The 57,671-nt window shown below is 63.8% G+C and carries 44 protein-coding genes and 1 pseudogene (1 of these 45 only partly in view); 16 read left to right on the top strand and 29 right to left on the bottom strand.

The features are described 5' to 3' along the window. The 5 genes from OVY29_RS10300 to OVY29_RS10320 form a co-directional block, all read left to right on the top strand. Positions 1-389, top strand: partial view of an alpha-ketoglutarate-dependent dioxygenase AlkB gene (locus tag OVY29_RS10300; protein ID WP_313911260.1) — the 3' portion only. The gene continues 196 nt to the left of window position 1, outside the view; 389 of the gene's 585 nt are visible here — the last part of the coding sequence; the start codon falls outside the window, past its left edge; it ends in the stop codon at positions 387-389. 106 nt (positions 390-495) lie between these two features. Further along, the gene (locus tag OVY29_RS10305; protein ID WP_313911261.1) at positions 496-1,782 is read left to right on the top strand and encodes a DUF6602 domain-containing protein; all 1,287 of its coding nucleotides are present in this window, start codon (positions 496-498) and stop codon (positions 1,780-1,782) included. A gap of 129 nt (positions 1,783-1,911) precedes the next feature. Then, on the top strand, positions 1,912-2,814 hold the full coding sequence (locus tag OVY29_RS10310) for an endonuclease (protein WP_313911262.1): 903 nt from the start codon (positions 1,912-1,914) through the stop codon (positions 2,812-2,814). Positions 2,815-2,899: 85 nt separating this feature from the next. After that, the gene (locus OVY29_RS10315) at positions 2,900-3,280 is read left to right on the top strand and encodes an antitoxin Xre-like helix-turn-helix domain-containing protein (RefSeq protein ID WP_313911263.1); all 381 of its coding nucleotides are present in this window, start codon (positions 2,900-2,902) and stop codon (positions 3,278-3,280) included. 4 nt (positions 3,281-3,284) lie between these two features. After that, the gene (locus tag OVY29_RS10320; protein WP_313912056.1) at positions 3,285-3,968 is read left to right on the top strand and encodes an RES family NAD+ phosphorylase; all 684 of its coding nucleotides are present in this window, start codon (positions 3,285-3,287) and stop codon (positions 3,966-3,968) included. A 43-nt stretch (positions 3,969-4,011) separates the two neighbouring features. Here the strand turns inward: OVY29_RS10320 and OVY29_RS10325 are convergent, their stop codons facing one another. Further along, positions 4,012-5,283 (bottom strand): ATP-dependent helicase, encoded by a 1,272-nt coding sequence (locus OVY29_RS10325; RefSeq protein ID WP_313911264.1) that lies wholly within the window; start codon positions 5,281-5,283, stop codon positions 4,012-4,014. Next, entirely contained in the window at positions 5,280-7,094 is a 1,815-nt protein-coding gene (locus tag OVY29_RS10330; protein WP_313911265.1) for an ATP-dependent nuclease, read from the bottom strand. Before OVY29_RS10330 ends, OVY29_RS10325 begins: the two co-directional genes overlap by 4 nt. Positions 7,095-7,644: 550 nt before the next feature. On the opposite strand from OVY29_RS10330, the pseudogene OVY29_RS10335 reads away from it, so the two are divergent. The 3 genes and pseudogenes from OVY29_RS10335 to OVY29_RS10345 all read left to right on the top strand — a co-directional run bounded on the left by OVY29_RS10335 (position 7,645) and on the right by OVY29_RS10345 (position 10,851). Further along, positions 7,645-8,426, top strand: a pseudogene (locus OVY29_RS10335) (IS5 family transposase). A gap of 26 nt (positions 8,427-8,452) precedes the next feature. Further along, a complete protein-coding gene (locus tag OVY29_RS10340) occupies positions 8,453-9,541 on the top strand; it encodes a hypothetical protein (protein WP_313911266.1) in 1,089 nt (362 codons plus the stop codon). Between the two features lie 344 nt (positions 9,542-9,885). Then, positions 9,886-10,851: a reverse transcriptase family protein gene (locus tag OVY29_RS10345; protein ID WP_313911267.1), complete on the top strand. Its 966-nt coding sequence runs from the start codon at positions 9,886-9,888 to the stop codon at positions 10,849-10,851. Here the strand turns inward: OVY29_RS10345 and OVY29_RS10350 are convergent. From OVY29_RS10350 to OVY29_RS10360, 3 genes are all read right to left on the bottom strand, one after another. Then, the gene (locus OVY29_RS10350) at positions 10,848-11,777 is read right to left on the bottom strand and encodes a HEPN domain-containing protein (protein ID WP_313911268.1); all 930 of its coding nucleotides are present in this window, start codon (positions 11,775-11,777) and stop codon (positions 10,848-10,850) included. The two genes, OVY29_RS10345 and OVY29_RS10350, sit on opposite strands and share 4 nt — an antisense overlap. 78 nt (positions 11,778-11,855) lie before the next feature. After that, positions 11,856-12,179 (bottom strand): DUF736 domain-containing protein, encoded by a 324-nt coding sequence (locus tag OVY29_RS10355; protein WP_313911269.1) that lies wholly within the window; start codon positions 12,177-12,179, stop codon positions 11,856-11,858. Positions 12,180-12,508: 329 nt separating this feature from the next. Beyond that, entirely contained in the window at positions 12,509-13,747 is a 1,239-nt protein-coding gene (locus OVY29_RS10360) for a hypothetical protein (protein ID WP_313911270.1), read from the bottom strand. 271 nt (positions 13,748-14,018) lie between these two features. Here OVY29_RS10360 and OVY29_RS10365 point away from each other — a divergent pair, with 271 nt between their 5' ends. From OVY29_RS10365 to OVY29_RS10380, 4 genes are all read left to right on the top strand, one after another. Then, positions 14,019-14,600: an RNA polymerase sigma factor gene (locus OVY29_RS10365; RefSeq protein WP_313911271.1), complete on the top strand. Its 582-nt coding sequence runs from the start codon at positions 14,019-14,021 to the stop codon at positions 14,598-14,600. Beyond that, positions 14,597-15,553, top strand: coding sequence for a FecR family protein (locus tag OVY29_RS10370; RefSeq protein WP_313911272.1), 957 nt, complete (start codon positions 14,597-14,599; stop codon positions 15,551-15,553). The genes OVY29_RS10365 and OVY29_RS10370 overlap by 4 nt, the downstream gene beginning before the upstream one ends. 63 nt (positions 15,554-15,616) lie before the next feature. Then, positions 15,617-18,556 carry a TonB-dependent receptor gene (locus OVY29_RS10375; RefSeq protein WP_313911273.1) on the top strand — a complete coding sequence of 980 codons (2,940 nt, stop codon included), beginning with the start codon at positions 15,617-15,619 and terminating at the stop codon, positions 18,554-18,556. After that, positions 18,550-20,535, top strand: a complete 1,986-nt coding sequence (locus tag OVY29_RS10380) for an Atxe2 family lasso peptide isopeptidase (protein ID WP_313911274.1) — start codon at positions 18,550-18,552, stop codon at positions 20,533-20,535. Before OVY29_RS10375 ends, OVY29_RS10380 begins: the two co-directional genes overlap by 7 nt. 78 nt (positions 20,536-20,613) lie before the next feature. Here the strand turns inward: OVY29_RS10380 and OVY29_RS10385 are convergent, their stop codons facing one another. From OVY29_RS10385 to OVY29_RS10480, 20 genes are all read right to left on the bottom strand, one after another. Then, positions 20,614-22,335, bottom strand: coding sequence for an asparagine synthase C-terminal domain-containing protein (locus OVY29_RS10385; RefSeq protein ID WP_313911275.1), 1,722 nt, complete (start codon positions 22,333-22,335; stop codon positions 20,614-20,616). Further along, complete coding sequence (locus OVY29_RS10390; RefSeq protein WP_313911276.1) at positions 22,332-22,994, bottom strand: lasso peptide biosynthesis B2 protein; 663 nt, start codon at positions 22,992-22,994, stop codon at positions 22,332-22,334. Before OVY29_RS10390 ends, OVY29_RS10385 begins: the two co-directional genes overlap by 4 nt. A gap of 45 nt (positions 22,995-23,039) precedes the next feature. Continuing rightward, entirely contained in the window at positions 23,040-23,177 is a 138-nt protein-coding gene (locus OVY29_RS10395; RefSeq protein WP_313911277.1) for a hypothetical protein, read from the bottom strand. Between the two features lie 97 nt (positions 23,178-23,274). After that, on the bottom strand, positions 23,275-23,898 hold the full coding sequence (locus OVY29_RS10400) for a GntR family transcriptional regulator (RefSeq protein ID WP_313911278.1): 624 nt from the start codon (positions 23,896-23,898) through the stop codon (positions 23,275-23,277). Continuing rightward, positions 23,895-24,800, bottom strand: a complete 906-nt coding sequence (locus OVY29_RS10405) for a phytanoyl-CoA dioxygenase family protein (protein WP_313912057.1) — start codon at positions 24,798-24,800, stop codon at positions 23,895-23,897. Before OVY29_RS10405 ends, OVY29_RS10400 begins: the two co-directional genes overlap by 4 nt. Before the next feature lie 13 nt (positions 24,801-24,813). Continuing rightward, complete coding sequence (locus OVY29_RS10410; protein ID WP_313911279.1) at positions 24,814-25,428, bottom strand: acyl-homoserine-lactone synthase; 615 nt, start codon at positions 25,426-25,428, stop codon at positions 24,814-24,816. A 90-nt stretch (positions 25,429-25,518) separates the two neighbouring features. Next, positions 25,519-26,253, bottom strand: coding sequence for a LuxR family transcriptional regulator (locus OVY29_RS10415; protein ID WP_313911280.1), 735 nt, complete (start codon positions 26,251-26,253; stop codon positions 25,519-25,521). Between the two features lie 346 nt (positions 26,254-26,599). After that, on the bottom strand, positions 26,600-27,103 hold the full coding sequence (locus OVY29_RS10420; protein WP_313911281.1) for a hypothetical protein: 504 nt from the start codon (positions 27,101-27,103) through the stop codon (positions 26,600-26,602). Beyond that, positions 27,103-28,305, bottom strand: a complete 1,203-nt coding sequence (locus OVY29_RS10425; protein WP_313911282.1) for a phosphotransferase family protein — start codon at positions 28,303-28,305, stop codon at positions 27,103-27,105. Before OVY29_RS10425 ends, OVY29_RS10420 begins: the two co-directional genes overlap by 1 nt. Beyond that, entirely contained in the window at positions 28,302-29,231 is a 930-nt protein-coding gene (locus OVY29_RS10430) for a hypothetical protein (protein WP_313911283.1), read from the bottom strand. Before OVY29_RS10430 ends, OVY29_RS10425 begins: the two co-directional genes overlap by 4 nt. Positions 29,232-29,318: 87 nt before the next feature. Next, a complete protein-coding gene (locus tag OVY29_RS10435; protein WP_313911284.1) occupies positions 29,319-31,721 on the bottom strand; it encodes a TonB-dependent receptor in 2,403 nt (800 codons plus the stop codon). 201 nt (positions 31,722-31,922) lie between these two features. After that, positions 31,923-33,155, bottom strand: coding sequence for a GntR family transcriptional regulator (locus OVY29_RS10440; RefSeq protein ID WP_313911285.1), 1,233 nt, complete (start codon positions 33,153-33,155; stop codon positions 31,923-31,925). A gap of 86 nt (positions 33,156-33,241) precedes the next feature. Beyond that, entirely contained in the window at positions 33,242-34,168 is a 927-nt protein-coding gene (locus tag OVY29_RS10445; RefSeq protein ID WP_313911286.1) for a DUF2493 domain-containing protein, read from the bottom strand. A 310-nt stretch (positions 34,169-34,478) separates the two neighbouring features. Further along, positions 34,479-35,513: a toprim domain-containing protein gene (locus OVY29_RS10450; RefSeq protein ID WP_313911287.1), complete on the bottom strand. Its 1,035-nt coding sequence runs from the start codon at positions 35,511-35,513 to the stop codon at positions 34,479-34,481. A gap of 12 nt (positions 35,514-35,525) precedes the next feature. Beyond that, the gene (locus OVY29_RS10455; protein ID WP_313911288.1) at positions 35,526-39,884 is read right to left on the bottom strand and encodes a strawberry notch-like NTP hydrolase domain-containing protein; all 4,359 of its coding nucleotides are present in this window, start codon (positions 39,882-39,884) and stop codon (positions 35,526-35,528) included. A 93-nt stretch (positions 39,885-39,977) separates the two neighbouring features. After that, positions 39,978-40,622 carry an antitoxin of toxin-antitoxin stability system gene (locus OVY29_RS10460; protein WP_313911289.1) on the bottom strand — a complete coding sequence of 215 codons (645 nt, stop codon included), beginning with the start codon at positions 40,620-40,622 and terminating at the stop codon, positions 39,978-39,980. A 64-nt stretch (positions 40,623-40,686) separates the two neighbouring features. After that, on the bottom strand, positions 40,687-41,196 hold the full coding sequence (locus OVY29_RS10465) for a hypothetical protein (protein ID WP_313911290.1): 510 nt from the start codon (positions 41,194-41,196) through the stop codon (positions 40,687-40,689). Further along, on the bottom strand, positions 41,189-41,680 hold the full coding sequence (locus OVY29_RS10470; protein ID WP_313911291.1) for a hypothetical protein: 492 nt from the start codon (positions 41,678-41,680) through the stop codon (positions 41,189-41,191). Before OVY29_RS10470 ends, OVY29_RS10465 begins: the two co-directional genes overlap by 8 nt. Positions 41,681-41,829: 149 nt before the next feature. Further along, positions 41,830-43,968, bottom strand: a complete 2,139-nt coding sequence (locus tag OVY29_RS10475; RefSeq protein ID WP_313911292.1) for a ParB N-terminal domain-containing protein — start codon at positions 43,966-43,968, stop codon at positions 41,830-41,832. Positions 43,969-44,165: 197 nt separating this feature from the next. After that, positions 44,166-45,080, bottom strand: coding sequence for an acyl-CoA dehydratase activase (locus OVY29_RS10480; protein WP_313911293.1), 915 nt, complete (start codon positions 45,078-45,080; stop codon positions 44,166-44,168). A gap of 410 nt (positions 45,081-45,490) precedes the next feature. Here OVY29_RS10480 and OVY29_RS10485 point away from each other — a divergent pair, with 410 nt between their 5' ends. The 3 genes from OVY29_RS10485 to OVY29_RS10495 all read left to right on the top strand — a co-directional run bounded on the left by OVY29_RS10485 (position 45,491) and on the right by OVY29_RS10495 (position 48,941). Then, on the top strand, positions 45,491-46,282 hold the full coding sequence (locus tag OVY29_RS10485; protein ID WP_167921569.1) for an SDR family NAD(P)-dependent oxidoreductase: 792 nt from the start codon (positions 45,491-45,493) through the stop codon (positions 46,280-46,282). Positions 46,283-46,355: 73 nt separating this feature from the next. Further along, complete coding sequence (locus OVY29_RS10490; protein WP_313911294.1) at positions 46,356-47,537, top strand: 2-hydroxyacyl-CoA dehydratase family protein; 1,182 nt, start codon at positions 46,356-46,358, stop codon at positions 47,535-47,537. Between the two features lie 27 nt (positions 47,538-47,564). Next, entirely contained in the window at positions 47,565-48,941 is a 1,377-nt protein-coding gene (locus OVY29_RS10495; RefSeq protein ID WP_167921571.1) for a 2-hydroxyacyl-CoA dehydratase subunit D, read from the top strand. Between the two features lie 64 nt (positions 48,942-49,005). Here the strand turns inward: OVY29_RS10495 and OVY29_RS10500 are convergent, their stop codons facing one another. Beyond that, positions 49,006-51,168 carry a molybdopterin-dependent oxidoreductase gene (locus OVY29_RS10500; protein WP_167921572.1) on the bottom strand — a complete coding sequence of 721 codons (2,163 nt, stop codon included), beginning with the start codon at positions 51,166-51,168 and terminating at the stop codon, positions 49,006-49,008. Then, complete coding sequence (locus OVY29_RS10505) at positions 51,165-53,108, bottom strand: AMP-binding protein (protein WP_167921573.1); 1,944 nt, start codon at positions 53,106-53,108, stop codon at positions 51,165-51,167. Before OVY29_RS10505 ends, OVY29_RS10500 begins: the two co-directional genes overlap by 4 nt. A gap of 222 nt (positions 53,109-53,330) precedes the next feature. On the opposite strand from OVY29_RS10505, the gene OVY29_RS10510 reads away from it, so the two are divergent. After that, complete coding sequence (locus OVY29_RS10510) at positions 53,331-55,562, top strand: TonB-dependent receptor (RefSeq protein ID WP_167921574.1); 2,232 nt, start codon at positions 53,331-53,333, stop codon at positions 55,560-55,562. A gap of 41 nt (positions 55,563-55,603) precedes the next feature. Here the strand turns inward: OVY29_RS10510 and OVY29_RS10515 are convergent, their stop codons facing one another. Continuing rightward, positions 55,604-56,323 (bottom strand): TetR/AcrR family transcriptional regulator, encoded by a 720-nt coding sequence (locus tag OVY29_RS10515; protein WP_167921575.1) that lies wholly within the window; start codon positions 56,321-56,323, stop codon positions 55,604-55,606. 179 nt (positions 56,324-56,502) lie between these two features. Then, complete coding sequence (locus OVY29_RS10520) at positions 56,503-57,645, bottom strand: CaiB/BaiF CoA transferase family protein (RefSeq protein ID WP_167921576.1); 1,143 nt, start codon at positions 57,643-57,645, stop codon at positions 56,503-56,505. Between the last annotated feature and the right edge of the window lie 26 nt (positions 57,646-57,671).

The raw sequence follows: 57,671 nt of genomic DNA on the forward strand, positions 1-57,671 counted from the left end.
GCTGGACCTATGATTTCCAGACGGGCCGCTTCGCGCCCGGCGACCCGCTCCCGGACTGGCTCGACGATATTCGCGCCCGCGCCGCCCGGTTCGCCGGCATCGATACGCAAGCGCTCGAACAGGCTCTCCTCATCCAATATGGCATCGGAGCCGGCATCGGCTGGCACAAGGACCGGCCGGTCTTCGAGCATGTCATCGGCATTTCGCTGGGCGCCCCCGCCACCATGCGCTTCCGCCGACGCAATAGCTCCGGCTTCGAGCGCGCGAGCGCCGAGCTCGCCGCGCGGTCGATCTATCATATGGACGGCGAGGTCCGTAACGACTGGGAACATAGCATCGCCGCGATGGACGAGCCGCGGTGGTCGGTTACATTGCGAAGTCTGCGCTAGAAAGCACCCTATCTGCCGCAGGCGCTGGCCGCAGAGTGGCCAATCGACAAGATAAATATGGCGCCGCCTCGAATGCATATGCCATCATCTGCCGATGATCCGATCCTTGGGCGACCTTCTTGAAGCATTACGGTCCGCGGAGGCGGAGCAACTCGACGCAAGCGATATCACACATCCGCCAACAATTGGGGCGATGTACGAAGGGCTAACGCGCCAGTTGCTCGAAGTGGCAATTCCGTCCCACCTTGACCTCAGGATCGTGCGCGGTTTCGCAATCGACGGGTTTGGGGCGCGGAGCGGCGAAATCGATTGTATGCTTGTGCGGGGCGCAGGGACGCCGGTTCCATACGTCGACGGCATGTTCGAATGGAACGTCCGAGATGTACTTGCCGTGATTGAGGTGAAAAAGAAGCTGTTCGGAGGCGAACTCGCCGACGCCTATGACCAGCTAAGGGGGGTTGCCGCCGTAACAAGCTCCTGGCTGAGAGGCGCAAGCGGCCCGGCAAATTTCAGCTTGGAGGCCTCGATGCGCCGCTACGCAGAGTGTGTCGGCGAGTTGCTCCCCGCTGAATGGGCGAAGATGGACCGCGCGAAGCATTTAATCTGGCATAGTATCATGTTCGATCAGATCGCGCCTGTTCGGATCATGCTCGGCTACGGCGGATACGCAACCGAGTCCGGGCTACGGCGCGGGTTTGAGCAATTTCTTGCGGACCGACTTCAACAACATGGGCATGGCCCGGCGTCGCTGCCGAACCTGATCGTGACAGACGGTGCAGCTTTGGTGAAGCTCAGCGGCCATCCCTATTGCTCTCCCGTCTCACCGAACGGATGGTGGCCGATCATGGCCAGTTCGCACGTGAATCCGACCCTGTTCATCCTGGAGCATCTTTGGACGCGTATTTCTTATCTCAGCCCAACTCCAGAATTGTTCGGCGACGATCTTGAGATCGAAAAGCTCTCGCTGCTCATCAGTGCAAAGCCCCATAAGATTGCCGAGCCTGAAAAGTGGGGCTGGCAATATGAAGTGCTGCAGGCAAAGCCGGCAGATCTTGCTGCGGGCCCGGAACACCGGCCATGGCAGCCGGTCGAGCTCGACCCTATTCAGGCGGTCGTGATCCGGCAGCTCTGCAGAGAAGACATCAACACCCGCGATCGCGAATTGATCGAATTTCTGAAGAGCGAAGACCGTGATCCGGAGAAATTTTTCCAGGCACTCATCGAAACGACCCTAGTTGCCCGCGATGGCGAAAATCTCGTGCTGACGACCGTTAAGCTTGAGATGGCAATGTTGCCCGATGGGCGCGACGTCGCGGCCGATAACAATACAGGCCGCCTGACGCGCTGGGTCCATCGGTTCATGACCGATTGGAGCGCTCGCGACGATGGTTGAAAATCGCCATTGCCTCTCGCTATGGCAGCATGATCTCATATCCGATCGGGGCCGATCGGAAGCCACAAGACGGTGACGACGTCGTCAGTGGGAATTGATGCGGGATCGAGGACAGTGCAGAGATATAAGATGTTTTTACGCCTCGCATTGCTCGCTCCGCTTATATTCTTAGCTGCCTGTGTCCAGTCGAACGGTGGCACCGGCCTTTCGCCGCCTTCCACCGCTACGCTCAGAATATCGAGCTGGAACGTCGAATTCCTCGCCGAGAAGGACGGCACGGGATGCGAGCCTCGCGCGCCCGAGGATTATGCCGCCATGCGGCGGATCTCCGACGGCCTCGACGCCGATGTCATCGCCTTCCAGGAGGCCGAGAATGTAACCGCGGCAATCCGTGTCTTCGATCCAGCGCGCTATACGATCGTGATGGAAGAGCGGGCGGGCGCCCCGAGCGGCACCTGCGGCGGCAAGCATCCCGAAGCGCAGGTCATCCGCCAGGCGGTCGGGTTCGCCGTCCGCAAGGGCATCGACTTCGAGCGCCACCCCGATGTCACCACGTTGATGCTCGGCAATCCCCAGCTCCGCTCGGGCGTCGACATCACCCTGCGGCCGAAGGGCAAGGCGGCGATCCGCCTGCTCGGCATCCATCTCAAATCGGGCTGCTTCGCCGGGAGCGAGGCCAAGGCCTGCCCGGTGTTGCTCGATCAGATCCCGGCGCTCGAAGCCTGGATCGATGCGGCCGCACGCGGCCCCGACCGGTTCGTGGTGCTGGGCGACTGGAACCGTCGCCTCGCCCTTCCCGGCGACGCCGTCTCGCAGGATATCGACGATGCGGAGCCCGCCAATGCCGATCTCCATCTGGCCGATGAAGGCAAGGCGCCCGGCTGCGACCCGCGCTACGACAGCTTCATCGACCATATCGTGCTCGACAAGCGCGCGGCCGCCGATCTCAGCGGCTTCTCCGAGACACTCTATGCGTCTGGCCAGAAGCATTATTCGGACCACTGCCCCGTCGCCGTGACGCTCCGTCGCTGAGCGAACTCGGAACGACGTTTCTTTTCGGAACTAAACTTGATATTAGTCCATTTAAGGAACATATAGGGCTTCGAAGGAGGCCATTATGGCGATGGCGGCAAAATCACTGGATCGCAAGGAGCTGACGGGGCCTGCGCTCCGCACATTCTTCAACATCGCCGAGGCATGGGATCTCAGCGAGGTTGAACAGATGCGTCTCCTCGGCCTCGACAGCCGCTCGACCTTTCACAACTGGAAGCGCGGCGATGTCGCGGCGCTCAGCAAGGACGCGCTCGAACGCATTTCCTATGTGATGGGCATCTACAAGGGTCTCCAGATCCTCGTGCCCAAGACCGCCGACGAATGGGTGCGCAAACCGAACAGGGCGAGCCTCTTCGGCGGCAAACCCGCGATCGACCGCATGGCGTCGGGCAATGTCGCCGATCTCTATGTCGTTCGCCAATATATCGACGGCCAGCGCGGCTGATCCCTTGGACATCCCCGTTACCGCCACGAGCTGGGCGCCCTGCTATCGCATCATCCCGAGCCGCTTCCCGCCCGTCGGCCTGTTCGACAAGGTCGCCGATCCGGCCGACCTCGAGGCGGTGTTCCTGATCGAGGCGATGACCAACGACCGTCTCCGCGACGAGGCGGGCGATCTTTCGCTCGTGCCGCCCGAAGACCGCGTCGCCGGGCCGGGCACGACACCGATCATGGCGGCCTTCACCCATCTCAACACCGAAGGCAGCCGCTTTACGGACGGCAGCTTCGGCGTTTTCTACGCCGGGCTGACCATCGAGACCGCGATCGCCGAGACCAAACATCACCGCATCAATTTTCTCGCAGCAACCGACGAGCCCGCGCAGGAGATCGACATGCGCGTCTACGCCGCCGATCTCACCGCCGACCTCCACGACATCCGCGGCCACAAGGACAGCCACGCTCACCTGTACGACCCCGACAACTACGCCCATTCACAAGGTTTCGCGGCCGAGGTGCGCGAGGCCGGGTCCGATGGCATCCGCTACCGCAGCGTCCGCCACGAAGGCGGCGAATGCGCCGCCGCCTTCCGGCCGCGCCTGCTCGCGAACTGCCGGCAGGAACGGCATCTCTGCTATGTCTGGGACGGCGAGACGATCGGCACGGTCTACGAAAAAAAGAACTTCGAGACCTGACGTCCCCGAACTCGATTGCCCATCCAGGTATGACGAAAGCGAGTCAAGGATATGCGAAAGGTGGCGAGGCTAGAATATTCTGAGACTGGACGATAACGTTGCACCATCGCCGGGCCCGCGTGACGGCATTGTAAAGCAGGCGGCGTTTCTGCTCCGCATCGCCGCCGACCTGATAGGGCCAGAAGACGACGACGCCGTCAAATTCCCTGTTTTTGGCCTGCTGCACAGTCATAGCGAGAAAATCTCGAGCGTCGGTACGACCATGCTGGCGCTGGAAAGTCACACTTCGCGCGATGACGCGCTCGATGTCCGCCCGAGCGAACTCGGCGCGTCCGAGAGCATCGACCTGCCTCTTGGCCCAAAAAAGGGCCGCGCGTGCCGGCCCCGATGACGGCAATGCGCGCAGGGCCTGCAGCGTGGCGGCGGCGTCAGCGATGTCCGGCAAGTCGAGTGCAGCGATGATGGTTCCGGCCATATCCAGGTCAGTTCCTTCCCAACGGATAGCGAAAGGACCATTACCCTGCTGTCCAATCGCTCCCTGTCCAACGCGCGTCACCGCACGCTGCGCATAGCCGCCTTGAACGGCCGGAGTGATGACGGCGACATCGCCGCCCTGTCGCCAGGCAATGGCATTCGCGAGCATGGTAGCCGCCAGCGGATCGCCGGAGCCGGTCAAGATTTTAAACCCGTGGCCATTCACAGGTGCTTCGCCATTGCGAATAGCTGTTGCAGCCGTAAGCAATCCCGCGCGGTTCGTCCGATGGACATGATGAAGTGCTTCGGGCTCGCAGGCATCGTCGAGCCAAGTCACGAACGGATTGGGTCTCAATGTCTGGTCAAGGCATTGAAATTCGTCCGCAGCAGCGAGCAATTCGACTTGTTGCGATAAGGCGACAAGCATTCGCATCCGCTGAGGTCCAAGGTCCTGGCCTTCGTCGATCAAAATGATTGGAAAGCTCGATGCGACCCAGTTCGCAACCACGGGCTGCTCGAGCAATATACCAGCAGCGTTGCACACGGCATTGAACTGCTCTTCCGTCAGGGGCGGTAAGTCCAAGGCGCTGGCGAGCCCGCGCCAACGCCTTGCGATGCGCCATGCGAAGCTATCGATCGTCGTACATTCGACTTGTCCGCCCAGTCCAGCGACGCCCCGCAAGCGATCGGCGAGGCGCCGCCGAGCACCATGCATAAAGGTAAGCGCTAGAACCCGCTGTCCCTCTCCGAGCGGATGGGCATTCAGCGTGTCCGCAAGCATCGCCATCAGGCGGTGCGTCTTGCCGCACCCGGCGCCGCCCTGAACGGCGCGAACCGTCAAGGCTGGAACACCTTGATCGACGGAGCCTCCGGGTCGGCAACGAAGCGCGGCGTCACCTCTCCCGAAACTGTGGCGGCGATAGCGTTCAGCAAGTCGCGCGCCCGCGAACGACAGGCATCGGTCGCTCCAATTGCATCCGCAATCTCCTCATAGGCCGAGCTGTCCTTTTTGAGGCCGCCGGCCGCCCGATTTTCGGATTTAAGCCGTCCGACCAGATCGGCTACGTTGGCGGGTGCGGAATCGAGCTGCATCGCAGCGAGGCATGGCGCGGCATCGGCTTCAACGATCCAGCCGATCGCATCCTCGAGCGTCGCCCCATTATTCCAACGCAGAATGATGCCTGAATTCGGCGCGCCGGCGGCGGCAAGGGCATTCGCATAGCCTACGCCTTCATCGTCGCCGTCCACCAGAGCAACGACACGCGGATGAAGTCCTGCGATGGCGTTCGTGGTCGCGCTTACCGCGCCATCATGGGTCGGGATCACGCCAACGAGCGAATCAAAACCGCATTCCTGATTGTCGTTCCAACCTTGCTTCAGGTCGACGCTCCGTACGAGCAGCGCCAGCCATTCGAAGTCGGTGCGCCCTTCGGGAACGAGCACATGGTCGTGCATAATCGCGCCGATCGTCTCGACCCGGTTGACCTGGAACAATTTGCGTATGCTGTTGGGCGTGTTCGCCGGCAAGGCGGAAGCAAGGAGCGGCGCGGAGGAGAGCGCGCCGTCGTCGTTTCGAAGTATGCAAACGCCGCAAGGGTCGGCCATCGAAGCCACCATTGGCGAGTGTGTCGAAACAAAGGTCTGGCTCGATAGGGCCTGAATGCGCCGGACGAGACGACGCTGCAATGCTGGGGGAACGTGAAGTTCCGGCTCTTCGAGAGCCATCCAAAACCCCTCCCCCGCCTCATCGCGGAGGCGGCCGAACTGAAGAAGCAGCAGCAGATGCTGAAGAGACAGCAGGCCACTACCGTGGCGCTTGGCGGGCAGAGCCAGCGGCGCGCCATTATGTGCATAGTGCGGCATCACCGCGTCTAGGAGGCCTTCGCTGTCCGTCGCCGTGACCCGGAGATGGAGCGTCGGGGCACTGCGAAAGAAGCCACGAAGCTCATCGTCTAGGCGGCCGACAATTGGCGCAAGCCGTTCGTCCTGCTCGAGCCGGTCGGCAGGCGCGCGGAGCCGGTCGCGTTCGCTGAGCACCGATTCGGAGGGCTGGCCGCCCCCGGCTGCCACCACTTTGCGAAAAAGTTCCGACCCGAAAGATATGGTCCGGTCCCAAGTCCGGCTTGCCGGAACGAGAAAGAAGCCCATTTCGCGAACAAGCCGGGCCGGGAAGAGGATCGCACTTTCCTCGACGAAAACATCGCCCATTGCTTCATCGTCATAGAAATAGCGGATGGTTTCGACCTCGAGGCCCGGCCGATGAAAGCGCGCCGAGAATGCGACCTGGCATGCGAGACGCCAGCCCGGATGGTCCCTGGTGGGCCGCACATTTCCTGTTGCCGCATCATACCATTTGACGACGCCACGATCGTCACGAAACCAATCCAGATGATGCGCCGGGTCATCGTCATCAAAGCCGGTGATCGTCGCGACCAGCCTTATTCGATCCGCGGCGGCTGGATCGCTTCCGTGAAAGTCGTGCTCGGTGAGCTGACGGACCATTCGCTCGCGACCAAATAGCAGCGCAAGCGCTTCGATGACGGTCGTTTTCCCGCAATTATTGGGACCCACCAAAACCGTATGTTCGGCAAAATGGACGCAACCGTCGCGGATCCCGCGAAAGTTGCTGATTTCCAGTTTCGAAATCTGCATGCCGCCCCCACTACATAAACCCCGGATACTCGGGCGAGATCAGAAACAACGCAAGTACCGCCCGAAGGGCAACAAGAATTAACGCACTCTTGGCGAGCCCGTAGCGGGGTGGCGTGCGATGCGCGCCAGTGCCTAGCCGCCGCCCCGCAAGGACAGCGAGCCGAGTGTGCCGCGCGGCCCCACATCAGCGCGACCCCTGACCGAGCCTGCGAGGTCAGTGCGCGCTCATCAAATGCCGCGCTCACCTTGCGCGCCCGGAGAACCAACTCGCGGGCCGTTATCTGCACCCCTCGTTCTGAGACCAATTGATCGGCATAGCAGGGAGCAATATTAGGTGAGACCGGTCGTCCTGCTGCACCTGACGAACGCGAGAGGTTCTTTTTGCTCCTAAGTGACACGCCACGTGGCCAGACCTGGCTTACAAATTTCGAACTCGCCGAACGCGAGAGCGCTGCAATGTTGCTCGACAGCCTCGAGCTAGGCCGTGTTGACAAAAGGGATTCCCAAACGGGTCTAGTTCTGATTCAGAGCTGTTTTTTGGGGAGCAGCCATGGGTCGCGGGGATTTGTCGGACGGGGAATGGGCGCTGATCGGACCGCTGTTGCCATCTGAGCGGGGACGCTGGGCGCGTCCGGCGGGCGACAACCGACGGTTCCTGAACGGGATGCTGCATGTTTTGCGGGTCGGCTGTCCCTGGCGGGACATGCACGAGCGCTATGGCAAGTGGAACTCGGTCTATGTCCGGTTCCGGCGCTGGGCCGAACAAGGGGTTTGGGATGGCCTGCTGCAAACGCTGGTCGATCTGGGGCTCACCGACGACTGGCAGCACATGATCGACAGTACCACGGTTCGCGGCCATGTCTCGGCAGTGGGCGGAAAAGGGGGGATGCTGCGAACGCTTTTGGTCGATCACGCGGCGGCTTTACGTGCAAGGTCCACGCCCGCTCGGACAATCAGGGACGCCCTCTCGGCTTCCTCCTGACCGGCGGTGAAGCATCGGATTACGCCGCCGCCGAACCGCTGATGAAAATCCCGGTCGCCAAGCCCAAGGCGCTGCTCGCCGACAAAGGCTATGACGGTGATCGCTTCCGCGAAAGCCTCTTGATCCAGGGCATCCTGCCGATCATCCCGCCGCGCTCGAACCGCAAGGCCCCCGAACATCCTGACTATCGGCGCTACAAGGATCGCAACCGCATCGAACGCATGTTCGGCAAACTCAAGCAGCAGCGACGCATCGCCACCCGTTACGACAAGACCATCCTGTCCTTCGAGAGCTTCCTCAACCTCGCTGCCGTGCGCCTATGGTTGAAGTCTTTTGTCAACGCGGCCTAGTCGGACAGGACTCGCTACAGATTGGCTTGTCGAAGCTGATCGAATCGCTCGTTGATGAGCTACCCAATCCTATCGCATTGGTCCCGGTGCGGGAGCTTGCTCCTGGGCAACGGTATTTCCAGCACGGCCGAGACGCCCCCGCTCGGCTCTTACTGTCGCAATCATTTCCAGGTAGCGAAGCGATTGTTGCAGCGATGCTCAACGGTGTTCGACGCGCCGCTGGTGCCAATCAACCGTTCGTCGGTGCACCAAGCCTGAAAAACATGCGTGGAGCGCGATGCCGTACAGTATTGTTAGTAGATGATTATTCGGGCTCGGGAGATCGAATCAAAAGCTTTTATCGGGGGTTCAAAGCGCACCCCACGTTGCGTAGTTGGCTGTCGTATCACCGGATTGAATATCACGTGGCTTGTTACGCCGCGACGCCGCACGCGCTGCGCGCTCTACAACGAACGTTCGGGCAAGACCGAGTCCATTTGTACAAGGTTTGCCCGACGATCGCGACGCGCACTTGGGACGAAGACCGTGTCAAAGGCGTCAAAAACCTTTGCGAGAAGTATGCCTCGTCAGCGATCCAATGCGCGCCCCTTGGTTACGGCAATTCTGGCGCCCTACTGGCTTTCTCGCACAGCGCACCCAACAATCTGCCAGTAATATTATGGCAGATGTTTCGCGCGGGAAGCACCAAATGGTCTCCTTTTTTCCTCGATAAGGGCATTCCTGACGACGTTCGCATGCTATTCGGTATGCCCGATGTCGACCGGCAACGCTTATCCGCCGTGCGTCAGTTACGACAGCCAAGGCTGTCACTGATAGATTGGAGCCAGTTGCCCTCCCGAGACACACAGAACGCGATGCTGGTGCTTGCCGCAATTGCCCGCCGCCCCCGTGATCGGCATTTTGTTGCGCAATTAACGGGCCTGTCTCTGCCTGAGGTACGCCGGGCAACCGATCTCTGCACCACACTTCGCCTGATCGACAGAAGCCTTCATCTGACTGATCGCGGTCGCGCCGAAATTCAGCACGCAAAAAAAGTAATGCTACCTGGAGACGATTTCCTATTGAACGGAAGTGATGTACCCTACTATCCACGGCAGTTGCGGGCGGGGCGTTAACAGCTAGCGTTGCCGGCGGGTAACCGCCGGCGTCCATCCGGTGAACCGGCGGCCGGGTGCGTCGCACTCGGCTGGTAAAATCAGCCGCCATTCGCGCCGGCGAGAAGCAAGACTTCCTCTTTCGGGGTCTCAAGCCGTCTCGCTTCTCGTCGTCACGGGGGTGACCAAAGTAGATGATTAGTGCCTCGCCCCACCAGTATCGCGCGTCGGCACTCGAGAGGGGTCTATCTCAGCAGACTGTAGAACGAGCCCTTAGCCAAGCTGAGCAAGCGGAACAACGAGGCGTTCCGGCGATCTTGACACTGCGACATCTCGCTCATGTCACAGGTGCCGACTACAGGTACTTGAGGAAGATCATTTCACGCTCGGAGGATGGCTATAACCCGTTCACCATTCGTAAGAAAGCGGGCGGCGGACGTTTGATAGCTGCTCCCGAGCCGCAGCTCTTGGGCGTGCAGCGCTGGATCTCACGAAACATCCTCGCAAACCGCCCTGTTCATTCAAGCTGCATGGCTTATGCGCCTGGAGCATCGCCATTGAAATGCGCCAATCGCCACGTTGGCGCGCACTGGCTGTTCAAATTTGACATTCACGACTTTTTTGAGAGCATCTCCGAAGACCGCGTCTATTGGGTTTTTCGCTCGTGCGGCTATCAACCGCTTGTTGCCTTCGAGCTGGCTAGAATATGCACTCGAGTGCATTCACCATATGCGCAAATTCCACGAAGGTGGCGGTCGCACCGTGTCCACGGCCCGGCAGAAATCGAGGCTTATAGCGACGACCGCTTGGGTCATCTGCCTCAGGGCGCTCCGACCAGCCCGATGCTATCAAACTTGGTCAGTGCGCCCATGGATGACCTTCTGGCTAAGCTGGCTCGAGAGCGCGGTCTTGTATACACCCGATATTCCGACGATGTCGTCTTTTCGACCGGTTCCCAAATTACTCGGCGTGAAGTGCGCAACCTCGTCCACGACGTGAATCGCGGGTTCCATTCCTTCGGCCATATTCTGCATCGCAAGAAGATCGTTATTGCGCCGCCAGGCGCGCGCAAGCTCGTGCTTGGGCTTCTTGTAGATGGCGACGAGGTGCGGCTGTCGCGGGAATACCGCAACAGGCTAGAGTCCCATGTTCGAGGAATCGAGATATTCGGTTTGGCGGAGCACGCTGCTTCGCGTCATTTTGCATCGATTTGGGGCATGGTCCGACACGTAGGCGGCTTGATTGCGCACGCCACGGCAGTTGATCGATCCTACGGCGAGGCGCTTCAACTTCGCTTTTCGACCGCACTTGAAGCTTTGGGATGGAATTAGCTGGCGGCCCGCGCGGTTTCTTCTAGCGCGCGAATTCGCTCGGCACAAACGACCTCGACTAGTTCTGCAAGCATTTCCACTCGAGACCCGAGCCAAACAAGCTCCTCTTCGGATATCCGGTAATGCTTGGAGTAGCGCGCCTTGATGTATGCTTCCTTGAGCTTTTCGAAACGCGACCGGTCCGCTTTGGTCTCTCGCGGCCAAACCTCGGCAAGTCGCTCTTCAAGCCGCTCGGCCTGCGTTCGCAGGAATGCCAAATTATGGACATGCGGAGTGTAGAAGCTGCAGACCAAAAGCGCGCAATGGTAATATCGTTCGGCTGCCTGATGGAGCTCGAACGCGGCCTTTTTTACTCGCCCTCTCTCGAGATTTGAGCGAAAGTCATCAGCGAACTCGCCTGCGCTTGGGAACCACTCATCGAAATATTCCTGGGCCATCTCAAGCGCGGCATGCGGCGTTTTCGGCTGCGGCTCGGGCAACTCATCATCAACCGCCTGGTAGATCGCGATCCCGTCGCGGGCGACGTCCATGAAGAAATAGCGCCCTTGCGACAGCCCCGCATTTACCTCGCCAAGGCTGTGCACGATGAAATTCACCGGCGTACGCAACGTCTTCGTCACCGACAGCTCACGGATCAGCCGGTCGTCGAGCTTCGACCAATATTCCACGCGATCGGTCAGCCGATCGTCGTTGACGACGATCAAGAGATCATAGTCCGACTGGTAACCCTTCGCTGTGTGTGGCTCGTCGACCCAGCCGCCGCGGGCGTAGCTACCGTAGAGAATGATCTTGGAAATCCGCCCCTTGCGCTTCCAGTCCTGCGTGGCCAGCCCGAGCGTATCCTCGAACTCTTCGAAGATGATCTGGACGATCCGCTCGAGCTCACGCTGCTTGTGGGGTGGAAGATGATCGAGGCTGCTGCGCATTGCGTGTCACCCTATCAAGGTGCGGAGTCCCTTGCACCCGAAGATTGAACCGGGCGCGGATGAACCCCGCAATCTTGGTCAGTCGGCGGGATTCCATAGCAGCGCGTAGACATCCGGATTATCTTGACCCGCTGCGCGGCCGAGGTTCGCGTAGATGCGCCGCGGCCCGAACTCCGGCGCCTCTAGGGTGAGCGAGACATAGAGCTTGCCCGACGCTTCGCTCCGACGAAGCCAGCCGGCACCACATTCTACCCCGTCGGACCAGACGCGATAGTCGGGTTGCACGTCGCCGTTCTTGGAGGGATTGCGACGGATTTCGATGGGAACGCGGATCGTGATGGTTGTGAGCTGGCCGACGTAGCCCTTCTCCATTGTTCCGCTGACAAGACCGATTGCCGCCATGATGATGCTCCTGCAGGGCCCGAGACCATTCCGGGGCGCCGGCGCCAAAGGAACGGCCGCAGACCGCTGCGCACCCGCAGGGCCGAAGCGTCAGCGAAGGACGGTGCTGCGGCCCCTTTTTGGAGCGAAGCGGCCGCGAGGAGGTCGCGCGAGCGACCGGGGAAAAAGGACCGCGGCACCGTTGCGTCCCGGGTTGCGGGCGTTCATCAGCCGGCCCGTTCCGAATGGTCGCGGTCCGTGGAGTGGCTTGCAATCAAGTTCGCGAGAGCGCGCAGAGTCAAGGATGCGGATATAGGATCGGTCCCGAACGCTCGCGAGGAAGGCTGCAATCATCGAAAGCCGTAGCTGCCGAGCAGAAGCCGGATGTTTTCCGGGGTTAGTTCATAAACCTGCCGTGAAACGAGCGCGCCGTCAGGATGTGCTTGAATGTGCTCACCGCTTTCGATGTCGTAGTAGTTAAGAGCGACTTCAGCGGGCCATGGGAATTTGGAATCAAATGGTATTTCTGCATACGGATTGAAGTAGACCTGAAGCCCATCCAAATGGGTTTCGCGATGCAACGAGGAGTGCTGGATTAGGAAATCTGCACCCGCAATCTTACACTCGTCCTCCTGCCGATACGTGAGGAGGTAGTCCAGCGCGCCGCGCTGAAACCGGTGCGTCCCTGCCCGCCAAAGTTCCGAACCGGGCGGAATTCGATATTTATCGATCGACCTATAACGAGTGCTCCGTACGAGCCTTTCAATTTCGCTCTCGACGACTGCCTTTCCAAAAGTTCCGACAGTGGAGAAGAAGACGGCGCTGATCTCTTTGGAGGTATCGTTCGTGAAGATGCCCATTTCGACCCGCGCACCCGAAGGCTTCGCGAGAGAGGTAATCTTGTCCTGCATTCCTTGCGCGGGCCCCTCTAGCGCCGGCGGCGCCAAGCCAAATAGAACCATGTTGATGAGTTCATTGTTCTGGGTGAGGGAAAGGTCACTATCGAAGGGCGCGATTGCAATGACAAATGGGCGGCCACGCACATGGCTCATCGAAGAATATGGGTGCTTCTTTCCCTTGGCTCCTCGGTAAAGGTCCAGCTTGTCCCTGATCTTCCCAGCAAGTTTCAGCGCGCCACGGGTTTTGAAATCTTGCTCGCCAGGAGCCTCGCGCTGCTTCAAGGCCTGAGGCCGGTCTGAAACGACAGCCTCTATGTTGAACTCGTAGTTTCCGGGACCTCGGACAAAGAAGTCCGGCGCAGACTTCGAAAAATCGACACGGCATCCCAAATCGATCAGTGCCCGGTTCAGATAGAGTTCCCACATCGAGGAATTAAACGTCGTCTGAAATTCCTTGATGAACTTCTGGCTCTCTCCCCGTCGCTCCAGCAGGCCGGTCGCCCAACCTTGAATTATGGGCTGGACGTTTGTGTAGTCAGGATTGGCCGAGATGAGGCGATAGCTCTCATGGAGTCTTTCTTTCCCCAACCGCGGAGTAAACAAGTCCAACATTAATGTGCCGTTCGTTGTCCTGAGGCGCACATCGCGCCATTCACTCCCACCTTTCCTCATCTCTGCGCGTGCGACCATCGCTAAATTGAATCGATTTGGTTCAATCTCCTCGCCGCAGGCTTGCCCTGACGTTACGTCCGGCTATGCTGGAGTGGCATCGGGCAAGCAGGCGCGCGATGCCGAGTTGTAAGAAGCTCGTTCGGAAAGCCTTGTGAAATTCCCATCCTTGCCGGGTGGCCGTTGCGTATGTCCAAGCCCTCGGGCCAAAGGCGGCGGCACATATTTCCGAATATGTTCTTACCGCCCGGCTTTGGCACGCTGCCTCCGCCCGACCGGAAGGCGATCGGGGATGGATTTCGACGACGAGAAGAAGCGCGGGCCGGGTCTCGGCAGCAGCGAGGCTTTGCCGCCGGCCGACTGGACGGGCTTCGGCGGCGCCAGCGGAATGGAGGCGCTCTATGCCGAGCATCGAGGCGAGCTCACCCGCTATCTCCGCCGTCGCGCACCTCGTCAGGATGTCGGCGATCTCGTCCAGGAGTGTTTTCGCCGGCTCGCGGCCAAGGACAGTTTCACCCGCGCCCTGATCGCACAGCCAGGCGCCTATCTCGTGCGAACCGCTCGCAATCTTCTCACCGATCGCGCGCGCACCGACGATGTGCGGCTGCAGGCGCACCATCACAGCTTCGAGGATGACGACATCGCAGGCCCCGACCCCCACGCCGCGCTCGAAGCCCGCGAGGCGCTGCGCCGCGTCGAGCGGGCCATTGCCCGATTAAAGCCCCAAACTGGTTCCATCTTCATAATGCATCGCTTCGATGGCCTGAGCTATGAGGAGATCGCTGATGCGAAAGGAATCACAGTGAAGGGCGTCGAGTGGCATATCGCACAGGCGATGATCGCGATCCGCAAGGCACGGGCCGACCATAAGTGAGCGACCCCGATACCGAGGCCGCGTATTGGTTCGCGCGTATGCGCGCGCCCGACGCTGATGCCGACACGGCAGATTTCGAGGCCTGGCGCGCCGAGGCCGAAAATGCCGCCGCCTACGCCCGAGCCGAAGACAATTGGCTGCTAGTGGGCGGCGTCGCGCCCGAGCATCTCGCCGCGCACCGCGCAGCATCCGCCACGCGCGCGCGCTCATCCGCCGGATGGGCGCTTGCCGCCGCGCTGGTCCTCGCCCTCTCGCTCGGCTTCGCATGGATATTCCTCGGCAATCGCAGCAGCGAGCCGATCGTCGCCGAGACTTCGACCGGCGAGATGGTGCTCGAAGATGGGACCCGCGTCGCCCTGATGGATGGCGCGAAAATTGATCCCAAATTCAGCCCCGGCGAGCGACGCGTCATTCTGACCGGGGGACGCGCCCGATTCACCGTCGCGCATGATGCCACCCGCCCCTTCCGGGTCGAAGCAGCCGGAAGCGAAACGACCGCGCTCGGAACGATATTCGAGGTCGACCTCCGGGGCCGCGAGCCGGTCATCCACCTCGTCGAAGGATCGGTGGAGATTCGTTCCACCGCGATGCCTCGCGCGCCCCTCCTTCTCCGTCCCGGCCAGCGCGCCACAATCGCAACCGATGGACCGAAGCTCATCGAGCCGGCGGCAAGCTCCGCACCGGTCGCCATGGCGCCACCCGCTGGAAGTCCGGAACCGCCCAGCCTTCTCGTCGCCGACAATCTTCCGCTAGGCGCTGTCATCGATCGCGCAAATCGCGTCAACGCGGCGAAGATCGAGATTGCCGATGTCGCTAGCGGCAACCGGCTGGTGAGTGGACGGTTCGACGTCGCCGATGCAGGATCGCTCGCCCGCAAGCTCGCGGCCGCCCTCGATCTCGATGTGGAGGATCGCGGCGACAGCTATCTGCTGAAAGCGAAAATAAAAAACTAGGGGAAATTTCCCCCTCCACGTCTTGCCCCCTCAGACGGCCATGCAGGCCGCTGGGAGGGAAGAATGCAAAAGACACTATTGGCCGCAGTGTTGGCGGCGGGCTGCGCGACGGGCGCGCTGATTTCGGCACCCGCGCACGCGCAGACCGAGCAGCGAAGCTTCGACATCGCGGCACAGCCGCTCGGCGACGCGCTGCGCAAATATAGCGATGTTTCGGGCCGGCAGATTATCTACGCGGCTGAGTTGGTACAGGGTCGTCGTTCGAAAGCGGTACGCGGGCTGATGTCGAGCGACGTGGCACTTACCCGCATGCTCGCGGGAACCGGCCTCAGCGTCGAACTCGTCGACGGCACCCTGGTTTTGCGGGCGGGAAACGGAGATGCGGAGGAGCCCAGCTCGACTGAGGCTTCTTCGAACGAAGCAATTATCGTTACCGGCTCGCGCATCCGGGGGAGCGGGCCTGCCGGATCGCCGCTCATCGCCGTCGACCGCGACGCGCTCGATCGCAGCGGCAGGACGACGCTTGCCGACTTCATCCAGACGATTCCGCAGAATTTCTCGGGCGGTCCAGCCGAAGCGAATGTCGGGACCTCGGCGCGTGGCAACGCGGCGAGCAATATCGGCTATGGCACCGGCATCAACCTTCGCGGCCTAGGGACCGGATCGACACTGACCCTGATCGACGGCGCGCGCCCCGCGCTCGGCGGCGCTTCGGGTGCGTTCGCCGACATCTCGATGCTGCCCTCGCTCGCGGTCGATCGTCTCGAAATCCTCACCGACGGCGCCTCGGCAATCTATGGGTCGGACGCTGTCGCCGGCGTCGTCAATGTCCGCCTTCGTGGCCGCTTCGACGGGGCCGAGACCCGGCTCCGGGTCGGCACCGCCGATGGCGACTATGGCGAGTATCAGCTCGGTCAGATCGTCGGCACCGGCTGGGCGACCGGTCACCTCGTTGTCGCCGGCGAATATTATCGGCGCGGCCATCTCGGATCGGAAGAGCGGGCCTTCGCGACCGAGGATCTGCGGCCCTTCGGCGGGCCCGACCTCCGGTCCAACTTCAGCAACCCCGCCACCATCGTCGCGGCCAACGGCCAACGCTTCCTGATTCCGCGTGGCCAGGATGGCACCGCGCTCACGCCTGCGCAACTCATCCCGAGCAGCGATTTCCGGCGCGGCGATGCACGGCGCAACGTCGACATCCTTCCGAAGCAGGAGAGCATCAGCTTCTACGCGAGCGGCGAGCAGCAACTCGGCGACCATATCAGCCTGTTCGCGCGCGGCCTATATGGCAAGCGCGACTTCGAAGCACGGCGACGAGTGATCGGCGTGTCGCAGCAGTTCGTGACGCCCGACAATCCTTATTATGTCGACCCGATCGGCACCGGCGAAGAGATCATGGTCTATTATGATCCGACCGCAGACTTCGGTCCCGAGGGTGTCCGCGGCACCGTCAAGGCGCTCAACACCAGCTTCGGCGCGCGCGCCGATATCGGCAGCTGGAATGTCGAGCTGTCGGGAGGCTACGGGCAGCAACGCGAGGGCTATGACGGGGTCAATATCGTCCACCTGCTCCGTCTCGCCCGCGCGGTCGCCGCAAGCGATCCGGCACAGGCGATCAACCTCTTCGGTGACGGCGCGGTCAACGACCCGGCGCTGATCGACAGCCTGCGGGGCAGCATCACGGTCCGCACGCGTTACAAGAACTGGAACGCGGCCCTGCGCGCCGACGGCACGCTCTTCGCCTTGCCTGCTGGGGATGTAAAACTGGCGATCGGCGCGGAATATCGCCGCGACAGCCTCGACTATCTGCAAAGCTTCGACCTCGTCACCGACGGGCCGCTCAGCTTCGGAATCGACGGTCTGCCCGACAAAAGGATCGTGAAAGCTGTCTATGGCGAACTTGCAATCCCGGTCTTCGATGCGGGCGACAGCTTCCCGGGCTCGCTCAACATCTCGGCGGCAGGCCGATATGAGGATTATTCGGACGTCGGCGACACCGCCAATCCGAAGTTCGGCGCACGCTGGGAGCCGCTACCGGGTCTTGCGCTTCGCGCCTCCTACGGACGATCGTTCCGAGCCCCCTTCTTCGACGAGCTCGTCGGGACCGCGAACGCGCTCTATCAGACGTTCCGGCTGAACGATCCATCCTCGCCGACCGGTCAGACGGCGGTTCTCCTGCTCCTCGGATATCGCCCCGACCTCGGGCCCGAGAAGGCGACGAGCTGGACGGCCGGTCTCGATTTCGAACCTCGCTTCCTGCCCGGCGTGAAGCTCAACCTCACCTGGTTCGATATCCGCTATCGCGACCGCATCGCCACGGCGACCAGCTTCCTCCAACAATTCCTCGTCCGCCGCGATATCTATGGCGGACTGATCGACGACACTCCGGATCCGGCGGTCGTCGCGTCCTACTTCGCCGACCCGAGCTTCTCCAACCCGATCGGGATCGGCCAAGGCGAGGTGATGGCGATCGTGGACGCGCGAACGCGGAACCTTTCGCGCTCGACGGTACAGGGGGTTGATTTCGATCTGGCCTATACGGAGCCCCTCGCAGACGGCAGCATCAACCTGTCGATCGGCGGCACGCGGCTGTTTACGATCGACAACCGGATCACCGATACAGCACCACGCAACAATGTCGCGGGCACGCTCGGCGCGCCGGTCAAGCTTCGCCTGCGCGGTCGCGCAGGACTGGTACTCGGCGATTTCGACGGCGGGGTCGCGGTCAATCACGTCGCGAGCTATCGCAATCTCGGGGTGACGCCCGCCGAACGCGTCAAGAGCTGGACGACGGTCGACCTGCAGCTTGGCGTCCGTATCGGAGACCGGTCCGCGGCGAAGGACGGGCGCTCGTTCCGCCTCGCCTTCAGCGTGAACAATCTGTTCGACAAGGATCCTCCCTATGCGCAGTTCCGCTCGACGGGCGTCACCATCGGCTACGACCCCGAGCAGGCCAGCGCGATCGGGCGCAGCTTCGCGCTCCAGGCGATCATCGGATGGTGATGCTCGCATCGCTGCTCGTGTCGGCAGTGCCTGCGGCGGGGGCGCCAGATCAAACCCGCGCACCCATCACTGCCCGCGACCTCACTGAAGTCGCCGACATCATGGGCCCGAGCCTGTCGCCCGATGGCGAGCGCGTGGTCTTCCGCGTGTCGCGCCCTTCGGTCAGCGCCAATGATACGCGCCTCGACTGGTATGTGGCCGAGGTCGGAGGCGGGACGCCGGTTCATGCGGGGAGCGCCGGCGCCGTCCGGCATGACGGCGCGGGATCGGTAGCCGAGCAGACGCCGGTCTGGGACCCAGATTCCCGTGGCTTTCGCTTCCTTGCGCTCGCCGAGGGCGCAGTCGCGATCTGGCACTGGCGCGCGGACACCGGCCTCCAACGCGAGATCGTCGATCCCGCCGACATCATAGACTTCGGCCTATCACCCGACGGAAGGACGCTGCGTTACTCGACGGGGGCTACGCGCGCCGAGGTCGCGGCCGCGGAGAAGGACGCCTATGAGGAAGGCGTTCTCGTCGACGACGGGGTGGATCTCGGCCAGGCAGTTGCCGGCGGCAAGATCGAAGACGGTCGCCGCATATCGCAGCGATGGAACCGCAATTGGTTCGACCGGGCGCGCATCCTTTGGGATGCGCCAAAGAAGGAGACCGTCGTCGACCTTGGTGGCGTCGGGGCAGCGGCCGCTCCTGAAGTGCCTGTTCCAGCCCGTGCCGGGCAAGACCGGACGATTATCCTCGAAGACGGCGGGACGGCATCGATCGATGCGAATGACGGCGCGCGCCACCTGACGGTTACGCGCGCCGATGGCAGTCAGATTCAATGCCGGGCAGCGGTTTGCCGGTCGCCGAAACTCGCGGCGATCGCCGTGCGCCCGGGCCACGACATGCTCATCCTGTTCGAGAGCGAAGCCGGCGCGCGCGAAAAGATATGGCTGTGGCGCATCGGCGATCGTGCCGCGCGCTTCCTCACGACGACCGATGGCGCCGAACGCACGCCGATCTGGCAACCACGCTGTGCCATCGCGCGCGCTGCGCTTATCTGTGCGGAAGCCGCCCCCATTGCACCGCCGCGTCTCGTCCGTATCGCCTTCTCCGACGGACGGCGCCAGACCATCGCAGATCCCAACGCAGACCTCAGGGCACGCATTGAGGCAGTTGCGATCCCAATGCGCTGGACGAATGGGCATGACGGGGTTTTGCTTCGACCGGCCAAGGCCAAAGGTCCCTTGCCGCTCGTGATCCAATATTATCGCTGCGCCGGATTCCTCAAAGGCGGGGTCGGCGACGAGATTCCGATGCTCCCGCTCGTCGAGAATGGGATTGCGGTGCTGTGCATCAATGCCAGGCAACCGGCCGAAGGCGCGCCGATGGAAGCTGGATATGAGCTGGCCCTGAAAGCGATCGACGAGGCTATCGAAGACCTTGCGGCCCGCCAGCATATCGATCGCGCGAAGGTCGGGATCGGCGGGCTCAGCTTCGGATCGAGCGTGGCTCTCTGGGCCATCCGCAAGAGCAAGCGCTTCGCGGCCGCGACGATCTCGTCGGGGCAAGTCGGGGCACATTATTATTGGTCGAACGCCCTCCCTGGCCGCGGTTTCGAGGAGACGTTCCGGCAATTCTGGCAGGCCGGCGATCCCGACACCGACCCCGAACGCTGGCACATCCTGTCGCCGGCCGCAGATGCCAAGGTGATCGACACGCCGCTCCTGATGCAGGCACCCGAGTCCGAGGTTCGCAATCTTGTTGAGCTCAACACGAAGCTGAGGCTCGCGGGCAAACCCGCCGAACTGTTCGCCTTCGCCGACGAGATTCACATCAAATATCAGCCGGTCCACAAGCGCGCCGTCTATGAACGCAACCTCGATTGGTATCGATACTGGATGAAGGGTGACGTGGATCCCGATCCCGCCAAGCGGGCACAATATGTCCGCTGGCACCGTCTTCGCGCGGGGCAGTCCTTGCAAGCTCCCGTGCGCTAGGTTCGTGCCGGGCGCCGTTCCCCGGCGCGCGCCCGGCACGGTCTTTGGCCGATCGCCTTCATCCTGGCAGCGTGATGATCACCTCGCGAACCCTCCATCGCCGGCAACCGATCTGGCCCATCCCTCGATGTCCGCAAATTGTAGAATGCGCAGCATATCCGTCGTGTCGGCCCGCTCGCGTCCAGACAGTTTTGCTCCGATCGCATCGACATCGAGCAGCCCTGCGCCCGCCAGCCAGCCATTCAGCAAATGACCGGCCAATCGGCTCCGGTTCTGCTCGAAGGCGGGCAGGAACATCGACAGGATCCGGCCCTTGCTTCGTCTGTTCAGGACAATCTCGGGCAGCTCGGCGCGAAACGCCTCGCGCGCGAGGGCCCTATTGACGCCCCCCTCGCCCCACTGCCAGCTCGGCACGCCAAGGCCGTATTCGATGAGCGGCTGCGCGAGCAGCGGGGCGATCTTCGGCAGATGCTGCGATCGGCCATATCCGTCGAGGAATGGCTGGATCGGCAATATCCCGAGGCCATAGCGCCGGATGCCCGGCGGAAAACATTTGGCATCGTCGAACCAGGGATGGCCGGGCCTTGGCGAAGCGTGGCGCCGCGACAGCAGATGCTCGTCGACCGGCCAAAGCCGGATTCCGCGAATATAGCCGCGTAATCCGTGGCGAAGCGCACTCCAGATATTGTCATCCATGATGCGCGCCTGGTCGCGCGCGGCGCCATAGGCCGCCCGCAGGCCCCGATAGTGAAAGGCATCGAGCGCCGGCGCGATCGAGGTCTGGTAGCCGAACGCTCCATCGCCTGCCGTCCCGGAGAATATGGCGTCGGCGCCGAACTCACGCGCCGAGGCAAGAAGTGCGAGGTCGGTCGGGGCGATCAGCCCGAAGCCGCCCGGCCGCACGCGCAGCGCCGCGGCCGCGGGGATCGGATCCGCCGGCTCTGGCGATAGCATCAGCTCGGCTAGCGGCGCCCCTATCCCATCGGTAACGGCTCGGGCATAAGGCCGCTCGTCGCCATCGGGTTCAGCGGTGACCATCGTGAGCGCCCGCCAGGGGTCGGTGCGATCGGCAAGGCAGACAGCGACGATGCTGCTGTCGATCCCGCCGGAGAGCTCGAGCTGGATGCGCGCAAAGCGGCCGCTCCAGGCGCGAACGCAGTTCCGGACGATGCCGGCGAGTTCGGCGGGATCGGCGCGGACCGGGGGCTCGGTCGCATAGTCCCAGGGAAGCCAGCTCGCAGGCCGGCGACCCGGACGATCAAGCCTCGCTATTTCGCCGGGCAGGATTTCGGCCACGCCTTCGATGCCGGCGCGCGGTGCGCGAAGCAGCGGGTAACGCAGATAGGCGTCGATCGCTCCCGCGTCGGGGCGGTCGAGCGCAAAACCGAGAGCGCGGGCCAAGCCAAGGTCTGTAAAGGCGCAGTGCGCAGTAACGGGAGCGCCAGAGCCCACCTTGCTTGCGCAGAAAATGGCCGGTCCCGTCAGCGGCGCGCGAAGGATGAATACCTGCTCTTCGGCGTCTACCCAAGCCAGGATATAGTTGCCCCACAAGTTCCGGATCGCCCAGGCGCCCTCGCTTTCGACGATCTTATCGGCCGCGTCGGCGTCAAGAACGGGGCATGGTGCATATGTCTCGCGGTGAAATGCATGACCGACGAGTATCGCCCGGCCCGAGTTCGACAGGATCGTGGTTTCCTTGCCGATGATCCGCGCTGGCCCGATCCGCGCAAGTTCGACGATGCCGCCGGGAAGAGTCGGCGTCGGACCATCGAACTGAAAGAAGGCGATCGCGAGCGTCACAGACGGAACACCGGCGTATATTCGCCAACCGTGTTGAGCGTGTCAGACAGAAGCATGTCGCCGCGCTGCACCCAGGCATGCGCGAGGAAGGGCGCGAGCCGGACCCCGAAATAGACATCAGCATCGATTCCGCGGCGCCAAAGAATGCAGGCCAGGGTAAGGCTGTCGGGTACGCACAAGGTCTTGGCCGGCAGGAGGAGCCGACCGTCGGCGAAGCCCTGCGCGTATTGCAACGCGGCCTGCTCGACATCGTTCGGAGGCTTCCGGTTCTGATAGCGCAGGCGCAGGCGCTGCCATCGCGCGAGCGTCTTCTGCAGCCCGAGAAAGCGCAAGCAAAGGCTCGCTTGCGCACGAACAAAGGCAATTTCAGGCCAACCGATCCGACGGCCGTTGGCTTCCACTTCAAGCGCCGATCGGGAGAGCGGTTCGGCAACGACTGGTGCGATCGCAGGCCCGGTGCCTGTCCCGATGAGACGGCGCCTCACCAAGGCGCCAATACCCACTCCGTCGACCAGTCCCGTGCCCTCGATACCGGCCGAGCGAAGCGCCGAGGTCTCCGCGGCCGCGATCATGAAATAGCGATCGGTGCGCAGATCGAGCGCAACGGCGCGATCGTCCACAAACCCGAAGCTGACATGAGGCAGGAGATGATAGTCCATCGGCCAAAGAGGGCGCGGCGCTGGCGCGGCGCGCCCTCCGGTCCGTCATTCGGCGGAAATGCCGCCGCCCAGTCCGAACTGGACGCCATCGGCTTCCGGCCGACGGGGGATCTGGCCGAGCGTTTCGGCGCTCGCGACGCCCAGTTCTTCGATGCCGTCTTCGACGATGTCATTGCGGTCCATGGGACCCTCCTTGGTTGATGCCGCGGAATTGCGGCAAGGTCAAAGCTACGCCTCTGATTTGGAATAGGAATTTTATAGTTTTGCTATAGCCCGAATGTTATCGTAGCGGGTCGCTGCGGGGCCTCACCGCCGCCGCGATGCGCCCGGCTTGCCGAGTGCGCCGGCGATGGAAGGTCGTGATTTTGCTGCGCAAAGCTGTCCAGCGACCGAACCTGTAATCCTCCTCCATCGCGGCCAGCGTGACGCGCGATGCAGGGTCGATACGAAGCTCCGCGGAGCGAAAAGCCCTACTTCGCTCGACGAAGTTCACGATGGCGTAGCGAAGTTCGCGATTTGAAGCCCCGACCGCGATGACCCCAAACAGCGAATCGACCGCTTCGGGATAAGGCTCGATCTTTTGCAGTTCGCTAAGTCCGGCCCGGAGGTTAGGCGAAGGCTGCCTGCCCTTCAGCGCGAGTGCGAGGAGCATGCCGCCCCATTCGTAAAGATCGACAAGGTCTGCCTCCGTCAGCAAGGGCTGTCGAAACCCTTCCTGGTGCCAGCTATCGACGATACGTTCTCCGGACAGACGGTGGAGCGCATCGCGCACCGGGGTCGCGCTCGCGTCCATCGCGCGCGCCAATTGCCGAGGGTCAAGCCGAGTGCCTGGCGGATAGGCGCCGGTCATGATGCGCACCTTGAGGTCGATATAGACCCGCTCCATCGTGGCGCCCGGGCTCATGCTGCCAGCGCCCCCTTACCGCTCCTGCGCTGGCCAGCGACATGGTCCGCGAGCAGCACGGCTTGATCGGGCCGCAGCGCGTCGATCGCCGCCAACGGTTCCTCGGGATAGCCGCCAAAGAGCACCGATGGACATTGCCCCTCGAAATTGCCGAGATTGGGACGGTGCTGAGCATAGCCCGCGAGCGCCGCGAGATCCGGCGAGAAGTCCCTCGCGATTTCGGGCGGATAGGCCAGCCACTGGTTTTCATAGGGCTTGAGCCAGCCGAGACAGTAGCTGACGATAATCCCGCGGCGAACGCTGCCGCTCCTGTTCTCGCCGGCGCCGTGCAGCGTCGACCCCAAGAAGACGATCGCATCGCCGGGCTCGGCGGTCGCGACGACCGCCTCCTCCTTCGGATCTTCGACCAGGGCTTCGACCCCGTGGCTCCTCGGCCAGATCAGCGTCGCCCCATTTTCCTCGGTGAACGCGGTAAGCGGCCACATGACGTTGACGAGATACTCGACCTCGCCAAGCGCCCCCGCCCACATATCCTGATCCCTGTGCGGGAACTGCGCTAGCGCGCCTGGGTGCAACTCGATCGCCTGGGCAAGATTGAGCTGGATTCGCTCGCACCAGTTGCCGAGCGCCAGTTGGGCGAGATCGAGGATCGCCGAGTTCATGACAAGATCGGCCATGTGCGGCGATCGGATCAGCAAACGCCCGAAGCGCTTCGTGCGCCCGCCGTAGAAACCGCCCTCGCAAAAGGGCGTTGCGGCATATCGTGGCCCGAGGTCGTCGGCGACATGCCCGATCAGCGACGGCGAAACCGCGCCCCGGAGGATGGTATAGCCCTGATCCATCAACTCGTGGCCGGACGCGGAACGGGGAGCGGAGGCGTCGAGCGCGGCGGGATTGATCATCATCACCCCCTCCTCACGCTGCGCAGGCGGTCGAGGCCGCCGCTGCGTTGCCGACGATTCCGGCGTCGGCGAGCTTCGCGACGGTCGAGGTGTCGATGTCGATACGAAGCGCAACGAGCGCCTGCCCGCGGTGAAGGGCGGGTTCGCCGAGCAAGCGACATTCCCAGCCGAAGGTCTGAATCTGGCGGAACCAGGGAAGCTCAGCGACGCCGGTATAGGTGCGAATGTCGTTAGCGAGCGCGAACTCGGCGAGCCCGACGACCAGCGCATCGCGCGCGATCCGCCGCTGCTGTGCGCCGATGCCGGGCGACAGGCAGAATCGGGTGATTTCGAGGACGTCCGCGCCCTGCGGAACCTCACCGGCAACAAGCCCCGGAAACAGGCTGTCGAGAAGCGCAGGCCGGGTGGTGAGGAGCAGCCGCGCCGAAGCGAGATGCTCGCCTTCCGTATCGGTCACGATGAGATAGGTCGCTTCGGTATCGTCGAAATGGTCGAGCTCGAAGCGATCAGCAAGTGCGGGAATATCCCATTTCAGAAGATCGATGAAGACGCGTTTGCGCGTCTCGAACATCGTGCGCATCGCCTTATGCTCAAGCGCCCGGTTGGTGGAATCGACTATCAGCAGCATGGATTTGCCTCCGTTTGAAAAGAGGCGTTCCAATTGAAGGGCTTTTCGCCCCCACACCATAGCATGATAGGGGGGTGTCGCCGATTATTCTCAACGCTTGGCGATGTCCTCGAAGCTGATGTCTCCGTCGTAGAGCGCCCGAACCGTCAGCGTGATGCCGCCGTTCGCCTCGTAGCGCTGCCGCGCGTTGCGAAGATGCTCGCGCACCGTGTCCGGACTAAGGCCGAGCCTCAGACCGATCCTCCGGACCGACTCGCCCTTTGCCGACCAGATCAACGCCTCGCGCTGCCGGCGGGTTAGACGAGGGCCAATATGCGCTAGATCGGGATAGGCGATCAGGCGCGCCGCATCGAAGGCGGGTCCGCCAATCATCCGCGCGAATTGCAGCGCGTCGGCGCTCGCAACGGCGCCCGGTTTCCATGCGAACGAAACGGAGCCATGCGCATGGCCCGGAAGATGGGCGGGCACCGTGAGCCCGTCGCCGATGCCGTGCCGGCGCGCCTCGGCGAGTATCATGTCGTCCTCGGGTCGCTCAGTCTTCATATTGTGCCAAAGAAAACCCGACATGCTGCGCTGGCTTTCGCGGTGGACGGGGTCGGTGACGCCGAGCCGTTGTTCGTCAAACCAAAGCGCCCATTCTTCCGGGTAATTGTGGACGCGGACGCCCCGGTCCGGAGCTGCCAGGAAGTCGATATGATGGCTGAGCGCGAACCAGGAGCAGCCCATTCGCGCGCATGCTTCCTGCAAGAGATCCGCGAGGCCTTCCCTATCCCTCACTCGTGAGACGTCGAGCGCAAAGGCATGCGCAGCGTCAATCGTTGGCATTGCGACCCATGGCGCGCCGACCGGCGTTTCCGACCCGTCCGGTCCGCTCGCCCCTCGTCAGTGCCGGCAGCCATGCCCTCTTACAAGGCTGGCCGACCGGCAACGGCCGATCGCCGCTGGTCAAGGCGATCCTGGGAGAATCCGAAATTGCGGGCCAAACCCATATATTTCAAATATATTCGAGAGATAGAACCAGACTGAGGCAATCTCGTCATTCGTCTGCAGGTGCGCCAGCCCCTAAGGTTCGCGCCGAGGTACGTCGATAACCATTTTTCTCATGGCCAATATCGGCCTCGGAAACGGGATATTCGCAGAGCGCGACAGATAGCCGGCGAAGGAGAAGGGCTTAGCGGCTCTGCAATTGCTCTTCGACAGGCGTAAGCTTCGCCGCGCCGCCCTCGAAGCCCATTGGCTCGACCCATGCGCGTTCGCGTTTGAGTTGCACGCTTGCAAAGGCCAGGACCCGGTCGTGAACGGCCTGCGAAAGCGATTCGATTCCGGACGTGTGACCCGCTTCGATCAATATCGCGATTTCGCGGCGCAACGAACGGGTACGCGTCACGAGCGACGCCTCGTCCCCAACCGGTTCGGCGAACGCCGACGCCGGCAGACTCACCTTCGCCTCGGAGATAAGCGCCCGCAACTCACCAGCGAGGGCGGCGTGCCGGCGGTGCTCGTCTTCGTCGAACTTCGACTGCAGCGGCTCGCGCAGTCCCATGATGTCAAGAAAGCCGATCGCCAACTTGAGCTGCTCAGCCGCAACCTGCTGGTTCTCGTCCAGGGCGGGAAGGACTACGTCGCGCAGCGTCTTGGCGATGATCGGCATGAGAAATTCAGGGCGGAGTTCCATTATCCGATCCTCCCGAGGATTTCGCGGGCCTCGTCGAGGTTCCGATAGGCGAAAGCGGAAAGCCAGGCGACCGTGAGATCCTGGTGCGTCTTGCCTCCGGCAGCGGCGCGAATGCAGGTGCCGAGAATGATCACGGCCGCGCGGTAGCAGAAGAAGACTCTGTAATAGTCGACCTTTCGACGGTCGACCGGCAAACCGCTCTCACGTTCATAGGTCTCGAGCATTTCCTCGATCGGCATGAGGCCGTGGGCGAGATGGGTGCGGCCGTCTTCGCTCAGGTGGCCCATATTTTCGACGGCGAAAAAGCCGAGCTCCTGATGCCGGTCGCCGAGATGGGCGAGCTCCCAGTCGAGCCAAGCCGTAATTTCTCCGCTCTTCTCGTCGAAGAGAAAATTGCCCGAACGAAAGTCGTTATGCGTGAGCGAGATGCGGTCAATCGCGGGCATATTTCTTTTCAGCCAGTGGGCGAGTTCCGTGACGAACGGGACATCCTCGTTGCAATCCTCTTCCCAGACCCTTGCCCAATGGTTGAGATTCCACTCGACGGCCTCGGTTCCCGGGCTGGGCCGGTCGAATGATGGCAAATCGCCTTTGGTCCAGTCCCACCGGTGCATTCGCGCCATGTCTCGAACAACCGCCCTGCCCAAACCTGCACGGAAATGCGGCCCGAAATTGATCCCGATGCCTGTCACCGAGCTTGTGATGCCGCTCGGCTTGGTCACCCCGTTCACGAAACCGCAGATAAGCGCGGGATACTGCATGTGGCGCGCGTCCGGGTCCGCCCAATAGGCGGCGGGAACGGGCAGGACGCCCTGCATGGCGCGGAGAAGCTCAAACTCACGGCGCCGGCTCGTCTCGACCGCCGATTCGGGAGGCTCCATGCGCAGGACCAGCCGTTCGCTGGTCCTGCCCTCGCCTGGCTTGTCCCATCCGAGGGTGAAAGCGATCTGGAGCTTCGAGGCGCCGCCGGCCAGCCATCCCGCATCACTAAGCGAAAATTCGCCTTCGATTTCGTGCCGCAAGAAGGATTGAAGCGCCTCGAGAATGTCGCCGACGGCGAGCGGCGCATAGCCCGGCCCGCTCCGGCGTTCCTGCTTACCCGTCAGGATGCGGTCCCATTCGCGCTCGGTCGGAAATTTCGCGCGCACGGCCTCGATCCACTGCGGCGGGGGGCAACTTTTATCGACAGGCAGCAACATCATATATTCTCGTTGTTTCCGGCCCACGGAAGGCGGAAGCCGCACTCGCCGAGGCCGTAGCCGAGTGTGCCGTCCGCAAGACGATATTCCATCATATGCTCGGTTACCACGAAGGTATCGAAGGGGAAGGTCCAGCGAAAAATGCGCCGGCTGGTGAATTCATGCGTGTCCCCGTCTGCATCGGTAACCTGCCACTCGCCTGTGCGCATCGTGATATCATCGTCTTCGAACTCGATCCGCTCGCGAACGTCAGTGACCGCCAGCCACCGGCCGTCCTTGCCGACCATTCGCATCCAGGCGTCCTTGCCGGTCGTCGAAAAGCCGTGAACGGCCACGATCGAGAGGCCGTTATCGAAGATGGGCCACGCCAGGCGGTAATGGCGCATATAGTCCCAGTTTCGGGGTCCGACCGAGAGATCGCGAAAGCCCTTCGCGTCGATCGGGATCCGCTCGCCGTCGCGGAGCGTGATGGAGCCCGTCACGCGGCAGGTTCCCTCGGGATGATAGTGCGACATTTCCTTCGCAAATCCATCGTCGCCGCCGCCCCCCGTCAGTTCGATGCTGTCGGTCATCGGCAGGATCGCATCCCATTCGAGCGCGACCTTGAACTGGTCGTTGTCGAACAAGACTTCGGCCTTGCGAAGCGGATCGATCGATCGAAGGGTTACGTCCGCGATCGTGAGCCCCCCCGTAAGGCGCTCGCGCGTGTAGGGCAGATTCATGTTGAGCCGCGTGAAGAGCGGCCGCCCGTCGCGAAAGAAGATGAACCAGAGATTGGCCTCCTTCCGGTTCTCGAGGATTCCGACGCGAATAAATCCTCCGGTTTGCGCCGCGGGGTCGTAAAAATTGAAATAGAAGCTCTGATTCCAATCGGGATGCTCGTTCGCCGGACAATAGCCTTCAGGGTCAAAATTCTTCGGGTAATTCATCGATGATGCCTTTTCTTTATCCGGCAGGGAGCGGGCGGACCCATCCTGGAGAGCTTGGGTGATCCCCGCATCCCTGCCGTACCGCCTTCAGCGGGTCTTGAAGGATAATGTGACGCCGTAAGTCGCCGGCTTACCGGCAAACCGGCCAGCCGAGTCCCCCGAGGGAATCACCGCAGTCCAATAATATTCGTTCAGGATATTCTTGCCCCAGACCATGACGCGCCAAGCACCGTCGGACCCCTCATATCCGAGCCGCGCATCGACGGTTGCGTAGCCATCGTTGCGAAACACATAGGTAACGCCGGGCCGCACAACGGTCGTCGGACCCGCGGGAAAGACCAGCCGACTGCCGCCCAGCGCCGAGTCCGAGGCGGACCGGGCATTAAGGGTCAAGCCGGCAAAGGGGCCTCCCGAGCCATCGCCGTTCAGGCGATAATCGAGGTTGAGCACGCCCGACCATTTTGGCGTAAATGGCAGATCGTCCCCGACGAAGCTGTCCGGCAGGCCCAACACATTATAGTTGTAGGGCGCCGGCGGCCCTTGCTGCACCCGCGAGTTGAGGTAGGTAACGCCGCCGCCGATCGTCAGTCCTGGCACCGGGCGTAGGGTGACGTCGGTCTCAAATCCGTAGATGCGCGACTTTGGCACATTCGCGAGCGTGTCGAGGGTCCCGAAAATATCGGGTGTTTCGATCAGTTTTCCGCGAATCTGCTTGTCGCGATAATCATAGTAGAAGCCGGCGGCATTGAATTGTACGGCCCGATCGGCAAGCGTGGCCTTCAGGCCGGCTTCATAGGCGGTTACTTCTTCCTGAACCACGGGCTGAAGTGAAATATAGGAAGCCGCCGCGAGACTTGGAAAGCTGCCGGCCTTGTACCCGCGCGAGACATTTGCATAGACAAGGACATCGTCGCTGGCCCGATAATCGATGCCGGCACGCCACGATATATTATCTTCCGAAAGACGCTGAACGATGGGCGGGCCGTTGGTAAAGGCCTGGGTGAAGGTATAGCAGGCGCTCGGCGACGTTGTGCCGAAGATCTTGTCCACATTGCCGCCCGGAATTGTCGATCCGCAATTCACGTCGTCGATGCGCGAATTGGTGTAGCGCGCCGCAGCTTTAAGCGTGAATTGCGCCGAGAGGTCATATTCAACGCTGCCGAAAAAGGCGTAGTTGCGGATATCCTGCCGGTTGGTGACCTCCGAGGCGTTGATATAGAAGAGCGCCGGATTGTAATTGCTGTTGTGAAAATAGCGCAGGAGCTGATTTTCAAAGGTGCGGCTGTCCTCATAGTTTGCACCGACCAGCCAGCGGAATGTCCCGGTCGCCCCGTTGGCAAGTCGCAGTTCCTGATTGAAGGATGTGATCGTGCCATTGCCCTTCTGGAGATCGAAGGTGACCAATGTGTTCCCATCGCCGTCGGTGCGCTGGTCCTGATCATAATCGATATAGGAGGTCAGAGCCGTCAGCGTGACATCTGCGCCAAGTTCAAGATCGGCGCGAAGGGCCGCCTGGAGGAACCGCTTGTTCGACCGCGGATCGAAGACGGTCGGCCGCGCTGTTCCAGGTACGAGCGAGCCATCGGGATTGACCGTGCCCGTCGCGGGGTCCGTTACCAAGGTGCTCCAGTCCGCCGCGCGCGCGCGATCCGGCACGAACACCGAACTGGCGGCGAGAAAATTGGCCGCGGCGCCCGCAGGTCCCACAGTGCGGATCGCGATCAGTTGCTGCGCTTGCGGCTCGGACTTGTCGCGCCAACCGTTGAGGTTGAGCGACAGTTTGAAGGTATCGGAAATATCGGCATCCAAAAGAAGCCGTCCGGCGACGTAGCTCGTGGCGCCGTTCCGGTCACCGGGCCGCGTGATGCTGTACTGCCAGCCGTCGGAATTGGCGCCGGTCACCGAAAGCCGCGCTCGCAAGCCTTCCGCGATCGGACCGCTGACGAAGGCGGTTCCGTCGATCGCGTTGAAGCGACCGAAGCTGATATCGCCCCCGGCCTCGAACCTGTCGGTCGGCCGCGCAGCGATATAGTTGATCGCGCCGCCAGTCGAATTCTGCCCAAACAGCGTTCCCTGCGGTCCCTTCAGCACCTCAATACGATCAAGGTCATAGGCCGAATGGCTGGCCAGCGCCGGAAAGGGTAACGGCGCCTGGTCGATATAGACGCTCACCGCAGGATAGACGCCAAGCGAGCTTTCGTTGAAGCCGATACCGCGGAGAGTGTAGATCGGCGTGTTGGCCGTACTCGCAGCAAAGCTAAGGCCGGGTACCGTCGAGGCGATGTCCTCGAGCGAGGTGATGCGCCGCTCGGCAAGTTGATCGCCGCTCAAAGCGGTGATCGTCGCACCCACGTCATTGAGATTCTGTTCACGCTTGTTCGCCGTTACCACGATCTCGTCGGAAGGCGGCGACTGGCTCTCCTGCGCAAAAACCGCAGACGTGTGACACAGGGCGGCGATCGCCGCCCCTCGCAATAGGCTGTCCCTCATCACTATCCCCTACCCAAAGATGTTTTTTTGGTATGACCTTGAGGTATCATGATGTCGATATTAGTCAAGTGGTTTACGACTTTTGAGCATCCAACGAGATAGGCGAGCCCGTTCAATACCTTAGAGGCGGAGCGCGCGTCTTTCGGTCGAGGTCATTAAACGGGTTGCGAGCCATCGTGAGGCGAATCGCGGTCCGAAGCGCTAGTAATGCATGGTCTTTTTGTAGCGCAGCAGCAGTTGATTCGTGTCCTGCGAATGCAGTCGGATGACCCGAGCGGCATCGTCTGCCCGGCCTTCGCGCATCGCAGCAATCATCTCCCGGCGTGCGGTCACCGAGTCCTTGCGGGGCCGGTGGCGGAGCGAGGTCAGCATTTCGGCTACGAGATTGGCGATCGCATCGACGAGGAGAACCATCAAGGGATTGTGCGTCGACCGAGCCGCGAGGCGGTAGAATTCGGTGGCCGGGCCGATAGCCTTGAGATGGTCGGCCGATGAATTGACCCGCGTTTCAAGCTCGTCAATGGCGAGATCGAGGCGTACAAAATCATCGGCCGTGCCGCGCTGGGCGCCGATCCGCGCGCACTGGGCAAGGAGGCTGGCTCGCACGTCGAGGAGGGCCTCAAGCGGCAACCGGCCGAGGATGAGCATCGAGCGGATCGATGCCTCGATCCCGTCGGAGCCGCTCTCGCGCACGAAGGCCCCACCGCCCGTTCCGCGCCTTACGCTGAGAACACCCGCCACTTCGAGGCTCCGCAAGGCCTCCCGCACAGCCGATCGCCCGACGCCGATATGCGCCGCAAGTTCGCGCTCGGGCGGTAGCCTATCACCGGTCTCCAGCTGTCCGCTGCGGATCTGTTCGAGAATCTTTCCCGCGATTGCCTCGAACATGCGGTGCCCGCCGGCTGGCGACATTCCCGTAGGCCAGAGCGCAACCTCACGCTCCTCATTTGCCGGACTGGCCGCAGCATCGGGTGCCGCAAGAGCTGCCTCCGCCGCGCCCAGCCCAGATGCCTGCTCAACGAACGCAGAGATGTCCGGTCCATATTGGCGAGCCACCCGATCGCGCAGCTCTGGCGTCCGTGCGCCAATATCGCGAAGAACCGCCTCGCCCTCGGCCGTTATCTCGACGAGAAGCGCCCGACTGTCTTGTGGATCTGGCGTCTGCCGTACCAGCTTGCGCGCAGCCAGTTCATTCAACATTCGTTGAACCCCCTGACGCGAAATCTGGAGCTCACGCGCGAGCTGTGCCGCCGAACTGTTGGCGCCTTGGTCGCAGAGCGTTTCGAGCAACTGCCAACGTGCGCTGGTCAGGCCGAATTCGGACGCCAACCTGTCGCGCTCGAGAGTCAGAAGGTTGGCAAGGCGAAAGCTTGCCTGCGTCAGCGCTCGAAAGCGGACCATGTCGGTGCCGGCCGATCGTTGGTTTTCCGTCATCGATCACGGTTGCCATTTTGGCAACATGTTGTCAAATTATCCTGCGAGACGTCCATGTTGGCTCCACCGTCAGAAGATGATCCGCGTCAGCGGCGAAAATCCCACAGCGGAATGCCCATCTTCGAGGCCTTATCGGCAAGATTGTCCTGGATACCGGTGCCGGGAAAGATGATGACGCCGACGGGAAGGGCCTCGAGCATCCGGTCGTTGCGCTTGAACGGCGCCGCCTTCCCGTGACGATTCCAGTCGGGCCGGAAGGCGACCTGCGCGACACCGCGACTGTCGGCCCAGCAAGCGGCCGCGCGTTCAGCGCCGGTCGGGGTGGCGCCGTGAAGAAGGATCATATCTTTGTGTCGCGCCCGGGCCCTATCGAGCGCATCCCAAATCGCGACGTGATCGCCGCAGCCGCCGCCGCCGGTAAAGGCGATCCGCGTTCCCTCGGGAAGCAACGCGGCTGCCTTTTCGCGAAGCCGCGTATCGAGGAAGTCGCGGCTGTCGATCAGCGATGCTGTCATCGTGCGATGCTGCACGCGCGATCCGGTACGCGGTGACCAGGCTTTGCGCAGCAACAGGCGAAACTGATCGGCGGCGGCCTCGCGGAAAAACTCCATCGCGTCGCGCCGCTCGATCAGCGAGATGCCCTCACGCGTCGCCCGCTCAAGTTCGACCGAGCGGATCTCGCTGCCGTCCTGTTCGCGCTGAAGCCGGCGCTGGAGCTGCTCATTATCGTCGAGCTGCCGTTCGACGCGTTCGCCGGCGCGGTGGAAGATATTGACGACATTCCACAGCAGGTCCTCGAGATCGGGCTCGATGCGGGTCTCGGCAAGACAGCCTGCGAGACCGTCGAACATATCGGCGACCGCGCCGCCGGCGAGCCGGGCATCGGGAAGCGGGCGCGGATCGGGCTCATCCTCGAACGGACGATGGCCGAAAAGTTGCATCTCCTGGAGAAGATAAGCGGTCGTCCCGGGCTCGTCCGGACGGTCATGGGCAGGTCCATTAGCATCATGCATCGTCTGTCTCCGTCTGTCGCAGCCGCGCCCCGCGCGGCCTTCGTGGCGACGGCTCGCGGTAGGCGAGGCGGAGGCGCATCGCGGCGCGCCGCGACCGGAGCGCAGCGGAGGATGGCGGACGAAGGCTATTTTGCCTCGCGATGCAAAGGGGCCGCAGGCCCCGGCGGAAAATAGCCGCCTGGCCGCCATTGCGCCCCCGCCTCGCCTGCCGCAGTCGCCCTCTCGCGAAGGCCGGGGCGCGCCACACGGACGTATGCACGGCGCCAGCATCGCATGCCGTCCCTTCCCGCCTCCCGGCAACGCCCGGTCGTCAGAGATATTTCAGGCGATCGGCCGCGGCGAACTGCGTGCGAAGGGCCCCGGCGAGTACGCTGCGACCGCGGATAACCAGGTCGTCGTTGAAATCACCATATTCGGGCTCGAGCGGCAGCAGTTCGATACCGGCCTGTTCGGCCCGTTCGGAAAGAGTGGAGAGCGCAGCCCCTCCGGCCGGATCGTCGTCGCGCGCGACATAGAGCCGTTTCAGTCCCGCCGGAAATACAAGCGCCGCGAGATGGGCACCCGAAAGGCCGGCGATCATCGACAAGGCGGGAACGGCCTCGCGCAGCGAGAGGATCGTCTCGATGCCCTCGCCGGCGGCCATCACGCGAGCGGCGGGCCCGAAGCGGACGCCATGGCCGAGCAAGTTGCCCATGGCTCTTCGGGGATAGGCGACGGGCGCCTTGTCCTTTGTTTCGGGATCGAGCCAGGTGCGATGGACCCCGGTGATCGCCCCGCCCAGGTCGGTGACGGCCGCGATCATCGCGGGCCACGCCGGCCGTCCGCCGGGTACGTCATCTTCCGACGGCCGGTAGAAGCAGTGACGATGATAGCGCAGCGGATCGCTCGCCGAGACGGTGACGATAGACCGCCCTGCCAGATAGTCTGCACCGAGACTGCCCAAGACCGGCTTCGATGCGGCCCACAGCCGGCGCGCCGCCTCGGGCGTTCCGCTCGGCGCCTTCGGCGGCGCCGGGTTTCGGGGCATTTCGGGCGGCGGCGGCAAACTCAGGAATTGCCGCGCTTCCTCGAGCGTCTCGCGGAAGGCCGTATGACCGCACGCTGCGGCGATGACGTCGAGCAGGTCACCATGATCCCCGCTTGCAGCGTCGGTCCATTTCCCCGCCGCACCGCGCCCGTCGCTATGATCGGAAAGGCGGACGTAGAGGCTGCGACCGGGCGCATTATGGACATCGCCCACCAGCCAATAATGGCCCTCGCGGCGTCCGTTCGAAAGATAGCGGCGACACACCGCCTCGGCATTTTCACCAAGACGGCGCGCAACATCAGCGGCGGGACTGGACATGCTGGGGCTCCTTCAGGCGGCCTTGCGATCCTGCACCCTCTCAATCGGAAACCGATCGAGGAGCGCAGCAAACACATCGGCGCCAGCAGCCCCTGCCGGCAGGTAGAGCTTCAGTTTCCACGAGACGATCTCGGAGATCAAGCCCATTGCTTTCAGCCTCTCGACGCCAAGATCGTTGAACCCCGACAGTTCGATCCGCCAATCGTTCATCGCCCGGACGCGCCGCAGCGACTGGCCTTCCGCGAGGCCCAGCGTGATGTCCCCGGCCTCCAGCATCCGCCATGCATCGGGCACGGCAAGGCGCGCAGGCGCTTCGCCGGTCACGCTCGCGGCCCAGGCCGGAGTGACCTTGCGCCCGATGATCCGCTCGCCGGCACTTGTCTGGAGGCGGTATATCCGGGCCGATTCCTTCGGCAGCCGTTTCCAGATCGGGAGCAGCAGTCCGGCGACGATATGCAGCGTCGACATCTCATATTCGGGAAGATCGGCGAGCTCGGAGCTCCAGACCTTGCCAAAGGCTTCGGCGTCGACCGGCCGCCAGTGCGACTGGTCATAGTCCTCGGCGAGCATGTTCGTCTTCTCGAGCGGCCGCTGCAGACCGACGCGCCGATGGACGACGCCTTCGTCGTCGACGAGGCTGCGGGCCCGAACCTTGACGGCGGCGCGACCCGAGCGCGCGTTGACGACAAGCTCGCCGCCCCAGCCCGAGACGATGCCCATCGCGTCCTCGAGCGAGAGCGGCGCGACGCGGTCCTTGCGCTCGATCGTAAGCAACTGCGTCAGCGCGCCGGTGCCGGGATGCGAATAGATCGTCTCGCGCGCGGTCACCGTGAAGCTCTCGGCGCGCAGGGTCTCGAGGCCCGTCTCGTAGGTGCCCGACGCGATCGCGCCTTCAATCCGGCTCGCGAGCAGCCCTTCGAAGATTTCGAAGAGGATGGTCTGGAGATCGATGGTCAGCGCGAGCATCCGATTGAGGAAAGTGGTGATCGGAGGCAGCTCGTCCCGAAGCCCGCCATCGTCGAGGAGGGACAGCCCCGTCGCCGCTTCGAAAGCAAGCAGCGAGCAGCCCTCGACCTTGCCGTCGGCAAGCAGCTGATAGAGCTGGCGCAGCGCGTCGCGCGCATAATGCGATTCCAGATTATCCTGCGGGCGGAACATATTCTGCCCGCCGGTCTGCCGCTGGCCGCGCGTGATCGCGCCCAAGGTGTCGAGGCGCCGTGCGATTGTCGAGATAAAGCGCTTCTGCGCCTTCACATCGGTCGAAACGGGACGGAATAGCGGCGGCTGCTTCTGGTTCGTGCGATTGGTGCGCCCGAAACCCTGGATCGCGGTATCCGCCTTCCAGCCTGGCTCGAGCAGATAGTGAATGCGGCGGCGCTGGTTCTTCACCCCGAGATCGGCGTGGTAGGAGCGCCCCGTCCCGCCCGCTTCCGAGAAGACGAGGATGCGCTTCTCGTCGTCCATGAAGGCGTGGGTCTCGCCGAGATTGGCACTGCCGGGCCGGTTCTGCACCGCGAAGCGCACCGACCCGTCGTCCCCATTGACCGGAACGATCCGGCGCGAGCGCCCGGTAACCTCGGCGACCGCATCGGCCCCGAAATGCTGGACGATCTGGTCGAGCGCGCCCGGCACCGGCGGGAGTGAAGCAAGCTTCTCGATCATCGCATCGCGGTGGCGGGCTGCCTCGCGGTTCACGATCGGATTGCCTTCGCCGTCGAAGACCGGGCGCGACGAGAGATTGCCCTCGCTGTCGGTGCAGGGCTCGTAGAGCTGGACCGGAAAACTGTGCGAGAGATAGTCGAGGACATATTCGCGCGGCGTGATGTCGACCGACACATCGTCCCATTCCTCGGTGGGGATATCGGCAAGCCGGCGCTCCTGCAGCGCTTCGCCGGTCGAGACGATCTGGACCACCGCCGCATGGCCCGCATCGATGTCGCGCGCAATGCTCGCGATCGTGCTCGGCGTCTGCATCGCGGTGATGAGATGATTGAAGAAGCGCTGCTTGGTGCTCTCGAACGCCGAACGCGCCGCCGATTTCGCCTGGGCATTGAGGGTCCCGTGCAGGCTGCTCTTCACGCCCGCTGCCTCCATCGCGGCAGCGAGATTGTTGTGGATGACCTGGAAGGCGCCGGCATAGCTGTCGTAGATGCGCCGTTGCTCGACGGTCAGCGCATGCTCAAGCAGTTCATATTCGACGCCGTCGAACGAGAGCGAGCGCGCCGCGTAGAGGCCGAGCGCCTTCAAATCGCGCGCCAGCACCTCCATGGCCGCGACTCCGCCATCCTCGATCGCCGCGACAAATTCGCTGCGCGACGCGAAGGGAAAGTCGGTGCCGCCCCAGAGGCCGAGGCGCTGTGCATAAGCCAGGTTCTGGACGGTCGTCGCGCCGGTCGCGGACACATAGACGATGCGGGCATCTGGGAGCGCGTGCTGAAGCCGAAGCCCGGCACGTCCCTGCTGCGACGGCTTCTGTTCGCCGCGAACCCCCTTGCCGCCCGCGGCATTGGCCATCGCATGCGCTTCGTCGAAGATGATCACGCCGTCGAAGTCGGCGCCCAGCCATTCGACGATCTGGTCGACCCGGCTCGCCTTGCTTTCGCGCGCCTGACTGCGCAGCGTCGCATAAGTGGTGAAGAGCACGCCTTCGGCGAGCTTGATCGGACTGCCCTGGCGGAAACGCGACAGCGGCGTGACGAGCAGGCGCTCCTGCCCGAGCGCAGACCAGTCACGCTGTGCGTCTTCGAGCAGCCGATCCGAAACTGACAGCCAGACGGCACGGCGCCGGCCTTTCAACCAGTTGTCGAGGATGATGCCCGCAACCTGGCGGCCCTTGCCCGCGCCGGTGCCATCGCCGAGGAACCATCCGCGGCGAAAGCGGACAGCCTGATCATTGTCCTCGCTCGCGGCGGTCACGACGTCTGCCGTCTCGTCGACCGTCCACGCACCCGAGAGATGGCCCATATGGGCCTCGCCAGCATAGATGATAGATTCGAGCTGCGCGTCCGACAATATGCCGTCGGCAATCAGCTGCTCGGGAAAATGGGGCCGATAACACGGCTTCGGCGGTGCGACCGAGGCCATCGCGGCCGACTGCACGAGCGCGGTCGGGTGCGGCCTCGCGCCGGCGATCGCGAGCGATTGGAGCGAATAGGGCTCATAGATCGCCTCGGCGAGCTGCCCCTCGGGCGCCTGCCAGTCGCACGTCTCATAGACAAGCTCGGGCGCCTGGATCGGACCCGCGGATGAAGGCCGCCGTGCCCGCCTGTCGTTCGGCCCACCGGCGCGCGTCGTCGGGGTGGCGCGCTCCGCGGGCCGCATCGGCGCGGTTGGCTGGAGTGGCGGGAGCACCGCGCGGGACGGCAATTGGGCCCGGACCCACTGAAGCAGGGTCGCGAGGTCGGGCGCCTCGCCAACCGAAGGCGCGATATGCGCAGGATCGGTTGCAGCCATCTTGTCGATCACGAGGAGTCGCGTGCTCGTCGTCGTGCCGTGCTTGGCATAGACCTGCCCAGCAATCGCCGCCGAGAAGAGGATCGTGCCCTGGGCCTGGAGGCGCACGAAGGCATCGCGCCAGGCTGGAGCGTCGGGCGCGCAATTGGCGCCGACGATCGCGACCAGCCGGCCCCCGTCCGCGAGGCGCGCCAACGCCGAGCCGATGTGCCGGAGGGCTGCGTCGCGCATGGTTCGTTCAACGTTGGCCACCGCCGAAAAGGGCGGATTCATCAGAACCACATTGGGGCGCACGGCAGGATCGAGGCGATCGTCGATCGATGCACCATCATGCCGGGTCGCGGGGCTGCCGGCGAATAGAAGGCTCAGAAGATCCGCGCGCGGCCCTGCCAGCTCGTTGAGCGCAAGGCGCGCTCCGGCAAGCTCGGCGTGGATGGCGAGCATCCCTGTCCCTGCGGATGGTTCGAGAACCAGGTCGCCGGGCTGTATCGAGGCGGCACGGGCGGCGACGAATGCGAGAGGAAGCGGCGTCGAGAACTGCTGCATCGCCTGGCTTTCGAGCGAGCGCCGCGTGTGCGTCGGGATGCGGCCCGCAAGCCGCTGCCACATGGCCAGCTGCGCGATCGGCGTCAGCTTGCGGACCGCGGGCGTGGCGCCATAGCGGCGCAGCAGAAGGATTTGCGCGACCTCACAGGCATCATAGGCCGCCTTCCAGTCCCACCCACCCTCGGCATCGCTCGCACCGAAGGCCCCGGTCATCGCCGCGCGCAGCGCGGCCGTATCGAAGGGCCGCCCCGCTTCGAGGAGCGGCAGGATGGCCCCACCGGCCGAGAGCAACCGTGACGCGGCTGCTGCCGATGACGCTTGCGAGACAGGGCACGCGACGGCGGACGCCGCGCGAGAGGGCAAATTCTGCATGTCGGAAGATCCTCGGGAGAGCAGGAAAGGAGCGAGGCAGCGGCCGCTCTCTCTCGGACCCGGTGGCTCACCCCCTTCCGGCCAGCCTCTCCTCTAACCGAACCTTTCTCCATCCTCGGTGAAGCTGTAGCCATTGGCGGCGATCGCCTCGTCAACGGTCTCGTCGGATGTCAGATAGTCATATTCGTCCTCGAGCTTCCCGTAGAGCCAGCGGGCAAGGTCGCGGAGCGCTTCGGCGACATCGTCCTCGGCGGTCGATGTCATCGCCTGATAAACGGGACTGTCCCGTTCGACGCCGATCTCCATGCTATACTCATGATAATATCGGCCGCGGTGCGTGATCCGCGCACCGAGCTGGAAGAAATTGCTCCACTGAATGGTCAATAGCGCATCTGCGATCCGATGCAGTTCCTCGTCTTTCGGCGCATATGCGCGGACGGCAGATGCGCTTCCGCGCGCATAGCTATAGTCGCCCTCGAAGCAGGCTCCGTCGCCCTGGCTCGCGAAGCCCGAGAACCAGATGCAGGGTGTTCGCCTTGTGCCCCCGCCATGAAGGCGCACCGGCACGCTCGCGAGGGCGATACCGAGGATCTCGCAGATCTGCTCGAAGTCGGCATAGACCGCCCAGTACCAGTCGTCATCGAAAGCGCCCTGCCGATACCAGTCCCGTGCCCTCTCCTTCGCTGCCTCCGACAATTCCGCGAGGCTGTAGACGGTCGTCTCGATAATCTCGGCCATGACAATCTCCTGAAACGAAAAAGGCCCGGCGCTGTGGCCGGGCCAGAGTGGTGTGTCCGGTGGGTCAGGCGGCGGCCTGCCCTCCCGCCTTCAGCCGGTGCCGCGCGTCGTCGAGGAAGGAAGCGGTCGACATGGTCTCGATCGCATCGGCGGTGATCAGCGTCGCCATCCCGCCAAAGCCATCGGGCCGCATCTTGGTGCAGGTCCAAGCCGCTACGACTTCGATATCGTCGAGGCCCTCGCAGCGTTTCACGATGTCCTGGAAAATGCCTTCATAGCCAATCACCGACATATCGAGGGCAAGCTCGCCTTCGGCAGGATCGAGTTTGCGCAAGTGATCGCGAACCACCGTCACGGCGTAGCTGTCCGGGAAAGGATCATCCCCAAGCAGTCGATGCACCTCGGGAAGGTCGAGATGGAGCAGGTCGTTCACATACTCCTCCGCGAAGAAATAGACCGCGTCCTCGGCGCCTTCGTGGCTGAACATTCCGATCAGCAGCCGATGCTCGAGCAAGGTCATCGCGCTGCGGGGAATGTCCGGGCGCACGATCGTTGGTGATTGATAATCAGCCATGCGCCACCTCCTGCGCAGTGGCTGCGACGCCAATCTCCGGATCACCCTCGACGACAAGCGGCGGCACGATGAACTCGGCCTCGTCGAAGTAGGCGAGAGCTGCATCAACGCTTCCACGCCGCCCGACTTCATGCCGGTCAATCAGGACCCGGTCGGCTTCATCGACGATGAAGCTGTCGGGTGCGCCTTCGCCACGGAATACGATCCGCTCGGCACTCCATTCGGCCAAGAAGCCGCCGGCCCAGAAGCGGTACGGAAGACCATGGTCGTGGCAAAAGGTTTCGAGCGCCTCGACCTTGCCCCACGCGACCTCGTTCGCGAAAAGCTCGAGCGGTTCGCCCACCGTCCGGTGTGACGGCTCGAAGGCCTCCCCGTCCCATTCGATCGAAAGGCCCTCGGCGGCGATGACCGCGACGAGCTCGAGATAGGATTCGGGCGACAGGGTGCCGCCGAGGGTGAAAGTTACCGAGACGCGGTCAGCCATGATCGCCTCCCTTGGTCGAGGCCGACGACGCCGGCACGGCGAGAAAAGCAGAATTTCGCATTTTCATTCTCCAGAAAAAGCGAAAGCCCGGCATTCGCGGCCGGGCTTTCGAAGTCACAGGTCAAGTTCGCGCAAGGCGCGGACGGGAATTATTCGGCAGCGATAGCGTCCGGATCGCCGGCTTCGTCACCTCCTTCCTCGGCGAGAAAGGCGGGCAGCTCGGCGTCGCCATCGTCGTTGGCCGGCACGCTCGCCGCTTCGGCCCCACCGTCCGCAAGTGCCGACAGTTCCAGCATGGGGGTCCGGAGCGGCTCGGGCAGCCATCCCGCATCTTCGAGCAAGCGCTCGGCCTCGCGTGCCATGTCGCCTTTCTTCAGATGGTCGATCATCCCGGCGAAATTCTCGCCGCGCGCCTCGGTGACGTCGGCAAGGATCCGCGGCTTCGGAACGCTGTTGAGATAGCCATCGGCGGTCGGGCGCCACCCGGCCTCGACGACGTCCAGCCCCACGGCGCGCGCGAGGATGTGGCTGTGCGCGAGGCGGCGTGCGATGCCGTGCGCCGAGACGCGGCCGTCATAGCCCCTTACGATCTCGGCCTGCGCATTGACCGACAGCGACGCACAATGCGCGAAGAGGCTCGCGCGGTCCTCGTCGCCGAGTTCGAGCAGCCAGTCCCAGACATCCTTGTCGCTCTTGGGGAGCCGCGCCCGCCATTCGTCGATCCGCGCTGCGATCGCCTGTCCCGGGGCGCAATCACGCAGACCCGCCGGGGCGTTGGAGAAGCCGACCGACTGGACCGACGTCTGCAGGCAGCTTTCGCGGCTGTATCCGTAGAAACAGGACAGCACGAATGCATGAAGCACGGCGACATAGGCCGTGTCGGGGCTCTGCGCGAACGCATCCTGAAGCGCGAGCGTCCGCCACGCCGTGAGATCCGACACCAGACGATCAGGCAGCGGCTTCAGCCCGCTTTCCTCCTCTTCGGGTTCGGTCGCAGCTTGACCGGGCGCCGTGGCCGCCGTGTTCGCGCGCTTGCCGGCACCATCGTCGGCACCCGCCGCGTCATCGCCAGCTTCCTCGCCATCCGCCGGCTCCGCCTCAGGCTCGTCTTCGGGTTTGACAAATCCGCGCTCGACGCGCAGCCGGCCTTCGGGATCGATCGAGACGAAGGCGCCGGCGATCGCGACTTCGACGGGATCGTAGATGACCGGCCGATCGCCCAGCCAGCTGATCTCGGCGTCGATCGCCTCGAGCCGGGCATGAACCTCGTCGGGTACATCGTCCGCGTCGCTCCATTCGTCGCTGAGCGCCTCGCCCTCGGCTTCGAGCGCCGCCACGCGCTTCTCCTCCTCCTCGGTCATCGCGACTTCGTCGCCCGCGAGCAGCCGCATCCCGCGTCCGGGATTGAAGACATGCTCCTCGGCCGCATCGACCCACTTCCAGCCTTCGCCCCCGATCCGCAGCGCCTCAGCCTCGAGCTTCGCGGCGACGAGCCGGTCGAGCAGGCCGACATCGGTCAGCCACCCGCCATGATCCGTTTCGAACAGGTCGCGCACCACGCTGCCCCCCGCCTCGACATAGGCATCGAGGCCGACGAAGCGGACGCGCTTGTCGGACACGCGGACGCTGTTCTCGGTAAGCTTCCGGCGCACCCAGGAAGGTGAGGGATCGTGCGCATCGGCGATCATTTCCCAGACCTGAAGCTGCCGCTCTTCGTCGCCCGCGACGGTGAAGGCCATCAGCAACTCGAGCGACATACGGTCTTCGCCATAGATGTCGAGGAGCGTCGGCGACACCGATGCGAGTTTCAGTCGCTGGCGGACGACCGCAGGTGTGACGAAGAAATGCGCCGCGATGTCCTCGATCGCCTGCTCCTTATCGACAAGGGCCTGCATCCCCCTGAACTGGTCCAGTGGATGAAGGTTCACGCGTTGCGCGTTTTCAGCGAGACTGTCGTCCTCGGCGAGAATGGCGTCATCCGCGGCGCGGACGCGGCATGGGATGGGCGCATCCTTGGCAAGCCGCCACGACTTGACGAGCAGTTGGAGCGCGCGATAGCGCCTGCCGCCGGCCGGAACTTCATAGTCGCCGGTTTCCTGACCCTCGGCGTCGAGGATCGGACGCACGTTCAGATTGTGGAGCAAACCGCGCCGCGCAATGTCGTCAGCAAGGTTCGCAATTCCCTCGTCCGGCCGCACGCGCCGGACATTGGCCGCCGACAGGATTAGCCTGTCGAAGGGTATGTCGCGCGAGGGACTGAGGGTGATTTTCGGTTGCGTTCGGGCCATGTGCCATCTCCGTGGCAGGCCGCCGCGAGACTCTCTCCCGGCTCGGAACCTGCCGCGAAGCCCCCTCCCCTCTCTCCCTCTCGCCGGACCGCGGCAATGGAATGTAGCGAGCTTGGGCGCGGCCAAGCCGCGACGCTTGGAACTGGCTCTTTGCGGCTGGTAGCTGCGGTTGGGACAGATACCGCCGCGGCTTGTCGCTAGTGCGTGGATTGCGCGGCAGCGGCCGCTGCCGCCGGGTTGCCCTTGCATGCCGGGGCGCAGCTCCCGGGAATGCCGATCCGGCTCTCCAGATCGTCATCGTTTTCAGGCCGGGCGGACCGCCCGAGAGAGGCCCGGTAATCGTCGAGCGCCAGCAACGCAGCGCCCAATGCGCCCGCGATCTGCGGCCTCTCGGGCAAGAGGAGCGGCATGCCGAGAACCTTCTCGATATGGTGGACCGCAGCCGGGTTCCGGGCAACGCCGCCAGTCATCGCGACAGGTCCGACCTTGCCGACGCGACTGACGAGGCCCAGCGTTCGGTTGGCGATGGAGGCGTGGACTGCGGCGAGGACGTCGGGCTTGCCATGACCTTCGGCGAGCAACGAGATGACCTCGGTTTCGGCGAATGTCGCGCACATGCTCGAGATCTTGAGCTCTTGCTCCGCCTCGAGCGCGACACCGCCCATCGCGTCGAGCTCGATCTCCATGGCGCGGGCCAGCACTTCAAGAAACTTGCCCGTGCCGGCCGCGCACCGATCGTTCATCGCAAACTGGACCACGAGACCATTGGCGTCGACGGCGATGACTTTGCTGTCCTGGCCGCCGATATCGATAACGAGACGCGCCTCGGGTACCATCGCAACCGCACCGCGGGCGTGACAGGTGATCTCGGTGTAGTTCTTTTCCGCGATGTCGAGCATGCGCCGGCCGTAGCCGGTGCTCACGGTCCGGACCATGTCGGCCTGGGTCAGCCCGGCGTCACTCAACGCATCGGCAACGGATGCCACGACCCCCTGCCCACTGACCGCGCCCATATGAGCGACGTTCGAGGCGACGATGCCGCCGTCGAGGTCGAGAATGACCGTCTTGGCGGTCGTCGATCCGAAATCGATCCCCATCACAAAAGCGTTCATTACCTTACCTCTCCAATCAGACAGCGGGCATTGGACCGTCCGCAGTGATCCGCCGTTCGAATTCGCACCGGGCCTGTCAGTCAATGCGCCGCGCCAGGGCACCGCTGCATTGCGGACAGGCGCATGGTTGGGGCGACCGGGACATATAGCCTATAGCATTAATAAATGAAATTCATCAACTGGCAAGTTCGGCAGACGCATGCGCGAGCCTGGTGGGACGAAACAGGCCGCTGGCGGTTCCGACTCCTGTCTCGCGAGCACGCCAACGAGCGAAAAATTTGTCCCACTTTTCCTTCAATTCCGTTCAATTCGCCAGCGCTCCGCCCACGAAAGGACGGCCGGTATAATTCCCCCATTGACGCCTAATGAGTTTTACTCAACAATGAGTCGGGAGAGGACGGAAGCAGGAAATGGACGAGAGAGCGGGCGCAAAGCCCTTTTCAGAATGCGGCGTATTGATTGCCGGCGGCACGTCGGGCGTGGGACTCGCCTCGGCGATCGGCTTCGCGCGCGAAGGCGTGCGGGGCATCGTCCTGCTCGGCCGCAACCCGGAACGCGGCGCGCAGGCGGTCACCTCGGTGCTGGCGGCAGTCCCGAGCGCCTCGGTATCGTTCATCAGCGCCGATGCTTGCGACATCGCCGACATCACGCGCGCCGCAGAGGCCGCGCGCGCGAAGCTCGGCTCTATCGACATTCTCCTCAATTCCACCGCGAGCAATTATGCGCCCGACCTTCTGATGCGGACGCCGATCGAGGACATATCGGGCATTTTCGATCGGCTCGTGCTTCCCCCCATCTACCTGACGCGCGTGGTGCTCCCATGGATGCGCGAGCAGAAGAGCGGCTCGATCATCAACATGGCGTCGGACGCGGCGAAGACGGCGACGCCCGGCGAAACGATCGCCGGCGCCGGCATGGCCGCGATCGTCATGTTCTCCCGCACGCTCGCGATGGAAGCGAAGCGCGACGGAATTCGCGTGAACGTCCTCACGCCTTCGCTCATCGCAGGAACCCCGACGGCCGATCTCGTCACCGGCGGCGGCTTCAGCGCGAAGCTGTTCGAGAAGGCGGCCGCGATGGCGCATCTCGGTGTCGCCGTCCCCGAGGACCTTGCCGACATGGTCGTCTTCCTCGGCGGGCCCCAGTCGGCGCGGCTCACGGGTCAGGCGATCAGCATCAACGGAGGCATATCGGCGGCATGATGCCTCCTTATCAATCGGGTCCGACGTCGGACCATGGCGAACGGGACTGCAACTCCGTCGCCCGGAGAAGAAAATGAACGGCGCAGACAAAATCAATCTCATCCTCGGCGAGCTCGCCGGAGTTGCCAGCGACCCGCATGGCTATGCCGCCGCGTGGAAACAGGAAACCGGGCGAAAGGTGATCGGGGTCTTCCCGATGAATTTCCCGTCCGAGCTTGTCCACGCCGCGGGCGCGCTTCCGCTCGTCGTCCAGGAAGACGAGGCGCCGATCACGCTTGGGCGCAGCCTGCTCTATGAATTCTACTGCGGCTACACGCGCAGCATCGTCGACCAGGCAGCAACCCGGAAGTTCGACGTCTACGACGCCTTCTATCTCGTCGATCATTGCGTCGCGCTGCTCGGCGCCGCCGACGCGCTGCGCTTCGAGATACCCGACAAACCGGTCTTCCTCGCGCAATATACGGCCTCGATGGACGAGGGGTGGACGCCCGCCGAGATCCGGAAGCGGGTCGAGGACCTGCGCGGGGCGCTCGCGGAATATTGCGATGCCGCCCTTTCTGACGACGAGATCGCGGCCAGCATTGCGGCCTACAACCGCAATCGCGACATGCTGCGGCAGATCTATGCGCTGCGGCGCTCGGGTAAGATCGCGCTCACCGGCCGCCAGATGCAGATCTTGGTGAAATCGAGCATGATCATGGAGGTCGGAGCGCATAACGAACGTCTCGATGCGCTCTTGCCCTTGCTCGAGACCGGCCTGCCGGCACCGGCCAACCTCGTGAAACTGCATCTCTCGGGCCATTTCTGCCATGCGCCGCGGCCCGAGCTTCTCGACATGATCGAGGATTGCGGCACGGTCATCGTCGACGACGATCTCTTCACGGGGTTTCGCTTCATCGCGACCGACGTTCCGGCCGACGGCGACCCGATCGCAGCGCTCACGCGCTGGTATTTCGATCGCAACACCCATGTCCCCTGCTCGACGCGCTCGCAAATGACCGTCGATTGGGAGGAGTATCTCGCCCGCTCGGTCCATGCGAGCGGCGCCGAGGGCGTGATCATCCTGCTCGCGAAATTCTGCGAGCCGCACATGCTCTACTATCCCGAGCTGCGCAAAGAGCTGATGCGCAGCGAAATCCCGCACCTGCTCATCGAGACCGAGCATGAGGGCCTGGCGCTCGAGATGCTGCGGACCCGGGTCGAGGCGCTCCTAGAGACGATACGCCTCAGAAAATTGCAGCCCGTCCTGGCCTGACCGGCTCGAACCCGAAGGAATGATCTGATGTCGCTGATAAAGCAAAACGCTCAGCCGAAGCTGGTGATCCCGCAAACGGGTGCGCCCGCCAATCGTCTCGTCAGCACGCGAAGCGGCGGCAAGATGGTGAAGGATTATTGGGACCGGCTCTTTTCCGCGCGCGAGCGCGGTGCGACCGTCGTCTGGTATAATGGCGCGGCGCTCAATCCCATTTTCCAGGCCGCAGGGATCGAATGGTGCCATGGCGAGGCTTTCGGCGCGCGCCTGGCCGCCATGCATCTCGAAGGTCCGGCGCAGCGGATGGGCGAGGAATATGGCTATAATCAGGAGCTTTGCTCCTATGCGCGCACGACGCTCGGATGCGCGGTGCTGACGCAGAAGGAAGCCGCCAAATATGTGAATGCGGGCGATGGCGCCGATGTACCCGATATTCCGAGCCAGGAGGTATTGGCGAGCAAGCTGCCGCCGCCCGATCTCTTCGTGAATGCCTATGCGGGCTGCAGCACCGGCCAGCAGTGGGACGAGATTTCGTACCGCCTGTTCAACAAGGAGCTGCCCTTCTTCAAGGTCTCCTACCCGCTTCTCTGGGGCAACAAGGCGGACGCCGGCTATCTGCGCGGCGAGGAATGGATGGAGGCGTCGCGCTATGTGGCGGCGCAGATCCACAAGCTCATCGAATTCCTCGAGTTTCACACCGGACGCCCGTTCGACTGGGACGCCCTTCGCGAGTCCATGCACTATATCAAAAAGGCGGCGCAGCTCCGGCTCGACGCGCTCGCGCTGTGCAAGGCGACGCCGACACCGGCGGTGTTCTGGGACTGGGTCGCCAGCATCGCGCCGATCAATTTCCTCCCCGGGAACCAGGACCTCGTCGACTATTTCGCCGGGGTGAAGGCCGAGATCGAGCAGCGCGTGATCGACGGCGTCGCAGCACTGCCGGGCGAGCGCTATCGCCTCGCCTTCGACGGCATCATGAACTGGAACAAGGTCGGCTGGCTCGCCAACCAGTTCGCCGACCATGATGCCGCGGTCATCTGCGGACGCTATACGCACAGCAGCTTCTGGAACGAGCCGCACCTGATCGACGAGGATGATCCCATCCTCGGCATGGCGCAGCATTATCTTCTCTGCCCGTTCAACCACAGCACCAAGACGCTCGGCGAACTCCTGCTTCGCGACTGCGAAACCTATGGCATCGACGGGGTCGTCTTCCACGCCACCCGAACCTGCCGCTCCGCCTCGAACGGACAGATGGTGATGGCGAAGATGGCGCAGGCGCGCGGCATCCAGACGATGGTCCTCGAAGGCGATGTCGCCGATGCCTCCTTCTACAAGGACGAGATTTTGATGAGCCGCCTCGAGGCGATGCTCGAGACGATCGACGTTCGGCGCCGCAACTTCTGAGCCGGCGGCTGAACTGACAAGCTCCCATCCGGGGCGTCGGCGAAAGTGCCGGCGTCCCGCCTTTTTATCCGGGCTGGTCCGACTTGTCCGTCCGGCGCACGACGTCGACCGGCACGTTCGACATCAGCGGCTGGCCCGAATAGCGGTCCCATATCTCGTCGTTCGAGATGAGGCGCGTCGTGTTGCTGCCAAGCTCGCGATAGTCGCCGTCCTGTTCGGGCAGCGCACCAAAGCCGAAGCTCATCGACACCGACCCCGGCCGCAACGCCTCGTCGGCATGCGCGATCCCCGCGATAGCGCCGCGATCGGATATGACATCGACGCTCTCGCCTTCCTCGATCCCCAGCTCCGACATGTCGCCGGGGTGGAGAAAGACCGGGTTATAAGGCCGTGCCGAAGGCGGCAGCGCGCCAACGAAGCTGCTGTTGTAAACATGCATCATGCGGCGGCACAGCAGGCTAAACCCGCGCGCCGGCTTCGCGCCAGAGGCAGCGTCCGCTTTCAGGTCGGCGATCATGTCGGGTGCCGCGAGATCGAAGCGGTGTTGCTCGCCCTCGCCTTCGCCGACGAAGACGGGATCGCCCGGGAAGATGGCGCCGCTCTCAAATTTGCGAACCTCGTCGAGCGCGACGCGCGAGCCTTCGCAGAGCTGCGCCAGCACCGCGTCGGTGCTCGGCTTCGCGTCCATGTCGACCGGGCGCGCCGGCATGCCCGCCAGTCCCGGCGCCACCGAGAGGCTGAGCCCCATCGCGCGCGCGAGCTCGTAGAAGAATTCCCATTCCTCGACGACGTCCGAGCCCGGCGGCGGATCGAGCAGTGCGGGCGAATATTGGGCATAAGGATCGGACTGGCCGTAGCCGGTGCCGTTGCGTGTCAGCCAGTCGAGTACCTGCGACGTCCCGGGCACCTCAAGCCAGATCCGCGGCGCGATGACGAAGTCCGCGACCCGCGCGGTGGCCGACATCCAGGGATCGATCTGGACGAGCAGGTCAAGCGCGTCCATCGCACGCAGCGTCTTTGCCTGGTCGGGCCAGGCGCCGACCGGGTTGCCGCCGCAACTGATGAGCGCGCGGACCGGCATCTTGCCTTCGCCGAGAATGAGGTCGGGCAAGGCGGCGGTCGGCATGCCCGCCGCCGTATTGCCGAGCGCGCGCACGCCGAGATCGGGGCCGAACGCATAGGCCGGGCCAAAGGGCCGCACCTGCGCGCGGGCGGGAACCGGCGCAGCGAGAGCGCCCGGATGACGCACACGGTCGCCCGCGCGCAGCCAATATCCGCACAGGGTGTGAAGATTGAGGAGCAGATATTCGATCAGGGTTCCGCGTCCCGACATATTGGGACCGGTGCCTGCCATGATATAGCCGCGCCGCGTACCGCCGAGGATCCGTGCCGCCGCGACGAGCGCATCGGGGTCGATCCCGGCGCGCGCGGCGACAGAGGCGACGTCGAATGCGGACACCGCTTCGGTGAGCTCGTCCAGCCCCTGCGCGTGCCGCGCGACGAACGCCCGGTCGAACAGATTCTCCGCGATGACGATCCGGATCATCGCGGCGATGATCGCGACATCCTCGCCCGCTTTCGCCTGCAGATGGATATGCGCGCGCTTCGCGACATCGCTGCGCCGCGGGTCGAGAACGATGAGGCGCGCGCCCGCGTCAAGGCGCTCGTTCAGCCATTTGCCGGGATTGCCATAAGGAAAGCCCGTGAAGCTGATCAGCGGGTTCGACCCGATCAGGAAAATCACCTCCGGATCGTCGAACCCGATCGCGGGCGCGTCCCAGTCGCCGTGCAGCGCCTGCGCGATTTTCTTGCCCGGCTTGTCGATCGTGCCGGGACTGAAGGCCATGGGGCTGCCGAGCGCGGCCATGAAGCCGCCGAAGAAAGGCATGGTCGCGGCCGACGCCGCGAAATAAGTACCAAGATAGCCGGCGATCGCTTCCCGGCCGTGCCGCGCGGCGATCGCCTCGAGGCGCGCGGCGATTTCGCCGATCGCGTCGCGCGACGCGATCGGCTCGAAACTCCCATCGGGCTTGCGGCGAAGGCTGTGGCGCAGCCGGCGCGGATCGGCGAGCAGCCTGCCCTGCTCGCGTCCCTTCACGCAGGTAAAGCCGCGGTAGACGGGATTGTCCTTGTCGCCGCCCACCTTGACGGCAACGCCGTCCTCGACTTCGACCTTCAGCGCACAGCCGTTGAGGCAGAGCCGGCAGAAGCTGTGGTGAAGCGTCAAGTGACGGCTTCCGCCCGCGCCTCCGCCGCAGCGGGTTCGACACGCGCCGAAAAGGCGAAGCCCTGGAGCACGGCGGACAGCCGCGCGCGCAGCGCCGCGTCGGCCTCGGCGATGCGCACGACGACGTCGGGCCGCGCCTTGCCGGTGACGATCTCTATGCCCACTATCTCGCCGTCATAATGCGCACCGAGCGCCGCGCCGACCGCGCGGCGGATCGCAAGTTCGCGCAGCGCCGGCTTGAAGATCTTGCCGACGGGCGTGAGCGGCAGGCCCGGCAGCACGACAACGGCAACGGGGCATGCGGCGCGCTCGGGGATGGCGGTCCGGCAATATTGGACCAGCTCGGCTTCGTCGACGACGGCGCCGGGCGCGGCCTCGACGAACGCGAGCGGGAGCTCGCCCTTCTCGCGGTCGGGAAGCCCGACCGCGGCGGCGAGGAGAATGTCGGGGCGCCGCACCAGCGCCTCCTCGATCAGCGCGGGGTCGATATTATGGCCGCCGCGGATGATCACATCCTTGGCGCGGCCGTCGATCCACACGAACTGGTCCGCGCCGACACGGCCGAGATCGCCCGAAGAGCCCCATGCGCGGCCGCCCGGGCCGCTCTCGACAAAGAATTGCCGGTCGGCAGCGGCATCGACATATCCGAGCGCAAGGCACGGACCCGAGCCGATGATGACCCCCTGCTCGCCGGGCGCCATTTCGCGCACGAAGCGATTATGCTCGTCGACCTCGACCGCCTTGATGTCGTGCCAGGGCGTGCGCACGCCGACCGAACCGATGAGCGGGGGCATGGCGTTCGGCATGCAACCAAGAAAGCCGTGAAATTCGGTCGCGCCCCAGACTTCGCGCAGCTCGATCCCGAAGCGCTCGGGAAAGGCGCGCCCAAGTTCGAGCGGGATGGTGCTGCCGCCCGAACTGAACGTCCGGATCGGATGGCCTTCATGGTCGGCGCCCGGGCTCGCATGAAGCGCGGCCGCCGTGGTCGGCGTCGCGATGAGCGACGTGATCCCGTGTGTCTTGACGATCGGCCAGAAGTTGCCGACGACCCCGCGGTCGCGAAAGCCCGCGGGACTGAGCAGGACCACCGTCTGACCGAGTACCGCAGCGCGCAGCGCAAGCATGAGCATGCCGCCGACGTGGAACAGCGGCATGCCAAGCCCGATGACCTCATCTTCCTCGGCCCCCATCACCGCGCCCGCGATCCAGCCGCTCAAGGCCATTCCGCCTTGGGTGAGGCGCGCGAGCTTGGGAACGGCGGTGGTGCCGCCGGTGGGCAGATACATGGCCTCCGAGTCCCATTTCCCTTCGGGCTCGAAATCGAGCGCGTCGCCGTTTCGACTCTCGATTGCGCCGGAAAAGTCGGACGCGGGATCGTCGCCGCCGACAAGGAAGACATGATCGAGCCCCGGCACCGCCGCGACGATGTCGGCGAGATGGTCGGCGGCGCTCGGACCGTGCGCGGTCGTGGTCACGAGCGCGGTGGCGCCAACGGCCTTCAGGATCGAGATGACGAGCGCGGGCTCGAGGTGCGGGTTGATCGGGTTGACGACGCCAGCCGCGGTCGCGCCCCAGGCGGCGACGAGCGCCTCGGGGACGATGGGAAGCATCAGGGCGACGACGCTTCGCCGATCGCCGGCAAGATGGTGAAACAAATTGGCCGCCGCGGTCGACTGGCGAAGATAGTCGCCATAGGTCAATGTCGCATCGACATCGCCCGAGCCGCCGGGCGCGAGCGCGACGATCGCGGTCTTGGCGGGGTCAATGCTGGCTGCCGCGGCGAGGCAATCATAGACGGTCTCGCCGGCAAGGACCGACCGCGCGGGCACCGACTCGATGGCTTCGACATCGGCGATTCCCTCGATCCGGCCGCGCATGAAGGGCGAGCCCGGCCCGGCTCCGGCAACCCAGCCCCGGCTTTCCCGTCCCGTCGAACCCATTTCACTCTCCCGAATCGTGTGGTGCGGACCATCATCTTGCCGTTGCGCACTCGTTAATGAGTTTAATTTCAACAGCAAATCTCCGGGCAAATTTGCATAGAATCCCCTAGAAAGCAAGCCGTTCGGCAAAGAGATAAACTACTTGACTTTTTTTCCGCTCGGCAACAATCTCCTTAATGAATTCAATTCACCGCCGCAGAGCGGTTAGCTAGGGGAGAGAAAATGCGGCACGGCTTCAAGGCATGGTTGGTTTGCAGCACCGCGGCGGCGGCCGCTTTGTGGACGCCGGCGGCGCTCGCTCAGGAGAGCGGCACCGACAGCGGCGAGACCCAGTCCGAGGCGGCGACGACGGCGCGCGGTGCCGCGGCCGCTCTCGAGTCCGAAGACATCGTCGTGACCGCGCTCAAACGCTCGGACAATCTCCAGACCGTCCCCGTCGCGATCTCGGCCTATGGCGAAGAGCAGCTGCAGGCGATCAACTTCCGCGACATCGGCAGCCTCGGCTTCACGATGCCGAACGTCGCGCTCGACGATAATGGCACGTCGAAGGGCTATGCGAACTTCTCGATCCGCGGCATCGGCGTGAACAGCTCGATCCCTTCGATCGATCCGACCGTCGGCCTTTTCGTCGACGGCGTCTACCAGGGCATCAACGCGGGCCAGGTCTTCGACAATTTCGATCTCGAGGCGGTCGAAGTGCTGCGCGGTCCGCAGGGCGTATTGTTCGGCCGCAACGTGACCGGCGGCGCGATCCTCGTGCGCACCCGCAAGCCCACCGACGAATTCGACATGCGCGGCCGCATCGCGGTCGAGACGGGCCTGCGCGTCGTCGCCGATGCCTCGGTCTCGGGGCCGATCATCGAAGGCAAGCTGCAGGCGAAGATCGCCGCCTATTACAGCTATGACAATGGCTGGTTCACGAACCTCTTCGACAATAGCGAGTTCGGGAAGGACCGGCAGTTCATCGTCCGCCCGATGCTTCGCTTCACGCCCTCGGACAATGTCGAGGTCCTGCTGCGCTATGAGCATGGCGAGGCGAACGGCGATGGTCCGGCAACGCAGAACCATGCGCTCTATTCGCGCGACTCCCACGACTTCCTCGTCAACGACCGCGGCTTCTTCCACAACAAATGGGACTCGCTCACCGGCGAGATCAACGTCGACGTCGGCTTCGGCGACGAAGGCACGATCACGAACATCGCCGGCTGGCGCCGCTTCAAGGGCGACACGCTGTCGGACCTCGACGGCGTGAATACGGTGCAGTTCAACATCGGCACCTTCACCGACCAGGAGCAGTTCAGCAACGAGCTCCGCTACGCGGGAACCTTCGGGCGCCTCAAGCCGACCATCGGCGTCTATTATTTCACGCAGGACCTCACCTATCTCGAGGACCGTACGCTGGCCGGCGGCGCGGTCCGCCGCGCGGGCGGCGGCATCGGCACCTTCCAGACCTTCGGTGCCTTCGGCGCGGTCGACTGGGAGTTTGTCGATACGCTGACCCTCAACCTCGGGCTTCGCTACACCTGGGAGAAGAAGGAGGTCGAGATCGCGACCGTGCGCGCGGGCGGCGCCAATTACCCGGCCCGCACGATCGTTGCCGACTTCCTCAGCGAGAAGAGCTGGAACGATCTCTCCCCCAAGATCGGCCTCCAGTGGCAGCCGAGCAACCGGACGCAGGTCTATGGCTATTTCGCCAAGGGTTTCCGCAGCGGCGGCTACAACTTCCGCAACACGCTGCTCGGAGCGCCTCCGGGACCGTTCGATTCGGAATCGCAGGACGCCTATGAGTTCGGCGTGAAGCAGCGCATCCCGGGCGGCCGCGTCAGCCTTGCGGTGTTCCAGAACACGATCAAAAATATCCAGCGCGAAGTGCAGGTGCCGGTCGTCGGCGTCGGCATCGCGCAGCTGATCCAGAATGTCGGCACCGCGCGCGTGCGCGGCTTCGAGGGCGAGGTGCAATTCTCGCCCGTCGACAATTTCGTGCTCTCGGGTCAGGTCGGCTATACCGACGGCAAATATACGTCGCTCCTCGTCGACCTCAACGGCGACGGCGTGATCAACGCGACCGACTTCTCGCTGAAGCTGCCGCGCCAGTCGCCCTGGACCTATGGTGCGAGCGCCACGCTCGATATTCCGATGAGCACGGGGGTCGTCTCGGCGCGCGTGTCGTTCAACCACCGCGACCCGGCGTTCCACACCGACAACAATCTCGGCTTCTACAAGGCGGTCGACCTCGTCGACGCCAATCTGAGCTACACGCTCGACGATGGGTCGGTGACGTTCAGCGTCTATGGCAAGAACCTCACCAACGAGACGACCTATGGCAATGACGCCGTCCTGCCCGACACCCCCGCGTTCGGCGGCGACGGTCCGGCGGGCCCGCGTCCCTTGCCGACCTTTTCGCCGCTCGGACGCGGACGCGTGATCGGCGGCGAAATCAGGTTCAATTTCTGACGGACCGCCGCCGGCGCCGGCAGTTGGGGAACTGCCGGCGCCTAGCGCGCCTCGATCCGCGCGATCGCCGCTTCCATCCGTTCCATGCGCGCCGCCATATCGTCGGCGCCGGCCGCGCCGACCGACACCGGCTGCATGCCGCGGAACACCACCGCCGTGATGCCGTCGGTGGTCTCGTCGACCGAGAAATCCCCTTCCTCGCGCAAGAAGGCCCAGGTCTGGTGCTCGATCGCGCCGAAGATCATGTCGCGCAGCAGCGGAAGCGATAGCGCCCCGTCGATCTCGCCCTTCGCATGGGCTTCCTTGAGGACCTGCATCACCCCCGACACGAAGGCGCGGTTCAGCCGGTAAAGCCGAAGATTCTTGTAATCGGGGTCGGGCCTTAGTTCCATCAGCACGAAGCGCGTCAGCGCGGGCTCGTGGCGGATGATCGAGAGCGCGCGGCGGATCGTGCGGCGGAGCCGCTCCTGCGTACCGGCGACATGGGCAACGTCCTCCTGCTGCCCGAGCAGTTCCTCGAACCAGCTTTCAGCGACCTTGATGAAGAGATCGCGCTTGTTCTCGAAATAGCGGTAGATGGTCCCCTCAACGACCCCGGCGCGCTCGGCGATATCGCTGATCACGCAATTCTCGTAGCCGCGTTCCGCGAGAAGCGCGCGCGCAGCGGCGATGATTTCGGCGATGCGCCGCTCGGGCGGGAGGCGGTTGGCGGGACCGCGGCGCGGCGCGCGCGGCGCCCTGGCAGGCTGTAAACTCGTCATCCCCTACCTATGACGCGCGCCCCGGACCCTGTCGACCGCTTTGTAATGAACTGGCCTCATTAGACCGCCAGCCGCTTTTCCCGTGAAATGGGCGATAGTCCGACACGCCGAGGCACTCGACGGTGACGCTGGTTCAGTGAGCGTCCGGTCGAGGCCGGACACGCCCGCCATCGTGCCGCTCAGCCGAAGGCGCCGCCGGCGCGGCAGGCGTCGCGTTCGCTTTCGGCGACGCCCCAGTCGTGCAGGATCGCGTCGGTGTCGGTCCCGGGCGCGACCGGCGGGCGCGGGGGCCCCGCGGGCGTTCCGAGGAAACGTGGCGCGGGCGCGGGCTGCGCGACACCGTCCACATCGACGATCGCGCCGCGCGCGCGGTTATGCGGATGCTCGCGCGCTTCTGCGAGCGTCAGAACGGGCGCGAAGCAGGCATCGCTTCCCTCGAGCAGGTCGCACCATTCGGCCTGGGTTCTTGTACGGAAGGCGTCGGCGAGGCGGAGCCGAAGCTCGGGCCAGGCCTTGCGGTCGTTCTGCGAAGGGAGGTCCGCTCCGGCCAATCCCATCTTATCGACAAGGATAGCGAAGAATTTCGGTTCGACCGGGCCGATCGCGACACGGCGGCCGTCGGCGGTTTCATAGGTGTCGTAAAAGGGGGCGCCGCCGTCGATGAGGTTGGTGCCGCGCCCGCCGCCCCAGGCCCCCATCTGGGAGAAGGCATATTGCATGGTCAGCAGATGGTTGACGCCATCGACGATCGCGCCGTCGACGACCTGCCCTTTCCCGCTCGCCCGCGCGCTTGTCAGGGCCGCCAGCAGGCCGATCACGAGGTAGAGGGAGCCGCCCCCGAAATCCCCGACGAGATTGAGCGGGATCGTCGGCGGCGCGCCTTCGCGGCCGATCGCGTCGAGCGCCCCCGTGATCGCGATATAGTTGATGTCATGGCCGGCGCTCGGCGCAAGTGGGCCATCCTGTCCCCACCCGGTCATCCGGCCATAGACCAGCGCCGGATTTTCGGCCTCGAAGCTCTCGGGGCCGAGCCCGAGCCTCTCCATCACGCCGGGACGGAAGCCTTCGATGAGCATGTCGGCGCGCCCGATCAGCGCCCGCGCGACGCCGAGGCCTGACGGGTTCTGCAGATCGATCGCGATCGAGCGCTTCGAGCGTCCGAGAAGATCGTAACGGGTCGGAAAATCGACCCCGAGACCCGATTTGCCGGTGCGGTCGATACGGATCACCTCGGCGCCGAGATCGGCGAGCAGCATACCGCAAAAGGGCGCGGGACCAATACCCGCCATCTCGACAACACGGCATCCCGCCAGCGGCCCCATCACACCATCCTCACATGTTAACTGAT

The organism is Sphingopyxis sp. SE2 (assembly GCF_032227185.1).
Taxonomy (GTDB): domain Bacteria; phylum Pseudomonadota; class Alphaproteobacteria; order Sphingomonadales; family Sphingomonadaceae; genus Sphingopyxis.

Bases quoted from the DNA above. Each gene is read 5' to 3' on its own strand.
- OVY29_RS10310 (WP_313911262.1), top strand. From the start codon at position 1,912: ATGTTTTTACGCCTCGCATTGCTCGCTCCGCTTATATTCTTAGCTGCC.
- OVY29_RS10315 (WP_313911263.1), top strand. From the start codon at position 2,900: ATGGCGATGGCGGCAAAATCACTGGATCGCAAGGAGCTGACGGGGCCT.
- OVY29_RS10330 (WP_313911265.1), bottom strand. From the start codon at position 7,094: ATGCAGATTTCGAAACTGGAAATCAGCAACTTTCGCGGGATCCGCGAC.
- OVY29_RS10350 (WP_313911268.1), bottom strand. From the start codon at position 11,777: ATGCGCAGCAGCCTCGATCATCTTCCACCCCACAAGCAGCGTGAGCTC.
- OVY29_RS10355 (WP_313911269.1), bottom strand. From the start codon at position 12,179: ATGGCGGCAATCGGTCTTGTCAGCGGAACAATGGAGAAGGGCTACGTC.
- OVY29_RS10360 (WP_313911270.1), bottom strand. From the start codon at position 13,747: ATGGTCGCACGCGCAGAGATGAGGAAAGGTGGGAGTGAATGGCGCGAT.
- OVY29_RS10365 (WP_313911271.1), top strand. From the start codon at position 14,019: ATGGATTTCGACGACGAGAAGAAGCGCGGGCCGGGTCTCGGCAGCAGC.
- OVY29_RS10375 (WP_313911273.1), top strand. From the start codon at position 15,617: ATGCAAAAGACACTATTGGCCGCAGTGTTGGCGGCGGGCTGCGCGACG.
- OVY29_RS10380 (WP_313911274.1), top strand. From the start codon at position 18,550: ATGGTGATGCTCGCATCGCTGCTCGTGTCGGCAGTGCCTGCGGCGGGG.
- OVY29_RS10390 (WP_313911276.1), bottom strand. From the start codon at position 22,994: ATGGACTATCATCTCCTGCCTCATGTCAGCTTCGGGTTTGTGGACGAT.
- OVY29_RS10395 (WP_313911277.1), bottom strand. From the start codon at position 23,177: ATGGACCGCAATGACATCGTCGAAGACGGCATCGAAGAACTGGGCGTC.
- OVY29_RS10400 (WP_313911278.1), bottom strand. From the start codon at position 23,898: ATGAGCCCGGGCGCCACGATGGAGCGGGTCTATATCGACCTCAAGGTG.
- OVY29_RS10405 (WP_313912057.1), bottom strand. From the start codon at position 24,800: ATGATCAATCCCGCCGCGCTCGACGCCTCCGCTCCCCGTTCCGCGTCC.
- OVY29_RS10410 (WP_313911279.1), bottom strand. From the start codon at position 25,428: ATGCTGCTGATAGTCGATTCCACCAACCGGGCGCTTGAGCATAAGGCG.
- OVY29_RS10415 (WP_313911280.1), bottom strand. From the start codon at position 26,253: ATGCCAACGATTGACGCTGCGCATGCCTTTGCGCTCGACGTCTCACGA.
- OVY29_RS10420 (WP_313911281.1), bottom strand. From the start codon at position 27,103: ATGGAACTCCGCCCTGAATTTCTCATGCCGATCATCGCCAAGACGCTG.
- OVY29_RS10425 (WP_313911282.1), bottom strand. From the start codon at position 28,305: ATGATGTTGCTGCCTGTCGATAAAAGTTGCCCCCCGCCGCAGTGGATC.
- OVY29_RS10430 (WP_313911283.1), bottom strand. From the start codon at position 29,231: ATGAATTACCCGAAGAATTTTGACCCTGAAGGCTATTGTCCGGCGAAC.
- OVY29_RS10435 (WP_313911284.1), bottom strand. From the start codon at position 31,721: ATGAGGGACAGCCTATTGCGAGGGGCGGCGATCGCCGCCCTGTGTCAC.
- OVY29_RS10440 (WP_313911285.1), bottom strand. From the start codon at position 33,155: ATGACGGAAAACCAACGATCGGCCGGCACCGACATGGTCCGCTTTCGA.
- OVY29_RS10445 (WP_313911286.1), bottom strand. From the start codon at position 34,168: ATGCATGATGCTAATGGACCTGCCCATGACCGTCCGGACGAGCCCGGG.
- OVY29_RS10450 (WP_313911287.1), bottom strand. From the start codon at position 35,513: ATGTCCAGTCCCGCCGCTGATGTTGCGCGCCGTCTTGGTGAAAATGCC.
- OVY29_RS10455 (WP_313911288.1), bottom strand. From the start codon at position 39,884: ATGCAGAATTTGCCCTCTCGCGCGGCGTCCGCCGTCGCGTGCCCTGTC.
- OVY29_RS10460 (WP_313911289.1), bottom strand. From the start codon at position 40,622: ATGGCCGAGATTATCGAGACGACCGTCTACAGCCTCGCGGAATTGTCG.
- OVY29_RS10465 (WP_313911290.1), bottom strand. From the start codon at position 41,196: ATGGCTGATTATCAATCACCAACGATCGTGCGCCCGGACATTCCCCGC.
- OVY29_RS10470 (WP_313911291.1), bottom strand. From the start codon at position 41,680: ATGGCTGACCGCGTCTCGGTAACTTTCACCCTCGGCGGCACCCTGTCG.
- OVY29_RS10475 (WP_313911292.1), bottom strand. From the start codon at position 43,968: ATGGCCCGAACGCAACCGAAAATCACCCTCAGTCCCTCGCGCGACATA.
- OVY29_RS10480 (WP_313911293.1), bottom strand. From the start codon at position 45,080: ATGAACGCTTTTGTGATGGGGATCGATTTCGGATCGACGACCGCCAAG.
- OVY29_RS10485 (WP_167921569.1), top strand. From the start codon at position 45,491: ATGGACGAGAGAGCGGGCGCAAAGCCCTTTTCAGAATGCGGCGTATTG.
- OVY29_RS10490 (WP_313911294.1), top strand. From the start codon at position 46,356: ATGAACGGCGCAGACAAAATCAATCTCATCCTCGGCGAGCTCGCCGGA.
- OVY29_RS10495 (WP_167921571.1), top strand. From the start codon at position 47,565: ATGTCGCTGATAAAGCAAAACGCTCAGCCGAAGCTGGTGATCCCGCAA.
- OVY29_RS10505 (WP_167921573.1), bottom strand. From the start codon at position 53,108: ATGGGTTCGACGGGACGGGAAAGCCGGGGCTGGGTTGCCGGAGCCGGG.
- OVY29_RS10510 (WP_167921574.1), top strand. From the start codon at position 53,331: ATGCGGCACGGCTTCAAGGCATGGTTGGTTTGCAGCACCGCGGCGGCG.
- OVY29_RS10515 (WP_167921575.1), bottom strand. From the start codon at position 56,323: ATGACGAGTTTACAGCCTGCCAGGGCGCCGCGCGCGCCGCGCCGCGGT.
- OVY29_RS10520 (WP_167921576.1), bottom strand. From the start codon at position 57,645: ATGGGGCCGCTGGCGGGATGCCGTGTTGTCGAGATGGCGGGTATTGGT.